At 62.1% G+C, this 57,671-nt stretch carries 51 protein-coding genes and 1 tRNA gene (2 of these 52 cut by a window edge); 25 read left to right on the forward strand and 27 right to left on the reverse strand.

Annotated elements, in window-relative coordinates; translation table 11 throughout:
- The 5 genes from ABFY71_RS11720 to ABFY71_RS11740 form a co-directional block, all read right to left on the reverse strand.
- Positions 1–765, reverse strand: partial view of an aldo/keto reductase gene (locus tag ABFY71_RS11720; protein WP_347946167.1) — the start only. It extends 1,242 nt beyond the left edge of the window; only the first 765 of its 2,007 coding nucleotides appear in the window; its start codon is at positions 763–765; its stop codon lies beyond the left edge, outside the window.
- Between the two features lie 124 nt (positions 766–889).
- A complete protein-coding gene (locus tag ABFY71_RS11725; protein ID WP_347946168.1) occupies positions 890–1,978 on the reverse strand; it encodes an ABC transporter ATP-binding protein in 1,089 nt (362 codons plus the stop codon).
- A gap of 12 nt (positions 1,979–1,990) precedes the next feature.
- The gene (locus ABFY71_RS11730) at positions 1,991–2,872 is read right to left on the reverse strand and encodes a carbohydrate ABC transporter permease (RefSeq protein ID WP_347946169.1); all 882 of its coding nucleotides are present in this window, start codon (positions 2,870–2,872) and stop codon (positions 1,991–1,993) included.
- Positions 2,869–3,762: a carbohydrate ABC transporter permease gene (locus ABFY71_RS11735; RefSeq protein WP_347946170.1), complete on the reverse strand. Its 894-nt coding sequence runs from the start codon at positions 3,760–3,762 to the stop codon at positions 2,869–2,871. The genes ABFY71_RS11730 and ABFY71_RS11735 overlap by 4 nt, the downstream gene beginning before the upstream one ends.
- Before the next feature lie 107 nt (positions 3,763–3,869).
- Positions 3,870–5,138, reverse strand: coding sequence for an ABC transporter substrate-binding protein (locus ABFY71_RS11740; protein ID WP_347946171.1), 1,269 nt, complete (start codon positions 5,136–5,138; stop codon positions 3,870–3,872).
- 105 nt (positions 5,139–5,243) lie between these two features.
- Here ABFY71_RS11740 and ABFY71_RS11745 point away from each other — a divergent pair, with 105 nt between their 5' ends.
- Positions 5,244–6,161, forward strand: a complete 918-nt coding sequence (locus ABFY71_RS11745; protein ID WP_347946172.1) for a helix-turn-helix domain-containing protein — start codon at positions 5,244–5,246, stop codon at positions 6,159–6,161.
- A gap of 63 nt (positions 6,162–6,224) precedes the next feature.
- Here the strand turns inward: ABFY71_RS11745 and ABFY71_RS11750 are convergent, their stop codons facing one another.
- Complete coding sequence (locus ABFY71_RS11750; RefSeq protein ID WP_347946173.1) at positions 6,225–7,517, reverse strand: NAD(P)/FAD-dependent oxidoreductase; 1,293 nt, start codon at positions 7,515–7,517, stop codon at positions 6,225–6,227.
- Between the two features lie 211 nt (positions 7,518–7,728).
- Between ABFY71_RS11750 and ABFY71_RS11755 the strand changes: the two genes are divergently transcribed.
- On the forward strand, positions 7,729–9,279 hold the full coding sequence (locus tag ABFY71_RS11755; RefSeq protein ID WP_347946175.1) for a PAS domain S-box protein: 1,551 nt from the start codon (positions 7,729–7,731) through the stop codon (positions 9,277–9,279).
- A 3-nt stretch (positions 9,280–9,282) separates the two neighbouring features.
- Here ABFY71_RS11755 and ABFY71_RS11760 read toward each other — a convergent pair whose 3' ends face one another.
- Entirely contained in the window at positions 9,283–9,999 is a 717-nt protein-coding gene (locus tag ABFY71_RS11760) for a response regulator (RefSeq protein ID WP_347946177.1), read from the reverse strand.
- A 138-nt stretch (positions 10,000–10,137) separates the two neighbouring features.
- On the opposite strand from ABFY71_RS11760, the gene ABFY71_RS11765 reads away from it, so the two are divergent.
- Together ABFY71_RS11765 and ABFY71_RS11770 are read left to right on the forward strand one after the other, a co-directional pair.
- Positions 10,138–10,812 carry a helix-turn-helix domain-containing protein gene (locus ABFY71_RS11765; protein ID WP_347946179.1) on the forward strand — a complete coding sequence of 225 codons (675 nt, stop codon included), beginning with the start codon at positions 10,138–10,140 and terminating at the stop codon, positions 10,810–10,812.
- 17 nt (positions 10,813–10,829) lie between these two features.
- A complete protein-coding gene (locus ABFY71_RS11770) occupies positions 10,830–11,144 on the forward strand; it encodes a hypothetical protein (protein WP_347946180.1) in 315 nt (104 codons plus the stop codon).
- A gap of 88 nt (positions 11,145–11,232) precedes the next feature.
- Here ABFY71_RS11770 and ABFY71_RS11775 read toward each other — a convergent pair whose 3' ends face one another.
- From ABFY71_RS11775 to ABFY71_RS11790, 4 genes are all read right to left on the reverse strand, one after another.
- Positions 11,233–12,831 carry a TRAP transporter large permease gene (locus ABFY71_RS11775; RefSeq protein ID WP_305576859.1) on the reverse strand — a complete coding sequence of 533 codons (1,599 nt, stop codon included), beginning with the start codon at positions 12,829–12,831 and terminating at the stop codon, positions 11,233–11,235.
- Between the two features lie 4 nt (positions 12,832–12,835).
- Positions 12,836–13,510, reverse strand: coding sequence for a TRAP transporter small permease (locus ABFY71_RS11780; RefSeq protein ID WP_371136082.1), 675 nt, complete (start codon positions 13,508–13,510; stop codon positions 12,836–12,838).
- A 72-nt stretch (positions 13,511–13,582) separates the two neighbouring features.
- Positions 13,583–14,584 carry a DctP family TRAP transporter solute-binding subunit gene (locus ABFY71_RS11785; protein ID WP_347946181.1) on the reverse strand — a complete coding sequence of 334 codons (1,002 nt, stop codon included), beginning with the start codon at positions 14,582–14,584 and terminating at the stop codon, positions 13,583–13,585.
- A 242-nt stretch (positions 14,585–14,826) separates the two neighbouring features.
- Positions 14,827–15,312 (reverse strand): MarR family transcriptional regulator, encoded by a 486-nt coding sequence (locus tag ABFY71_RS11790; RefSeq protein ID WP_347946182.1) that lies wholly within the window; start codon positions 15,310–15,312, stop codon positions 14,827–14,829.
- Between the two features lie 80 nt (positions 15,313–15,392).
- Here ABFY71_RS11790 and ABFY71_RS11795 point away from each other — a divergent pair, with 80 nt between their 5' ends.
- Entirely contained in the window at positions 15,393–16,601 is a 1,209-nt protein-coding gene (locus ABFY71_RS11795; protein ID WP_347946183.1) for an HlyD family secretion protein, read from the forward strand.
- Positions 16,602–16,608: 7 nt separating this feature from the next.
- The gene (locus ABFY71_RS11800; protein ID WP_347946185.1) at positions 16,609–17,646 is read left to right on the forward strand and encodes a hypothetical protein; all 1,038 of its coding nucleotides are present in this window, start codon (positions 16,609–16,611) and stop codon (positions 17,644–17,646) included.
- 30 nt (positions 17,647–17,676) lie between these two features.
- Here ABFY71_RS11800 and ABFY71_RS11805 read toward each other — a convergent pair whose 3' ends face one another.
- A complete protein-coding gene (locus ABFY71_RS11805; protein WP_347946308.1) occupies positions 17,677–18,876 on the reverse strand; it encodes an MFS transporter in 1,200 nt (399 codons plus the stop codon).
- A 291-nt stretch (positions 18,877–19,167) separates the two neighbouring features.
- Here ABFY71_RS11805 and ampH point away from each other — a divergent pair, with 291 nt between their 5' ends.
- On the forward strand, positions 19,168–20,277 hold the full coding sequence (gene ampH / locus ABFY71_RS11810; protein WP_347946186.1) for a D-alanyl-D-alanine-carboxypeptidase/endopeptidase AmpH: 1,110 nt from the start codon (positions 19,168–19,170) through the stop codon (positions 20,275–20,277).
- Positions 20,278–20,335: 58 nt separating this feature from the next.
- On the opposite strand, the gene ABFY71_RS11815 is transcribed toward ampH, so the two are convergent.
- The 4 genes from ABFY71_RS11815 to ABFY71_RS11830 all read right to left on the reverse strand — a co-directional run bounded on the left by ABFY71_RS11815 (position 20,336) and on the right by ABFY71_RS11830 (position 25,179).
- The gene (locus ABFY71_RS11815) at positions 20,336–21,679 is read right to left on the reverse strand and encodes a sigma-54-dependent transcriptional regulator (RefSeq protein WP_347946187.1); all 1,344 of its coding nucleotides are present in this window, start codon (positions 21,677–21,679) and stop codon (positions 20,336–20,338) included.
- The gene (locus tag ABFY71_RS11820; protein ID WP_347946189.1) at positions 21,676–23,424 is read right to left on the reverse strand and encodes a sensor histidine kinase; all 1,749 of its coding nucleotides are present in this window, start codon (positions 23,422–23,424) and stop codon (positions 21,676–21,678) included. The genes ABFY71_RS11815 and ABFY71_RS11820 overlap by 4 nt, the downstream gene beginning before the upstream one ends.
- Before the next feature lie 127 nt (positions 23,425–23,551).
- Positions 23,552–24,748: an MFS transporter gene (locus ABFY71_RS11825; protein WP_347946309.1), complete on the reverse strand. Its 1,197-nt coding sequence runs from the start codon at positions 24,746–24,748 to the stop codon at positions 23,552–23,554.
- Between the two features lie 131 nt (positions 24,749–24,879).
- Positions 24,880–25,179 (reverse strand): DUF983 domain-containing protein, encoded by a 300-nt coding sequence (locus ABFY71_RS11830; RefSeq protein WP_347946190.1) that lies wholly within the window; start codon positions 25,177–25,179, stop codon positions 24,880–24,882.
- 185 nt (positions 25,180–25,364) lie between these two features.
- Between ABFY71_RS11830 and ABFY71_RS11835 the strand changes: the two genes are divergently transcribed.
- The 5 genes from ABFY71_RS11835 (at position 25,365) to ABFY71_RS11855 (ending at position 29,025) form a co-directional block, all read left to right on the forward strand.
- A complete protein-coding gene (locus tag ABFY71_RS11835) occupies positions 25,365–26,000 on the forward strand; it encodes a DUF309 domain-containing protein (RefSeq protein WP_347946191.1) in 636 nt (211 codons plus the stop codon).
- Positions 26,001–26,182: 182 nt separating this feature from the next.
- Positions 26,183–27,574, forward strand: a complete 1,392-nt coding sequence (locus tag ABFY71_RS11840; protein WP_347946192.1) for a PAS domain S-box protein — start codon at positions 26,183–26,185, stop codon at positions 27,572–27,574.
- Positions 27,575–27,684: 110 nt separating this feature from the next.
- On the forward strand, positions 27,685–28,008 hold the full coding sequence (locus ABFY71_RS11845) for a hypothetical protein (RefSeq protein WP_347946193.1): 324 nt from the start codon (positions 27,685–27,687) through the stop codon (positions 28,006–28,008).
- Positions 28,005–28,226, forward strand: coding sequence for a hypothetical protein (locus tag ABFY71_RS11850; RefSeq protein WP_305577969.1), 222 nt, complete (start codon positions 28,005–28,007; stop codon positions 28,224–28,226). Before ABFY71_RS11845 ends, ABFY71_RS11850 begins: the two co-directional genes overlap by 4 nt.
- A 79-nt stretch (positions 28,227–28,305) precedes the next feature.
- Positions 28,306–29,025, forward strand: a complete 720-nt coding sequence (locus tag ABFY71_RS11855) for a DUF421 domain-containing protein (protein WP_347946194.1) — start codon at positions 28,306–28,308, stop codon at positions 29,023–29,025.
- A gap of 86 nt (positions 29,026–29,111) precedes the next feature.
- On the opposite strand, the gene ABFY71_RS11860 is transcribed toward ABFY71_RS11855, so the two are convergent.
- From ABFY71_RS11860 to ABFY71_RS11905, 10 genes are all read right to left on the reverse strand, one after another.
- Complete coding sequence (locus ABFY71_RS11860; RefSeq protein WP_305577973.1) at positions 29,112–30,059, reverse strand: LysR family transcriptional regulator; 948 nt, start codon at positions 30,057–30,059, stop codon at positions 29,112–29,114.
- A gap of 24 nt (positions 30,060–30,083) precedes the next feature.
- Positions 30,084–31,514, reverse strand: coding sequence for an aminobutyraldehyde dehydrogenase (locus tag ABFY71_RS11865; protein ID WP_347946196.1), 1,431 nt, complete (start codon positions 31,512–31,514; stop codon positions 30,084–30,086).
- 20 nt (positions 31,515–31,534) lie between these two features.
- The gene (ccmA, locus tag ABFY71_RS11870) at positions 31,535–32,578 is read right to left on the reverse strand and encodes a heme ABC exporter ATP-binding protein CcmA (RefSeq protein ID WP_347946197.1); all 1,044 of its coding nucleotides are present in this window, start codon (positions 32,576–32,578) and stop codon (positions 31,535–31,537) included.
- Between the two features lie 3 nt (positions 32,579–32,581).
- Entirely contained in the window at positions 32,582–33,385 is an 804-nt protein-coding gene (locus tag ABFY71_RS11875) for an ABC transporter permease (RefSeq protein WP_347946198.1), read from the reverse strand.
- A complete protein-coding gene (locus ABFY71_RS11880) occupies positions 33,378–34,199 on the reverse strand; it encodes an ABC transporter permease (protein ID WP_305577981.1) in 822 nt (273 codons plus the stop codon). The genes ABFY71_RS11875 and ABFY71_RS11880 overlap by 8 nt, the downstream gene beginning before the upstream one ends.
- Before the next feature lie 233 nt (positions 34,200–34,432).
- Entirely contained in the window at positions 34,433–35,467 is a 1,035-nt protein-coding gene (locus ABFY71_RS11885) for an ABC transporter substrate-binding protein (protein WP_347946199.1), read from the reverse strand.
- A 159-nt stretch (positions 35,468–35,626) separates the two neighbouring features.
- Positions 35,627–36,100 (reverse strand): DUF3830 family protein, encoded by a 474-nt coding sequence (locus ABFY71_RS11890; RefSeq protein ID WP_347946200.1) that lies wholly within the window; start codon positions 36,098–36,100, stop codon positions 35,627–35,629.
- 89 nt (positions 36,101–36,189) lie between these two features.
- On the reverse strand, positions 36,190–36,942 hold the full coding sequence (locus ABFY71_RS11895; protein ID WP_347946201.1) for a gamma-glutamyl-gamma-aminobutyrate hydrolase family protein: 753 nt from the start codon (positions 36,940–36,942) through the stop codon (positions 36,190–36,192).
- A gap of 208 nt (positions 36,943–37,150) precedes the next feature.
- Positions 37,151–38,056, reverse strand: coding sequence for a response regulator (locus ABFY71_RS11900; RefSeq protein ID WP_347946203.1), 906 nt, complete (start codon positions 38,054–38,056; stop codon positions 37,151–37,153).
- Complete coding sequence (locus ABFY71_RS11905; RefSeq protein ID WP_347946204.1) at positions 38,053–41,223, reverse strand: hybrid sensor histidine kinase/response regulator; 3,171 nt, start codon at positions 41,221–41,223, stop codon at positions 38,053–38,055. Before ABFY71_RS11905 ends, ABFY71_RS11900 begins: the two co-directional genes overlap by 4 nt.
- 184 nt (positions 41,224–41,407) lie before the next feature.
- Here ABFY71_RS11905 and urtA point away from each other — a divergent pair, with 184 nt between their 5' ends.
- The 12 genes from urtA (at position 41,408) to ABFY71_RS11965 (ending at position 54,680) form a co-directional block, all read left to right on the forward strand.
- The gene (gene urtA, locus ABFY71_RS11910) at positions 41,408–42,676 is read left to right on the forward strand and encodes an urea ABC transporter substrate-binding protein (protein ID WP_347946205.1); all 1,269 of its coding nucleotides are present in this window, start codon (positions 41,408–41,410) and stop codon (positions 42,674–42,676) included.
- Between the two features lie 76 nt (positions 42,677–42,752).
- Positions 42,753–43,679, forward strand: coding sequence for an urea ABC transporter permease subunit UrtB (gene urtB, locus ABFY71_RS11915; RefSeq protein ID WP_347946206.1), 927 nt, complete (start codon positions 42,753–42,755; stop codon positions 43,677–43,679).
- 13 nt (positions 43,680–43,692) lie between these two features.
- On the forward strand, positions 43,693–44,832 hold the full coding sequence (gene urtC / locus ABFY71_RS11920) for an urea ABC transporter permease subunit UrtC (protein WP_347946208.1): 1,140 nt from the start codon (positions 43,693–43,695) through the stop codon (positions 44,830–44,832).
- A gap of 9 nt (positions 44,833–44,841) precedes the next feature.
- Positions 44,842–45,603 (forward strand): urea ABC transporter ATP-binding protein UrtD, encoded by a 762-nt coding sequence (urtD, locus tag ABFY71_RS11925; RefSeq protein ID WP_347946209.1) that lies wholly within the window; start codon positions 44,842–44,844, stop codon positions 45,601–45,603.
- Positions 45,604–45,612: 9 nt separating this feature from the next.
- Entirely contained in the window at positions 45,613–46,299 is a 687-nt protein-coding gene (gene urtE / locus ABFY71_RS11930) for an urea ABC transporter ATP-binding subunit UrtE (RefSeq protein WP_347946210.1), read from the forward strand.
- Between the two features lie 31 nt (positions 46,300–46,330).
- On the forward strand, positions 46,331–47,560 hold the full coding sequence (gene fmdA / locus ABFY71_RS11935) for a formamidase (protein WP_347946211.1): 1,230 nt from the start codon (positions 46,331–46,333) through the stop codon (positions 47,558–47,560).
- 9 nt (positions 47,561–47,569) lie between these two features.
- Positions 47,570–47,905, forward strand: a complete 336-nt coding sequence (locus tag ABFY71_RS11940) for an FmdB family zinc ribbon protein (RefSeq protein WP_347946212.1) — start codon at positions 47,570–47,572, stop codon at positions 47,903–47,905.
- 343 nt (positions 47,906–48,248) lie between these two features.
- Positions 48,249–48,322 (forward strand) — tRNA-Cys (locus ABFY71_RS11945).
- Positions 48,323–48,553: 231 nt separating this feature from the next.
- Positions 48,554–49,210 (forward strand): protein-L-isoaspartate O-methyltransferase family protein, encoded by a 657-nt coding sequence (locus ABFY71_RS11950; protein WP_347946213.1) that lies wholly within the window; start codon positions 48,554–48,556, stop codon positions 49,208–49,210.
- Positions 49,211–49,368: 158 nt separating this feature from the next.
- Positions 49,369–50,733, forward strand: coding sequence for a TolC family outer membrane protein (locus ABFY71_RS11955; RefSeq protein ID WP_347946214.1), 1,365 nt, complete (start codon positions 49,369–49,371; stop codon positions 50,731–50,733).
- 191 nt (positions 50,734–50,924) lie between these two features.
- Positions 50,925–51,785, forward strand: a complete 861-nt coding sequence (locus tag ABFY71_RS11960) for a PopZ family protein (protein WP_347946215.1) — start codon at positions 50,925–50,927, stop codon at positions 51,783–51,785.
- A gap of 135 nt (positions 51,786–51,920) precedes the next feature.
- A complete protein-coding gene (locus ABFY71_RS11965; protein WP_347946216.1) occupies positions 51,921–54,680 on the forward strand; it encodes a valine--tRNA ligase in 2,760 nt (919 codons plus the stop codon).
- A gap of 118 nt (positions 54,681–54,798) precedes the next feature.
- Here ABFY71_RS11965 and ABFY71_RS11970 read toward each other — a convergent pair whose 3' ends face one another.
- On the reverse strand, positions 54,799–56,646 hold the full coding sequence (locus ABFY71_RS11970) for an ABC transporter ATP-binding protein (protein WP_347946217.1): 1,848 nt from the start codon (positions 56,644–56,646) through the stop codon (positions 54,799–54,801).
- Between the two features lie 712 nt (positions 56,647–57,358).
- Here ABFY71_RS11970 and ABFY71_RS11975 point away from each other — a divergent pair.
- Positions 57,359–57,671, forward strand: partial view of a tetratricopeptide repeat protein gene (locus tag ABFY71_RS11975; protein ID WP_347946218.1) — the 5' end (the start) only. The gene runs 497 nt beyond the window's last position; the window shows 313 of its 810 coding nt (coding positions 1–313); its start codon is at positions 57,359–57,361; its stop codon lies beyond the right edge, outside the window.

Below are 57,671 nucleotides of genomic sequence, written 5' to 3' on the forward strand. Positions count from 1 at the left end.
GCGGCCCTCGGCGCCGTGGATGCGCAGCACGTTGTCCAGATTGGCCATCACCGCGCAGGACACCTGGGCGACAATGCCGTTCTCGAAGGTCAGAATGGCCGCGGCCCAGTCATCGGTGCCTTCGGCATTGAGCTTGGCCGTGCCGGTCACCTTGACCGGGTCGGCAAAGGGCTTGCCCATGACAGCGCCAGCGATCAGGCGGGCCATCGACACGGGGTAGCCGCCGACATCGAGAATGCCGCCGCCAGCCAGCTTGGAGGCGAACAGGCGATGCTCGGGCTGGAAACTGCCCATGGAAAAGCCAAAGCTGGACTGGATCATCCGCACTTCGCCAATCACGCCGGATTGGACCAGCTCGATCAGCTTGGCAGTCTGCGGATGCAGCCGGTACATGAAGGCTTCGCCGGCAAAGGTGCCGGCCAGTTCGTGGGCATGCAGCACGGCGCTGATCTCGAAGGACGACAGCGCCAACGGCTTTTCCACCAGCACATGCTTGCCCGCTTCGGCCGCCTTGATCGCCCATTCGGCGTGCCCGGTATGGGGCACCGCGATATAGACCGCGTCGATCTCGGGGTCCGCCAGCAGGGCGTCATAGCCCTTGACCACGCGAATGCCGGGAAAGTCGGTGGCCAGATTCGGCTTGCCCGGGTCGCGCGTCGCAATGGCCGTGATCACGCCATGCTTAGAATCGGCAACGCCGCCGAAAAACGCCTTGGCGATGCTGCCGGGCCCGATAATGCCCCAGCGAATTTTCTTGTCAGTCATGGTTCTGGTCCTTGAGTGGACCTCGTCGCGAGCCTGTGGCAGCACGAGGTCGTGGCAGAGTGTCTGGGCATGACCTCATGGCTCGACAGGCTCGCCATGAGGTCTGATGAGGGTTGGGTGGTCGTCAGCGCAGGCGCTGGCCCTTGTCGTCGAACAGATAGGCCCGGGCCGGATCGATCGAGACGGTGATGCTTTCCTGATCGCCTTCGTGACGCGACTGCTCGTGCTCGATGATGATCTGCTCGCCTGACCTGGTATTGGCATAGATATAGCTGGTGGCGCCCAGATGCTCGGCGACATCGATATTCAGGCTCATCTCGGCGCCACCGGCGCCGGCAGGGCCAAAATGCTCGGGCCGCACGCCGATGGTTACGGCGGAGCCGACCGCCGGGGCGGCGCCGGTGAGCGGCAGCGCGAGCCTGGCCTTGCCCTGGTGGATCAGTTCAACGGTAACCGTGCCGTTGCCCGAGGCCGTCACGACACCCGCCATCAGGTTCATTTTCGGCGAGCCGATGAAACCGGCGACGAACAGATTGGCCGGATCCTCATAGAGCTCCAGCGGCTTGCCGACCTGCTCTATGACCCCGTCGCGCAGCACCACAATGGTATCGGCCAGCGTCATGGCCTCCACCTGATCATGGGTCACATAGACCATGGTGGTCTTGAGCTCCTTGTGCAGCCGCGCGATCTCGATGCGCATATGCACGCGCAATTCGGCGTCCAGATTGCTCAGCGGCTCGTCGAACAGAAATACTTCGGGCTTGCGCACAATGGCGCGGCCAATGGCGACGCGCTGCCGCTGCCCGCCCGACAGCTCCTTGGGGACACGATCCAGCAGCGGTTCGAGCGCCAGGATGCGGGCGGCTTCATCGACCTGACGGGCGATCTGCTCCTTGGCGACACCGGCAAAGCGCAGGGCAAAGCCCATATTCTCGCGGACCGTCATATGCGGATAGAGCGCATAGGACTGGAACACCATGGCGATGCCGCGCTTGCTCGGATCGACATCGTTCATCTGTCGCCCGCCGATTTCGAGCTCACCGGCGGTAATGTGTTCGAGCCCGGCGATCATCCGCAACAGGGTTGATTTTCCGCAGCCCGAAGGGCCCACAAAGACCACGAATGCCTTGCTCTCGATCTCCAGATCAACGCCCTTGATGACTTCCAGGGAGCCGTAGGACTTGCGCACGCCCTTGAGTGTTACACTGCTCATGCTGAATGCACCTTATTTGACCGCGCCCAGCATGCCTTCGACGAAGCGGCGCTGGAGCAGGAAGAAAATGAAGAGGGTGGGCAGGGTGGCCAGTACGGTGCCGAACAGGATCATGCCGTAATCGGGGGTATAGGCCGAGGTCAGCGCCGAGATGATCAGCGTGATGGTCTTGTTCTCGGCGGTCTGCAGGATGATCAGCGGCCACAGATAATTGTTCCAGTTGGTCATGAAGACGATGATCGTCGCGGCCGCATAGGTCGAGCGCATCACCGGCATGTAGACATAGAAAAAGATCTGCCACTCCTTGAGCCCGTCGATCTTGGCGGCGTCGCGCAACTCGCTGGGGAAGGCCTTGGTCGCCTGGCGGAAGTAGAAGATGATGAAGATCGAGGCCACGGTGGGCAGGATCACCGCCGCAAAGGTGTTCACCAGCCTGGCCTGCGCGAACATCACGAACAGCGGCACCATCATGGCCGCGAACGGAATGGAGAGCATCAGCAACAGCAGCGCGAAGATGCGCTCACGCACCCGCGACCGGAACATCTCGAAACCATAGCCGGCCAGCGAGGAGACCACGAGCGTCAGCACCGTCGCGACGCCGGCGATGACGGCCGAATTCCAGAAAATGCGGATCGCGTCGATCTGGGTGAAGAAGGTCGTCGCATTGGTGATCAGGGCGGTGCCGATGCTGGCCTTGCCCTTGATGATGTCGGCCGAGCTATTGGTGGCGCCGATCATCATCCAGACAAACGGGAAGACCGAGACGAAGGCGGCAATCGAGAGCAGCAGATAGACGAGGGCGCGGCGGGCAAGCGCCCAGGGATTGCCGGGCGCCACGGTGCGGCGCGCAATCGGGCGGACGGTTGCTGCAGCTGTCATGGGGGCAACGTTCATGACGTCCTCCGGTCACGGGCAATGAGGAACTGGATGAAGCTCAGGATCGCCACCAGAACCACGATCACCCAGGACACTGTCGCCGAATAGCCGAAGCTGGGCATGAACTTGAAGGTCAGATTGTAGATGTAGAGCGACAGGGTCAGCGTCGAATCCGACGGGCCGCCATTGCCGGCGGTGAAATTGTAGACCTCGTCGAACAGCTGCAACGTGCCGATGGTGGAGATCACGGTGGTGAACAGGATCACCGGCTTGAGCATGGGGATGGTGAGGTAGCGGAACCGGGCCCAGGCGGGCACGCCATCGATCCGGGCGGCCTCGTAGATCGAGCGGTCGATATTCTGCAGCGCCGCCAGATAGAAGATCATGTTGTAGCCGGTCCAGCGCCAGGTGATGGCAATGATGATGACCACCTTGGCCCAGAACGGATCGGTGAACCAACCGATCGGCGAGCCAATGATATGAGCCGCCATCAGGGCCTGATTGACCACCCCGTCGGTGGCAAACATCGATTTGAAGATGGTCGAATAGGCAATCAGCGACGTGACGCAGGGCAGAAAGATCGCGGTGCGGAACAGGCCCCGGAAGCGCAGGGTCGAATCATTGAGCGCCACTGCGAACAGCAGCGCCAGCGTGATCATGATCGGCACCTGGATGATAAAGAAGGTGAAGGTATTGCCCAGCGCCCGCAGGAACACGGGGTCCTTGGTGAGCCGCTCGATATTGGCCAGGCCGCCAAAGCTGAAATTCATACCCTTGCCGACCTGGAAGCTCATCCAGAGCGACCAGATGATCGGGTAGATCATGAACAATCCAAGCAGGATCAGCGCCGGGGCGATGAATGCCCACCCGGTCAGATGCTCCCTGCGCGCCAGTCGTGCCTGTGCCAATTATCTGTCTCTCCGCTGCAACCGCATGGATCTTGCCCCAAAGGGCCCGGCGCTGCCGTGCAGCGCCGGGGCGGGAAGCGGGCCGCGGCCCGCTTCCCTGCGGCAGTCTATTGCATCTGCTGCTGGGCCTGGTCCTGGATCGCCTGCAGCGCAGCGTCGAGGTCGCCGCCCTCGATGATCGTGGGCAGTTGCGCCTGTACCGCTGAATCGACCTCGGCGGTAAAGGTGCCATAGTCGACGCTGGGGATCTCGCTCAGCCATTGCGAGAAGTTCTGCCACACCGGCGCCCCACCAAAGAACGGGTCGGTGGCCTGATAGGCTTCGCCTTCGCGGGCGGCGAGCAGCGAGCCCACGGCGCCCTGTTCGATCAGAATTTTCTGGTAGAAATCGACATCGCCGCCCCAGACGGTCTTGAGGAAGTCGATAGCCTCTTCCTTGTTGTCCGACGATGCGAGCACATACCAGCTCGACCCGCCCTGGTTGGAGGCGTTGACCGAGCCTTCGACATCGAGGCGCGGGACCGGGGCGACGCCCCACAGGCCGGACTGATCGGCATTGGCCTTGATCGTGCCGGTGATCCACACGCCGACGGGAACCATGGCGACTTCGCCCGAGGTGAACGCGCCGGTATATTCAGCCCAGCCAGAAACCGGCTTGACCAGATCGGCCTGGTAGAAGCTGGCATAGGTTTCCAGCGCTTTGCGGAGCGGCGCATTGTCGACAATGCTCAGGCTGCCATCCTCGGTGAAGTACCAGGCGCCGGCGGACTGCATCATCATGCGGATCAGGCCGCTATCGGCGAGATCAAGGTCAAGCAGCGGCTTGCCGGTCTTGGCCTTGATCTCCTTGCCGATCTCGACCAGGCGATCCCAGGTGATGTTCTGGAGGTCTTCGCCGGTGAAACCGGCTTCCTCAAGAATGTCGGAGCGGTAGAACAGCCCCGTGACGCCAGAGTCGAAGGGCAGGGAGTAGGACTTGCCATCCAGGGTTGCCGCGGCAACCTTGTACTGCGCGAATGCCGACATATCGATAGCATCCGACAGCGGCTCAAAGGCGCCGGGGAAGGACTGCAGGTATTTCTGCGCCACGTCGTCCTGGATCAGCACGATATCGGGCAGCCCCTCGGTGCTGCCGGCAAGCAGCTGCGTCTGCAGCTTGGCGCGGATATCGTCCTGGCTGGCCGAGTCATCGATATTGATCGTAACGTCGGGATGGGTGGGGGTATAGCGCGCGGCGGCCTCTCTCATGGCGGCGCCGTTGAAGTTGGGATCCCAGACCCAGACCGAAACTTCCCCGGCCGAGGCGGCGGCGATGGTCAGAAAACTGACTCCGGCCAGTGCCACACCGAGCAGGCGCCGCGAAGCAATGCGATTCATGGTAGTCCTCCCTTTTAATTTGCTCTTCCGATAAGCCCTTCCTAAGCTATGCTACTGACGCAGGGCGTCTATGCCAAAAGGTAGCAAGAGTTGGCGGAAAGTAAGATGGCGGTAAGGGCGTACTATGAACCCGCAGCCAATGGGGTGGAGCGTTTACCAACCGAACTGCAGATGTTTCATGCATCCCCGCTGGTGATGCGAGCGGCCCATTGGCACGCACAGGTGGAGGTCAATTTCATTGTCCGTGGCTGGGCCAATTACCGCATGAGCGGGCATGAAATCCGCTTCAATGCGGGTGACATGGCGCTGTTCTGGGGCGGCCGGCCGCACTATCTCAACGATGCCTCGGACGATCTGGTCTATGCCGGTGGCCATCTGCCGCTGGTGCATTTCTTCCGGCTGCGGCTGCCGCAGAACGTGCAGGCCAAGCTGATGCAGGGCGCGACCCTGGTGACCAGGGCAACCGATGCTGCCGATGCACTCAATTTTGCGCGATGGAACGACTATGCCCGTTCAGGCGACCCGATGAAGGCCGGCATGGCCGTTGACGAATTGCTGCTGCGCATCGAACGGGTCCGGTTCGACCCCTATGACCTGCTGCCCGGGCCGGTCAGTGTCGCCAGTGCCATTGAGGGCATTGACCACCACTCCTCGCCGATCGTGGTGCGCATCTGTGACTTCATCGCCGACAATTTTCGCGAGGATATTGATTCAAGCGATATCGCCTCGGCGGCCGACATCCATCCCAAATATGCCATGGGGGTTTTCAAGAAGTCCACCGGCATGACGCTCAATGACTATGTCAACCTGATGCGGCTCAGCTATGCGCAGGCCCTGTTGATGCAGGAGGACGTCAATGTGCTGCAGGTAGCCATGGATAGCGGCTTTGGTTCACTCAGTGCATTCAACAAATCATTCCGCAAGATTGCCGGCATGTCGCCGACCGATTTCCGGCGCGACGTGCGCTGCCGCCCCAGCGCGCCGCGGGTCATGCGGGCCCATTCGACGGGCTCGGTGAACTGACGCGCACCAGGAACGGCGCCTGCTGGCGCCGTTCTGCTATGGCCCGTGACCCGGGCGGGCCCGCTATTCGGCGGGATCGACCTTGACGGCCTTGAGCTTGTCGATGCCGAGCACCTGCAGGGCCAGATGTTCATAGAAGGGCTCGGATTGACCCGAGCGCATCTTGCCCAGGAAGTATTTTTCAAAGCCCACCTTGGCCAGGTGCACCCATTTGCCCTCCGATGACCAATTCACATTGCGCGGTGGCAATTGTGGCTGGGCGACAAAGGCAATGCCCGAATCCCCGAAATCAGCCAGGCAGATGGCATTCCAGGTTGGCACCGCATTGGGCTCTTCGCCGGCGATCAGCCGGGCAATATTCTGCACCGTGGCGGTGACCATGGATTCGATCATGAAGCCGGTCTTGGGCACACCCACCGGCACGGGCGTCTTGCCCATTGGCGGAATGGCAACGCAGACGCCGACCGAGAAAATCTCGGGGAAGCCGGGATTGCGCTGATATTGGTCGGCCAGGATGAAGCCGCGTGGATTGGTCAGCCCCTCGATATCGCGCACCGCTGCCACGCCACGGAAGGCCGGCAGCATCATCGAATAGGCAAAGGGCAGTTCATGGGCCTGCTTGACCGACCCGTCATCGGCGATTTCGGAGACGCTGATCATGCCGTCTTCGACCTTGTCGACCTTGGCGTTGCAGATCCACTTGATGTGGCGCTCGCGCATGGCGCTCTCGATCATGCCCTTGGTGTCGCCCACCCCGTCCAGGCCGAGATGGCCGATATAGGGTTCGGACGTCACAAAGGTCATCGGCACGCGGTCGCGCACCTTGGCGTCGCGCAGGGCCTTTTCCAGAATGAAGGCAAATTCATAGGCGGGGCCGAAACAGGAGGCCCCTTGCACCGCGCCAATCACCACCGGCCCGGGATTGGCTACCAAATTGTCAAAGGCGGGCCGGGCGGCCAGGGCATGATCAATCTGGCAAACCGACTGCGTGAAGTGTTCAGGACCAAAGCCCGGAATTTCATCAAAGGCCAGCTCAGGCCCCGTCGCAATGGCCAGATAGTCATAGCTGATGGACTGTCCGTCATTGAGTTCGACGCGCTTTTCAGTGGCATGCAGCCGTTTGGCGCCTTGCGGATGAAAGGCGATCTTGCGCTTGGCGAACACCGGCGCCAGATCAACGGTTACCGCGTCGCGCTCACGCCAGCCCACCGCCACCCAGGGGTTGGACGGCACGAAGGAGTATTCGGGTCCCTTGTTGATGACGCTGATCTGATGCTCTGATCCGAGCGCGTCGCGCAACTCATAGGCCATAATAGTGCCGCCAAGACCGGCCCCGAGTACGACAACATGTGCCATTTTATCCTCCTTGAACGAACGCGAAGCTCGTATGGTGGCGGGCACAGGTGCTTATCGACCGACCCACTGATGTCCGCAGGCTAGCAAACTGCCGCAGGCCACAATTTGACTTACATCAAGACCAAGGACGATTGGTTGGGGGGCCTTTTTGTTTGTACCCGACAGATGGCCCGGCTAGGACTTGGGCAGTGCAAACAATGATGTGGTCGCCGTGTCCGACGAAAATGAACTGAATTCCTCTCTGGTGGGACAGGCTCGCAAGCTGCAGTCGATCCTGCAATCGGCACTCGATGGCATTATCACCATCGATGACCACGGCACCATCACCACGGTCAATCCGGCCGCGGCCCGGTTGTTTGGCTATGAAGAGGCCGAATTTCTGGGCCGTAATGTGCATTTCCTGATGCCCGAGCCCTATCATTCCGAGCACGATGGCTATCTGCACAATTATCGCACCACCGGGCGTCGGCGCATCATCGGCATTGGCCGCGAAGTGACCGGACTGCGCCGCGACGGCAGCACGTTTCCCATGCATTTGGCCGTCAGCAAGTTCGAGATGGATGGTCGCATCTTCTTTACCGGCATCATCCATGACCTGTCGGCCCGTAAGGCCACCGAAATGGAACTGCGCCAGGCCCAGAAGATGGAGGCCATGGGGCAGCTGACCGGCGGTATTGCCCACGATTTCAACAATCTGCTGACCGTCATCATCGGCAATCTCGAAATGCTCGAGGGCAAGCTGACCACGCCGCTCCAGCGCGAACTGGCCACCGAGGCACTCGACGCGGCCGATCTGGGGGCCCGCCTGACCACGCGCCTGCTGGCCTTTGCCCGGCGCTCGCATCTGGAGCCCGAGAGCATCAACCTCAACAGCTTTGTGCTCGGCCTCACCGACATGCTGCACCGCACACTGGGGGAGACGGTCTATCTCTCCAATGCGCTGACGCCCAATCTCTGGCCGGTGCGGGTCGACTCGTCGCAAGTCGAGAGCGCCATCGTCAACCTCACCGTCAATGCACGCGACGCCATGCCCGGTGGTGGGCGGGTGGTTATTGAAACCAGCAATGCCGTGATTGACGAAACCATGGGCCGGCAGTTCGATGGCCTGCAGCCGGGAGATTATGTCCGGCTCACCGTGTCCGATTCCGGCGAAGGCATGAGCGATGCGGTCCGCGAAAGGGCTTTCGAGCCCTTCTTCACCACCAAGGAGCAGGGGCGCGGCACCGGGCTGGGGCTTTCGATGATCTACGGCTTTGCCAAGCAGTCCGGCGGCCTTGCCACCATCGAGAGCGGTCCGGAAAAGGGCACTGTCGTCAGTATTTTCCTGCCCCGCCATCGTGTTGAGCCGGTTGGGCTTGCCACGGATGATCCCGACGAGCCGGCATTGCCTGGCGCCGGGCAGACCATTCTGGCGGTTGAGGATGATGAGCGGGTGCGCAAGCTCACCGTGACCCGGCTGACGCAACTGGGGTACAATGTCATCGCCGCCGGCAGCGGCGCCGAGGCGATTGATCTGTTGGCCGCCGGCTCAACCGCCGATTTGCTGTTTTCCGATGTGGTGATGCCCGGCGGCATGAGTGGCTTTGACCTGCGCAGCAAGGTGCAGGCGCTCTATCCCAACATGCCGGTTCTGCTCACCTCAGGCTATGCCGAAGAAATGGCACGCAGCGATCATGATCGCGAGAACCAGCCCAAGATCCTCCGCAAGCCCTACCGCATGGCCGATTTGGCGGATGCCATCGACGCCGCACTCAAGAGCTGAGGCTCAGGCCTGCAGCGATTGCGGGGTGAAGCAATAGCCGGCGCCGCGGACGGTCTTGAGCAGGCGCGGTTCGCGCGCATTGGCTTCGATCAGTTTGCGCAAGCGGGCAATCTGGTTGTCGATACTGCGATCATTGGGTGCCCAGTCGTGCCCCTTGAGCAGGTCCATGATCTGGTCGCGACTCAGAACCCGGTGTGGATGGCGGGCGAACAGGGCCAGCAGGTCGAACTCGCCGCTGGTCAGGCGAATATCGCCATCCGGCCCGCGCAGGGCGCGGCGATCGAGGTCCAGCACATAATCGTCAAAGGCGATTGAGGCCGGCGGACCCGATGCGGGCGCGTCGGCGCGCGGTCCGCTGCGGCGCAGCACCGAGCGGACGCGCGCCAGCACCTCGCGCAGATGGAAGGGCTTGGCGATATAGTCGTCGGCCCCGATTTCCAGGCCCACAATGCGGTCGATCATGTCTCCCTTGCCGGTGATCATGATGATGGGCAGATCCCAGCTCTGCCGCACGCTGCGGGCAATCGTCAGCCCGTCGGTGCGACCCAGATTGAGATCAAGCGTGATCAGGTCGACGCCGTTCTCCAGCGCGGTTTCGACTCCCGCCTGATCGGTCGCCTCGCTCACGCGGTAGCCCTCGTCTTCAAAGCAGCGGCGCAGCATTCGGCGCACCTGGTCATCGTCATCCACGACCAGAATGTGGCTGGGGTTTTCGGTCATGCCGGGGCCGATCTCCTTGCTGGCGGGCTGGTGCTGCTGTCGCCGTTACAATTCATTACAAACGCCGCGTACGCAGCTTACATGCCGACCCCCTTATAGCCCACGTCCACAGTGATTTGTGGGAATCGAGGAATCATCATGCAGCTTTCCACCATAGCGTCGCCAGTCCAGACTCCAACGCCTTGGCCAGCCGCAGGCGGCAGTACCGGCGGTGTGCGCCTGCTGGCTGCTTACGACTCCCTGTTCCGGGAAGGCGATGAGACCACCGCATTCTACGAAGTTCTCACTGGGGCGGTGCGCGCCTACAAGATTTTCCCCGATGGACGGCGACAGATCGTGGCCTTTGCCTTTGCTGGCGACATTGTCGGCTTTTGCCAGGGCGATACCTATCGCTTTGATTGCGACGCCCTGACGACCACAAGGGTGCGCGTCATCCACAAGAAATCGCTGCTGCACGCCATGCGCGAGCGCCCCGAACTGGCTGAAAAGCTGCTCGATGTGGCCCGTGGCGAAGTCGAGACCCTGCAGGATCTCTCGCTGTTGCTCTGCCGCAAGACCGCCATTGAGCGGATCGCCAGCTTTCTGCTGACCATGGCCCGCAAATCCGCCAACCCACTTGCCGAGCGTTTGGCGCTACCCATGTGCCGCGCCGATATTGCCGACTATCTCGGCCTCACCATCGAAACGGTCAGCCGCAACATGACCCGTCTGCGTACGCTGCGGATCATCGATCTTCCCGATCGCGGCAGCTTTCAGGTGCGCAGCATGGAGCGTTTGCGCCAGCTCGCTGAATGCGACGGAAATACCCATTAGTTATGCAGAGAATGACCATGACTGAGGTCCGTCGTCGCGCCGCCATCGGTATTTTTGCCACTGCGGCAGAACTGGACGCGGTGGCCGCCCGATTGACCAGCCAGGGGATTAGCCGTTGCGTGTCCTGCCCGCTTGCGCAGGCCGTCGCCGAGATGGGGCAGGGCGATGACCAGCCGGCCCTGAGTGCTGCCACCCTGACCGATCTGCACGCCCGTTTCCCGACCGCAATGATGTTGCGCGTCGATCTCTCCGGCAATGCCAAGGAAGAGGCCATGGTGGCCCAGACCCTGCTCAGCAGCGCTGCCCAAAGCGTGCAACTGCACGATCTCTAGCCCCTGCGCGCTGGTCGGCGAGCGCCGGAAATGACCGGGCCCGCGATCACTGATCGCGGGCCCTTTGCTATTGCGGCGCTGCGCTGCCCTAGCGCGACAGGATGATCTCCGGCCCCATCAGGGCATAGGGCACCAGGGTCGAGAGCGCCGGCACATAGGTGACGATCACCAGGAAGATCATCAACACCATCACAAACGGCAACGCCGCTTTCACCACCTGCGCCAGACTCATCCCGGTAATACCCGAGGTCACGAACAGGTTGAGCCCGATGGGCGGCGTCACCATGCCGATCTCCATGTTCACCACCATGATGATGCCCAGATGAATCGGATCGATGCCCAGTTCCATGGCAATCGGGAACACCACCGGCGCCACGATCAGCAACAGGCCGGATGGCTCCATGAACTGCCCGCCGATCAACAGCAGGATGTTCACGGCAATCAGGAAGGTGAACCAGTTGAACCCGGCGCCCAGCATCCATTCGGTAATGGTCTGGGGGATGCGTTCGGCAGTCAGCGTATGGGCGAACAGCAGCGCATTGACGATGATGAACATCAGCATCACCGTGGTCCTGGCACTGTCGACCATGGCCTTGTTGGTGTCGCCGTGGAACAGGGCCGGCAGGAAGCGCCGCGCGATCAGGCCCAGATTATAGCCCCAGACCGGCAGACCGTACAGGAAGGTCAGCGGGCTCGGCTGCTGGCGGGCATAGGGATAGCCAAGGAGCACCAGCACGGCCAGCGCCAGGCCGATCTGCAGGCGCGTGGTGGTGTCGATGCCACCCAGAAAGAAGAACGACGAGATCATCCACAGCGCCAGGATCGCCAGGGCATAGACGGAGGCCTTGAAGCCCACCGCCGTTCTGGGCTCAGAGTCCTGCGGGATCCAGGGCAGCCCCTTGAGCGGCCCCATGTCGCGATAGACGAACAGGGCGACGAACACCGAATAGACGGCCGCTACCGAAGCGGCCTCAGTGGGGGTAAAGGCGCCGCCATAAATGCCGCCAATGATGATAAAGATCAGGAACAGCCCCCAACCCGCTTCCTTTCCGGCGGCCATCACCTCGCCAAAGCCATGCCATGGCTCGCTTGGCAGATTGCGGCGACGGGCAACGATATAGATGGCGACCATCAGCATCGCCCCGGCCACCAGACCAGGCAGAATACCGGCCAGGAACATCCGGCCCACCGACACATTGGTCGCGGTGGCATACACCACCATGACGATGGAAGGCGGGATCAGAATGCCCAGCGTACCGGCATTGGCGATGATGCCGGCGGAAAACTCCTTGGAATAGCCAACCTGCCGCATCGCCGCGATGGCGATGGTGCCGATGGCTACCACGGTGGCTGGCGAGGAGCCGGACAGCGCCGCAAACATCATACAGGCCAGTACCGAGGCCATGGCCAGCCCGCCGCGGAAATGGCCGACACTGGCCACCGCAAGGCGGATGATACGGCGGGCCACGCCGCCGGTCGACATGAAGGTCGAGGCCAGCACGAAGAAGGGAATGGCCAGCAAGGTATAGTTCTGCGACGCCGAAAACAGCTGCAGCGCCACCGAGGACATGCTGTCGCTGGAAAACAGCGCAATGGTCAGCACGCTCGACAGGCCCAGCGACACGGCAATGGGGACGCCCATGAACAGCAGCGTCAGCACCATGATAAAAAGAATGATGGATTCCATGGTGTTAGTCCTTCACCGCGTCTTTGTTCTCGGCCACAAGGTCTTCTGCTTCGTGGCTGGCGATGATGTATTGGCGCTTGCCAGTGGCGATGTCATAGGCCGCCTGCAGGCTGCGATAGGCGAACAGGGCTAGGCCGGTGGGCAGGATCAGATAGGCGATCCAGCGCTGCACGCGCTCCTGCAGACCAAAACTCTGCTGGGCCCATTCGGGGTAGCGCAGGTCATCCAGGCCGATGCCGACCTTGAACATTTTTGCCCAGTAATCGATGGCGCCGCCCCGGGCATCGATGCCCAGGATCTGCAGCCAGTTGGCGTAAAGCAGGGTGAAGGCGTAGACCACGCAGGTCAGTGCTGCGACCACCGCCATGATGCGCGACAGGCGCGCCGGCAGCAGGTTGAGCACGATGTCGACGCCCAGATGCGAGTTGATCTTGATGGCGTAGCTCATGCCGAACAGGATCAGCCAGGCAAAAAGGATGCGGGTGAATTCGAGTGCGCCACCCCAGCCGGTGGTAAAACCATAGCGCATCACCACCTGGGTGAAGCTGACCAGGGTCAGCGCGGCCATCAGAAACGCCAGCGTACCCTCTTCAAAGCGGGTGACGGCACTGGGCCACCGCCGCTCAATCAAAAACAGTGCCCCGATCAGCACTGCTATAATCACGACCATCTGTGTCATGCGGCCCCCAATGTAGTGGTGTCACCAAACGGCAAGATCCGGGGCCCCGTGCAGGGCCCCGGATCGGCGCGTTTACTTGGTGTTGGCGGCCTCGGCAGCGGCGATATTGTCGGTGCCGACGTCGGCTTCGAACTCGGCCCAGACGGGCTTCATCACGGCCACCCAGGCCGCGCGCTGCTCTTCGTTCAACTCGCGAATGGTGCCGCCGGCGTCCAGAATATTCTGGCGGTTCTTGGCTTCCTGCTCGGCGACCGAATTATTGGCGCTGACAGTGGCTTCCTCGGCGATCTTGAGGAACTGGTCGCGCACGTCGGGCTCCAGCGACTCCAGCCATTCGGTCGAGGTGACCAGCAGATAGGCCAGCAGCTGATGGTTGGTCTCGGTGATGCCGTCCTGCACTTCGAAGAACTTCTGGGTGTAGATGTTGGACCAGGTGTTTTCCTGACCATCGACAACCTTGGTCTGCAGCGCGCCATAGACTTCCGAGAAGGCTAGCTTCTGGGCCGAACCACCCATGGCGCCGATCATGGCTTCCGCCACGTCCGAGGTCTGGATGCGGAACTTAAGGCCATTGCCGTCTTCTGGCAGGATGAGGGGCTTGTTGGCCGAGAACTGCTTCATGCCCGAGGACCAGTAGCCCAGGCCGGTATAGCCGACTTCTTCAGTGGCCAGCAGCAGGTCCTTGGCGGTGTCGGTAGCAAAAAAGCGGCTGACCGCATCCAGATCGGAGAACAGGAAGGGCAGATCGAACAGACGGTATTTCAGCGTATAGGCTTCGAACTTGGACAGCGACGGGGCGGCCAGTTGCACATCGCCGAGCAGCAGGGCTTCCATCACCTTGTCGTCGTCAAACAGCGTGGAGTTGGGGAACACTTCCATGCAGGCGACGCCGTTCATCTCCTCATTGACGCGATCGGCAAACAGCGTTGCTGCGTCGCCCTTGGGGTGACCGGATGCAGCCACCACATGGGCAAACTTGATGACCATTTCGCCATCATCGCACTGCGCCATCGCCGTCTGCGTGCCCAGCGCCAGCGCGCCCAGGGTCAAGGCGGTTGCCAAAACTGTCTTCATTGTCTCACTCCCAATCAATTGTCGTGATGCCTTGCTGGCACCTGTCGGCAAGGAATGACCGGCTGCGAAATGAAAGGACAACCGGCAATCGGCCGAATTGGGGCATAAAAATGGCTGCGGCCCCGCCAAATGGGTGGATTCGGTAACATCGGCTCGAATGGATGGGGGGATTAGGGGACAAATGGGGGCGTAGGGGCAAAATCCCCGTTGCCCCTGCAATCGGTGGTTTGCACCGGCTTTGATCAGTTGGTCGTGGAGGTCGGCCCGCCGCTCATGCCATCGGCCAGCCGCGCCATGCGCTCGAGGAATTCAGAGATCATTGCCAGTTCTTCTGTGCTGAAACCGGCGGTGGCGTCGCGATAGCTTTGCTCGATTTTCTGGTAGCTCTTCATCGGCTCGGCCGCCGCCACCTTGTCGAGCACCACCAGCAGGCTGCGGCGGTCCTCGGGATTGGCCATGCGCGTGATGTAGCCGGCGCTCTCAAGGCGATCGAGCAGCGCCGTCACCGAGCCTGAACTGAGATCGAGCTGCAGGATAATGTCCTTGGGGCTGAGCGGGGCGGGACTGCGCGCCAGCAGGCCAAGACAGGCAAAGTCGGTGGGATGCAGATGCTGGGTTCGCGCCGCATGCAGGCGCGCGTTTTCGACGCTGAGCAACATGCGGCGCATGGCCGTACCCACCTGGACCAGTTGCGCATGGCGTTTCGCATCAGATTTCGCATCAGACATTGACGGCACTCCGCTGGATATATATCTCTACCATCAAGATTGTAGTTGAGCTAGATAGTTTCGATGAAAGTTGCGTTCTGATGCATGTAGCAGAAACCCAAGGTAATCCTAAGCCATCCAGGGCTGCTGCAACGCCGCCAGACCGGCCCGGCCTGCGTGCGGTTGCAGCGTCGGTCGCCGACCCGGTCGCGCCAGCCGGAACGGCTGAGGCGCCTGCGACCCCACCCAAGGACGCCCGCGGCGCCGCCAAGAAGGCGGCCCGGATCATCCTGCTCGTCACCGTGGCGTGCCTGGCCTATCATGTGGCGACCGATCGCATGGTGCCCTCCAGTTCGACCGGCCAGGTCGCTGCGGCCACCGCCCAGATCGCGCCGCGCGTATCCGGCCAGGTGGAAGCCATCTTTGCCACGGACAACCAGTTCGTTAGCGCCGGCGAACGGCTGTTCTCGCTTGATCCCCGCCCCTATGATCTGAGCGTGCGCATCGCCGAGGTCAATCTGGAGCAGGCGCGTCAGGCGGTTGCCGCTTCAGGCACCTCGCTGGAAGCAACCCAGGCCCAGGTGGATCAGGCCCGCACCAATCTGTCGGCGACCCAGATCGCCTATGATCGCACTGCCGAGCTGCACAGTCGCGGCCTGACGTCCCAGGCCGGGATGGATGCGGCAGAGGCGCAACTGGCCTCAGCCAGCGCTGGCCTGGCGGCGGCCGAGGCCGGCTATCGCAGCGCGACAGAAGGCGCGGGCGACGCCGGGGACGCCAACGTCAAGGTGCTGGCCGCTCAGGTGCAGCTGGAGCAGGCCCTGCTCAACCGGGAGTTCGCCACGGTAACCGCCCCGAGCGATGGCTATGTGACCAATCTCAAGCTGTCGGCCGGACAATATCTGAACGCGGGTGCCCCCGCGCTCACCTTCATTTCCAGCGAGCGCCCCTGGGTGATGGCCGATTTCCGCGAGAACCAACTGGCCCATGTCGAGCCGGGCAAGGACGTCGCCCTGGTGTTCGATGGCCAGCCGGGCCAGATTGTCAAAGGGCGCGTCCAGGGCGTGGCCTGGGGCATCGATCCGGGTCGGATGAGCGCCAACGGCCTGCCGCAAAATCAGTCCTCGACCCGCTGGTTCGAACCGGCCCGCAGCATTCCGGTGCGCATTGAGATCGTCGACGATATTGCGCCCACCATGCGCGTCGGCTCCAAGGTCAATGCCTTGATCTACGCCACCAGCGACAATCCGGTGGCCTGGCTGGCCTCGGGCATGCAGCGCATCGGTGCGCTGTTTTCCTACCTGTACTGACGCCTCGATGTATATCGCGCCCCGCCCCACCTTTGACGACGACCCGCTGTTTGCCGTCCGGCTGGCGATCGTCCCGATCGCTAGCTTCGCCATCGGCATGATGGTGCAGTCGCCAATGGCCATGCTGTACCCCACCTTGGCCGTCTCGCTGGTGGCCGGGCACCGCAAGGCGCTCAGTATCGGACGCGCCCTGGCAGCACCGGTCTTGCTGGGTGGCATGATGTGGGTGATGTCGTTCTTCGTGGAGATGTTGTCGGGCCTGCCGGGGCTGCTGTTCGCCTTCATGGCGCTGATCTGCTTTCTCGGCTTTGTCGTCATTCAGAAGACCGGCAACAGTTTTGGCATGCTGTTGATCGTCTCGATCCTGCTGATGGCGATCATGGGCGCCAACTCCTATACGACCATGGCCTATCTGCGCTCCGAGATGTTCAAGGCGGCGCTGACGGCCGGCCTGTTGACCCCGATCGCCTATGTCCTGTTGCCGCCGCGTGCCACGCAGGAATTCGTCGAAATCCATGTGCCGGTGCGCGATGAGCTGATCGCCAAGCGGGCGCTGATCCGCACCGTGGTGCTGATGGCCTTTACTGCCCTGCTGCTCAGCGTGCTGGATCCGTCCAATTTGATCCTGTCGATCGGCGCCATGTTTGCGCTCATCTATCCCTATACCGACCAGGTGTGGCGCGAGGCGCGCGAGCGCTCGGTCTCGACCCTGGGCGGCGGGATCATGGCGCTGATCCTGCTCTGGCTGCTGGGCCTCTCCGCCCATATCACGGTGCTGTTCGGCGTCACGGCCCTGTTCCTGCTGTGGCTGGGGCACAAGATGATGGTCGGACGGCTGTCGCCCATGACCTACCAATATGCCGGCTCGGTCATGGTGTCGCTGGCCGGCAGCGCGCTGATGACCTCGGAGCCATCCTTCGCCTTTATACAGCGCGTGGTGTTGACCGTGGGCGGCGGCGTGGGGGCAGCCCTGGCCGTTGCCATCCTTGAAAGCCTGCTGCTCAATCCAGCGCCGCAGGCTGACGCGCCGGCCCTTGCCCGGTGAGAAACGCAGGCAGCCAGCGCGTTTGACCCGTTACCAGCGGCCGCGGCCCTTGCCGATCGGGGGCAGGAAGGCCGCGAACAGGCCCATGAACGGCAGGAACGAGCACAGCTTGAAAATGAACGCGATGGAGGTGTGATCGGCCAGTATGCCGAGCGCGGCCACCCCGATGCCGCCAATGCCGAATGCCACCCCGAAGAACAGTCCGGCAATCAGTCCTATCCTGCCGGGCACCAGTTCCTGGGCGAACACCACAATGGCCGAGAAGGCCGACGCCAGGATAATGCCGATGACGACGGTCAGAATGACGGTCCAGGTGTAGTCGACATAGGGCAGGGCCAGCGTGAAGGGCAGGGTGCCGAGGATCGAGAACCAGATCACGAAGCGGGTGCCAAACCGATCCATAATGGGGCCGCCAGCAATGGTGCCGATGGCGATGGAGCCCAGGAATACGAATAGCAGGATCTGCGCATCCTGAATTGACACCGAGAACCGGTCGATCACGTAGAAGGTGTAAAAGCTTGCCAGGCTGGTCTGATACAGATGCTTGGACAGTGTCAGCACCATCAGCACGACAATCGTTCGGATAATAATGGCGCGCGGAAAGGTCGGGGCAGGGACCGTCACCTTGCGCGCGGCACTGGCGACCCGCAGCGCGGCATACCAGCGCCCAACGCCAAACAGCACCACCATGCCCAGCAGCGCGATGACAGAGAACCAGGACACGCTGGTTTGACCGTGCTGCAGCACGATAAAGGCTGCCAGCAGCGGGCCGATGGCCGAGCCGATATTGCCGCCCACCTGGAATAGCGACTGGGCCACCCCATGCCGCCCGCCCGATGCCAGGCGTGCCACGCGCGAGGCTTCCGGGTGAAAGATCGCCGACCCCAGCCCGACGAAGGCGGCGCCGATCAGCAAGGTCCAGTAGGTGGTGGCAAAGGCCAGAAAAACCAGCCCAATCAGCGACAACCCCATGCCGACTGCCAAGGAATAGGGCAGCGGGCGCTTGTCCGTATAAATGCCGATCGCCGGTTGCAGCAGCGATGCGGTGATCTGGAACACAAAGCCCAGAATGCCGATCTGGGTGAAGTCGAGCCCGTAACTATCCTTGAGCATCGGATAGAGCGCCGGAATCAGCGACTGAATGGTGTCATTGAGCAGGTGCCCGAGGCTAACGGCCATGATGACCGCGAACGCCGTCTCGCTGGCCGGCTTTTCGGCGCTGGTCGTCATGGGTTCTTGCGCGTCGGCCGTCGGATTGGACACAGTCTACTCCAGTTCGAGACAGTCAACCCGCCTGGCATGAGCAGGCTGGCTCGCCGCGTTCGGTCACGGCTGGACTGTGTCACTGGCTTCACTAACATGTTTGTGTCGCGCCTGGGCCACCCCCGAAAGACTATTTTTCTTCGCCTGCGGCGGCCAGAGAAAATGGTTCGGCATCAGCCGGTTGCTATCCAATAATACACCAAACGTTAGGACGTGGTTGCCATCATGGCGGCTCCCGACACGATGCCGGAGTGCTCAATGCGATACATTCTCGCCGCCGCCGCGACCGCCTTTCTTGTGACGACTCCCGCTTTTGCGGAGGATCCCCTGCTGAACGACGCCGTCAGCTTCACCGGTCAGATCTTCCACCTCGACAGCGGCGTTCCGGGCCTGGTCATCGCCGCCGTCCGGGATGGCGAGAGTGCGGTTTTCGGCTTTGGCGAGACTGCCAAGGGCAGTGGTCGCGAACCTGATGCGCAAACCCAGATCGGTGTTGGATCGATTACCAAGAGTTTCACCGGTCTCTCGCTCGCCCATGCAGTTGCCAGCGGGAGGGCGGCACTGACGGACCCTGCCGGGCCGCATGTCGGCATCGTCGAAACGCTGCCGCAGCGCGACGGCCAGCAGATTCGCCTCATCGATCTCGCCACCCATGCTAGCGGGCTGCCGCGCGAGCTCGCGCCTGTCGAGGGCGTCGAAAACTACGCTGACGCGTCCTTTGCCGCCAATCTGGCGGGTGACCCGCTGCTGTTTACACCCGGGTCGGGCATTCACTATTCCAATGTTGGTTTCGACCTGCTGGCGATGGCGCTCTCGGATATTTCCGGCATGCCCTATGCCGACCTCCTGCAGGAGACGATCCTTGACCCGATCGGCCTGACGGCAACCAGCTATGAGCGCCCCACGGGTGACAATGTGATGATGGGGTATGACTGGAACGGTGTCGAAATGGACCCGGGCGAGGCGATACCCAACCGGTTCGGTGCATCGGCGCTGCACACCACCGCCAACGACATGGTCAAATATCTCCAATGGAACCTTGATCGGTTTGATGCGGCCGAGGCCGAAACGCGTGCCATCAGCCATGCCGGCTGGGTCGTGCGCGATGGCCTTGACCCGGTATCCGGCATGGATGAATCCGGACACATGGACGCCATGGGCCTTGGCTGGGTGATCATGATGCCGGAAGGCGACCGCCCCCTGATCATCCAGAAGGCTGGTGGCACGAACGGCGTGTTCAGCTACATCGCCTTTGCACCCACGCGCGGCGTCGGCGTCTTCATCTCCATCAACCAGTTCAACTTTTCCGCCGCAACGGCCATGGCGCAGACCGCCAACAGGCTGATTGCCACGCTCGCGCCACGCTGAGCGGGGCCCGATGATCGAACCAGCACGATGGTCGCGCTGGCGGCCGTCGTGCTGACGGTCAGTCTTCCCGGAAATCCTTGCGGTCCAGGCCCAGCTTGACCATTTTCTCGTAGAGCGATTTCCGCGACAGGCCGAGCACCTCATAGACCGCCTTCAGACTGCCGTTCTGGGCGCGCAGTTCGTCGGCGATGGTCTGACGCTCAAAGGCCTGCACCCGCTCGCGCAGCGTCGTGGCGCTGGTGGCGGCGCGGTGGTCTTCCACCCCGTCAATGCCCAGCACATAGCGCTCGGCGGCGTTGCGCAATTCGCGCACATTGCCCGGCCAGGGCCGCAGGCTGACGCTCGACAGATAGCTTGTGGACAGCGCCGGGGGCGGCACGCGCAACTGGGTCGCGACGATCTGCACCAGATGGGCGAACAGGGCAGGGATGTCCTCGGCCCGGTCGGCCAGGGCGGGCAGCCGCAGCGTGGCAATGTTGAGCCGGTACAGCAGATCCTTGCGGAACACGTTCTCATCGGCGGCGCGCTCCAGATCAACGCTGGAGGTGGCGATGAAGCGGGCATTGAGCGCGATGGGTTCATGCGAGCCCAGCCTCGTGATGGCCCGCTCCTGCACCGCCCGCAGCAGCTTGGCCTGCAGATAGAGCGGCATGTTCTCGATATCGTCGAGAAAGATCGTGCCATTGCGGGCATGCTCGAACTTGCCGGCCCGCGCCCGCATCGCCCCGGCAAAGGCGCCTGCCTCATGGCCGAACAGTTCGGCTTCCATCATCTCGGCTGGAATGGCGGCGCAGTTGATGGCGACGAAGGGCCGGTCCTCGTCGGCGGTCAGATCATGGATCGCCCGTGCCGCCAGTTCCTTGCCGGTGCCGGTATCGCCGACGATCAACACGTCGGCCCGCGTCGGCGCCACGGCGCGGATCTGTTTGCGCACGCTCACCATCACTGGTGAACGGCCGACCAGCCGGGTTTCCAGATCGTCCGAGCGATTGGCGACGCTGGAGCGCAGGACGCGGTTTTCTAGCGTCAGCTGGCGTTTTTCCAGCGCACGGGTGATGGAATCGAGCAAGCGCTCGACCGAGAACGGCTTTTCGATGAAGTCGTAGGCGCCGTCGCGCATGGCATCGACCGCCAGATTGACGTCGCCATGGCCGGTCAACAGGATCACCGGCAGGTCCGGGTCAATGGCGACCGCCTTGCGCAGCAGGGTCATCCCGTCCATTCCCGGCATGCGAATGTCGGTGACCAGAACGCCATGCCAGCTGCGTGAAACAGCGGCCAGCGCCTCTTCCGCCGACCCGGTCGCGCGCACCGGGAACCCCACCAGATCGAGCGCCTGGCTGGCGGCCCGGCGCAGATCTTCCTCGTCATCGACCAGCAGCACTTCGATGGATAAACTCACTGCGCCGCCACCTGTTCATGTTCACCCAAATCGAGGCGCACCACAAAACAGGCGCCTCCGCCTGGCCAATTGTGCGCCGATAGGGTGCCGCCGAAATCCTTGACGATATTGTAGGAGATCGACAGGCCCAGCCCCAATCCCTGGCCGACTTCCTTGGTGGTGAAGAAGGGATCAAAGATCTGGCCGAGGTCCGAGACAACAATGCCCGGCCCCGTATCGCGCACCGAAACCTCGACGCTGGCGCCGGCCCGCGCCACGCTGATGGTTATGCTCGGGGCTGGTTGTCCCGCCATGGCGTCCAGCGCGTTGAGCACCAGATTGACCACCACCTGCTGCAGCCGAACCGGCCCGCCGCGCACCTGCAGTCCCGGTTCGCCCAAATCCGTCGTCACGCTCACCGCCTGCTCGCGCAGCCGGGCGGACACGACTTCAAGCGCATCCTCGATCACCTTGCCGATGGCGGTCGAGCCGAAGGTTGGATTGGGTTTGCGGGCGAAATTGCGCAAATGCCGGGAAATGGCGGCCATCCGGTCGGTCAGCTCTGAAATCCGGGTGATGTTGTCCACGGCCTCCTGCTGGCGGCCACGCTGTAAATAGGTCAGCGCATTCTGGGCATAGGTCTTGACCGCCGACAGGGGCTGGTTGATCTCGTGCGACAGCGCCGTCGACATCTGGCCCAGCGCGGCCATCTTGCCGGTCTGGATCAGTTCGGTCTGGGTCTTGCGCAGCAGGTCCACGGCTGCCTTGCGTTCGCCCACCTCGTGCGCCAGCGAGGCATTGCTGTCGAGCAATTCGCGGGTCCGGTCGCGCACGATCCGCTCCAGCCGCAGCGCATTGGCCCGCTGCGCCCTGCTCCGTCGCACGCCGGCAAAATGTCGGTTGATCAGCAATTGCACCGCCAGCGTCAGCGCCAGCGCCAGGGCTGCCGCCAGACCGCCCCACATGACCGCTGCCCACCGTATCGGCGCGGCCTGCAACAGCACCGTCAACGTCCAGTTCAATGGCGCCAGATAGCGCGACCGCGCCAGATAGCGCGTCGGCGCGTCCTGCAGCGGGTTGGCGGCGCCCCCTTGCACCGTGTCGCGGAAATCGGGGCGTGGCGCCATGCGCCAGGCGGCACGATTGGAAATGACCACCAGGCCGGCAGCATCCGATGCCAGGATGGGATTGTTGATCAGCGACCAATTGTCCTCGATGGTGACCAGATCGACATAGACCGCCACCACGCCGATGATCGTCTTGTTGTCCCACATCGCTGACGTGAACACATAGGCGCGCCGGCCGTCATCCAGTACGCGCTCATCGCGGCCCAGCCGCCCCTGCAAGGCCGCGCGCAGCAATGGCGAACTGGGCGCAATCACATCCTTGGCGGCCCCCGACGCGCGGGCCAGCACCGCGCCGGAGGGGCGCAGGAACACCACGTCCAGCGCGCCCGAAAGCGCCGCTGCCTGCAGCGCGATCCGGTGGGTCGCGGCCGCATCGGCGCCCGGCGCATAGAGTGAAGCAGCATCGGGGCGATGACCCAGTACCACGGGAAGCATGCGATATTTGTCCAAGGCCCCGTTCAGCGCCTCAGCCTGCACATTGAGGATTTCCTGCGCCGCCGCGCCCAATCGGTTGGCCTGCAGGTCCGACGCCGTGCCCCCGACGAACGCCGCCCCTGCACCACACAGCAGCAAGCCGACCAGCGCGTTGAGCGCGCTCAGCCGGAAATAGCGTTGCGAAACGGCCGCGCCATTGCTCATGCCCGGGTCAGCTCCCGGATAACTGGGCGATGATGGGGAGGCTCACTCGACATGGCTGGTCCGGAAAAAGATGGTCGCAGAACGCTATCGCACCAGGGCAGCGAGATCGACAGGAAATGCAGCCTGCTCAGTCGGCGGTGATGATCAGGGGTGGCAGAAGATAGAGCCGCCAGGCCAGCAGCAGGGCAGCGCCGAAGGCGATGGCGGTGAAGCCGACAACGCCCGGCCAGCCCCCGATGCTCCAGCCATAACCACCCAGCGTACCGATCACGCTGGAGCCGCCATAATAGGCCAGCAGGTAGAGGGCGCTGCCCTGCGCCCGCGCATTCTGGGACCGCCGCGCCACCCAGGCGCTGGCGATCGAATGCGCGCCGAAAAACGCGAAGGTCATGACTGCCATACCCAGCACAATTGCCCATAGCGGCGGCAGCAGGGTAATGGCGAGCCCGGCCAGCATGACCACGATCAGTGGCCAGAACACCTTGCGGCGGCCCAGCCGTCCCGCCAGTGCTCCCATCCATGCCGAACCCAGCGTTCCCACCAGATACACCACGAACACCAGCGAGATCTGGCCATGGTCAAGATTGTAGGGAGGCGCCAGCAGGCGAAAGCCGACATAATTGTAGATCGCCACAAACCCGCCCATCATCAGAAACGCACACAGGACCAGGAGGGGCAGCGCCTTGTCCGACAAGACAGCGCGCATATTTGCGCCCAGCTCGGGCAGGGTGAGGGTGCGCGCGCGTGGCGTCTTTGGGGGCGGCAAGAGCAGCAGGAACACCAGTGCGTTGATCAGGATCAGTACGCCCAGCGCGGTCAGGGCGGCCCGCCAGCCCACCATCTCGGCCAGAAATCCGACCATCAATCGCCCGCTCATCCCGCCCAGCGCCGAACCGCCGACGAACAATCCAATCCCCAGGCCGAGCGCCGCATTGGACATTTCCTCGGCCAGATAGACCATGGCGATGGCCGGCACGCCGCACACCGCGACGCCCAGCAGGGCCCGCACCACCACCAGACTGGTCCAGTCGCCGCTTTCCGGCACCGCCAGCACCAGTGACGCTGTGGCCAGCATGGTGGTCAGCATCAGCGATTTGCGGTTGAAGCGATTGCCCAGCCAGCCAACCAGCACCAGCGACAGCGCCAGTGTTGCCGTCGTTGCCGAAAGGGCCACCGAGCTGCTGGCGGCGTCGAGGCCGAACTCAATGGCAAAGATCGGCAGCAATGGCTGAACCGAATAAACGGCGGCAAACACTGAAAAGGCCGCCAGGAACAGCGCCGCCGAGGCGCGCCAGTAATCCGCAGTGCCGCGCTCAATCTTCACTCTGGTCAATACAGGCGCTATCCCCGGATCGTTCCGGCAAGGGGGAGCCGGGCTCCCGGCTGCTGACGATTATCGATGTGTTCTATCGCAAGGGCCGGCAAATCGCGAAAGCCATTCTAAGCCGGACCGTCTCACCGCTCCAGCCTGTCATTGGCGCGCAACGCCCACAACAGACCAATCAGGCCGCCCTTGCACGGGCGCATGACCAGCAGGGAGGCAGCAACCGAAATGGGCAACAGGATCACAAGGTAGTATAATGGACTGGTGCCACCGGCCAATTCAATGACCAGAAAAGCGCCGGCAAAAACCAGGACAATGACCAGCCCGACGAGCAGAGCGGTCAGCAGGCCGGCATCGTAGCGCCCCAGCGGTTCGTTGCAGTGCTGGCAGCGGGCGTTCTGCGAAAGGAAGCCAGAAAACTGCTTGCCCACACCGCAATTGGGGCATTTGCACAATATGCCTCTGCCGACGGACGATAAAATTGGACGAGATTGGGCTGGATATGTGTTTCGATCAGACACAGTCGACTCGCGTTTTGGTGGCGCTTGTCGCTACCATAGGGGCAGGGGGCGCGTTGTCCCTAATCAAAAGCGCCAATTGCCGGAGCGTGCGCACCATGACCAATTGGCAATCGGCAGTGCATCGCCGTGCTGGCGCAGAGACTGGAGAGCCGACCATGATGGGCCATGCGCCTCGATCGCGCCTATTGCCGCGCAGGACCTTTCCCGCATACGCCTATCTGCCAGGGGGCCATCAGCCCCATCCGGTGCGTGAAGCCGCCGGGCACAGCTATCAGCACGATGCCGCGCCGCCGGCTCAGGACGCCGTCGCGCCAGGCGACGCCCTTGGCTGGGGCATCGATCTTTTCAATCATGGCTATTACTGGGAAGCGCATGAGGCGTGGGAGCCGATATGGCTGGCCGCCAAGGGCAATATTCAGGATCGCGCCTTGTTCAAGGGACTGATCATGCTGGCGGCGACCGGGGTGAAAATCCGCGAAAGAAAATGGCCAGCTGCGGCGCGACACGCCGGACGGGCCGCCAGGGCCCTGCGTCAATTGCCGCGGGGTACGGACACAACCCTGTTCAAGCAGATCGGCATGGCACCCGAGGTGTTGGCAAGCCTGGCCGAGGCAGCGGCGCACTCGCCGATCAACCTGCCAATGCAGCGCGACGGCAAACCTGAGCCCGTCTTTCCGTTCCTTCTGGGAAGCGCATACGAGCAGGAGCCGTCGCCGCTGGCCCAAGGTTAGCGCACCGGTTTTCGCAATCAGCACATGGGTTCGGCTGTGCTCCGGCATCGGGTACACGATGTTGAGCTTTGGCCGCCGGCGCGGTGCGGCACTGCCTGGCTTGGGCCCGGCAACCAGTTGCTTGCAATGGAGCCAATAGGCGCTATCAATCGTGCATTGACAAACCCCGAGTGCGCAGCAGAATGTTGGACTCCAACCCTCTCGACATCCGCCTGGCCGCCGCCTCACTGCGGGCCTTGCCCGTGGCGGTGTACACAACGGATGCTGATGGCCTCATTGTCTCCTACAATGAGGCCGCCGCAACCCTGTGGGGTGTCCGTCCTGAACTGGGGACGGTGCGCTGGTGCGGCTCCTGGCGCCTTTACCATACCGATGGCAGGCCAATGGCGCATGGGGATAGCCCGATGGCTATCGCTATCAACGAGCAACGCGCAATCCATGGGGCCGAAGCGGTGGCCGAGCGTCCTGATGGCACGCGTGTACCCTTCATGGCCTTTCCTACCCCGCTCCATGACACCGATGGCACGATGCTTGGGGCGGTCAGCACGCTGGTCGACTTGAGCTCGCAGCAATTGGTCAAGCGCGCCCAGCAGCATCTGGCCGCTTTGGTGAAGTCGTCCCATGATGCAATCATCAGCAAGGACCTCGCCGGCATCATCACGACCTGGAATGAGAGTGCCCAACGCCTGTTCGGCTATGATGCCGAGGAGGCCGTTGGCAAATCGATCACCATGCTGATTCCCAAGGAACGGCTGCATGAGGAGGTCGAGATCCTGGCGCGGATCCGGGCGGGCGAAGTGGTCGATCACTTCGAGACCGTGCGATTGCACAAGGATGGCAGCCGGCTGCCACTGTCGCTGACGATCTCTCCCATCAGGGAGGAGGACGGTACGATCATCGGCGTCTCCAAGATGGCGCGTGACATCACGGCGCAAAAGGAGAGCGAGGAACGCATCAATGCCTTGATGCGCGAGGTCAATCACCGGGTGAAGAACCAGTTTGCCGTGATCAACGCCATGGTGCGCGAAACCAGCACTCGGGCAACCGACAGTGTGGAGTTTGCCCGCCAGGTCTCAGAGCGCATTATGGCGCTGTCACGCTCACACGATCTGCTCGTCAATGGCGAGTGGAAGGGAAGCAGTCTGTTTGAACTGCTGCTGGCCCATGTTCGCGCCTTTGGCCACGAGGAGCGCGTCGGCATGTCCGGCCCCGCCATCTCCCTGCAGCCCTTTGCAGTGCAATATCTGGGCATGGCGTTCCATGAACTCGCAACCAACGCCGTCAAATATGGGGCGCTCTCCAGCGAGGCTGGTTCGGTTGAGATCTCCTGGTCCGTCAGCGGGGATGACCAGTTCCAGCTGACCTGGACAGAATTGGGGGCACTCAAACCGGTTGCAACGCCGGCCAACAAGGGGTTCGGCTCGATCGTGCTGGAACGCGTGGCGCCCTCGGCGGTATCGGGCAAAGGTGAGCTTACCTACCTCCCCGACGGCATCCGGTGGTCCCTCATAGCGCCATTGCACGCCATTCAGGCCAAGACCGGCAGCTTTGATGCTGCGCACCACAAGTCATGACGACTGCAGATCGGCGCCCCGAACGCCTGCAGCGCTGAATCTGCGACGGCCACCGCAACCGATGCCGTGGTGCGGCATTGATATGGGAATTGTTCCTTCAGGAGGATCTCATGTCGAACACGCCGCACAATCGCGCCAAAGTCGCAGCTAGCCATAATCCCGGCGCCAGCTCAGAAGTACAAGCGACCGGCGCTGGCAACGCCCGGCCCGAAGCCGGGCACGACACCATCCGCGACGGCCTGCCGACTGGCGAGGATACTGCCGACCGCAATGATGTTGCCGACCCCCATCCCTCCACCGAAGAGAACTACGACACGATCCCGCATCCGGGCGGCGCCAACCCGCCAACGGGCCCCGACATTGGCCCCAACAGCTACGCCCATGACGGCACGGCGCCTCCGCGTCCACGCAACCGGGGACCGGCGCAGCAATGACCGATATCGCGCTCGACCAGGATTTGCTCGACGGCATCAAGCGCTTCATCGCGCACCGCGATGAGCCGCCGCGCGGGACGATGTCATATAACGACGCCGTCAACGTCATCGTCCGGGACTGGTTGATGGGCCAGGGCTATGTACCGCTACCCGATCAGGATCTGGACGCCGCAATCGTACCGGCACTGGAAGCGGCGCACGCGCCATCGGGCCGCTAGGACCGGCGGCTTTGGCCCGACCGGGGCCATGGTGATGGAGCGGGCATGGTGATGGGCGTGGATCGGACCGGGGTGAACAATGGACGCGTTTGACCTGCAGCGGATGCTTCTGGGCGAGGAGCCGCCGCTGTTCTTCCTGGAAATCCTCGCCAGGACGCTCATTATCTACCTCTACATGCTTGTGCTGTTGCGGTGGCTTGGCAGCCGCACCATCGGCCAGCTCTCGACTGTGGAATTCCTACTGGTCATCGCCCTTGGTTCGGCGGTCGGCGACGTCATGTTCTATCCGGACGTGCCGCTGCTGCATGCCCTGCTGGTGGTGACGATTGTCGTGTTGATCAACAAGGCGCTCGATCTACTCATGGCCCGCAGCAAACGAGCGCAGCGGGTTATCGACGGCACGCCGGAGGAAGCCATCCGACAGGGTGTGATTTGTTCCACCTTTGCCGACAGCACAGCGCTGAGCACCAGTGAGCTGTTCCAGCAATTACGCCAGAACGGCATTGAACACCTTGGTCAGGTCGAACATGCCTATGTCGAAACGGACGGTACGCTCACCATCTTCAAAAGCGTTGCGATCGGCCGCCAGGGGCTGCCAATCGTGCCGCCCTGGGAGATCGAGCACCCGGTCGAAATTACCCCCGATGCCGCGCCGGAGGAGGCCTTGGTCTGCATGCAGTGCGGTACGATTCAGGCGCAGCCCGTGCCTCTGACCTGCCCCAATTGCGGCCATGACAGATGGACGCGTCCGGTATCCGACCGGACTTCAATTGCCCCGGCAAGGCACCAGAGCTCCTGAGCTGATGCCATCGCGCCAATGAACGCGACAGGTCGCCTCGGGCTGATATGCCCCAATTTGCCCTTCTCCCAGTCGGGCTTCCGCTGCTACTCTACCCAGGCCATGCTCGGGTCGACAGTGGCGCAGTACAAGGTGGCACTCCGATGGGCTTGTTCCACGACGCGCCGTATCAGGTCCTTCTCGCTGATCGCCTGATACGACCCGATAATGGGCATGGCGGGAAAGTGCTTGGCCACGCGGATGGGATGCAGAAGCCCCATTTTGAGCTCGCGCCTGATGGTAACGGTCGGAATGGCACCGACGCCAAATCCGTCAATAAGCAGACTGATGATCGAATAGAGCGAGTTGGAGCTGGTCAGCTTGCTCGCCAGCACCTGCTCGTCCTGAAAATAGGGAGCGATCATCCTGTAGGGGGGCGTATTCTTGGGGAAGGTGATGATCGGCAGGCTCGCCAGATCGTCAACGCTATAGGAGCGGTCGGGATCAATGATCTTGGGTGAGCCCGCCCAGGTCATCTGCAATACGCAGGATGTGAAGCTGCGAAAGTCGTCGCCGATAGCCGGATCGAGGGCGAAGATGACGTCGAACTCGCCCTTGTTCATCCCGTCAATGAGGTTCTTCGTACCCTCAACTGTCAGTTCGATCTTGAGGGTCGGCGCCGCCTCGTGCAGCGCCTCCACAAACGGCGTCATCCATGTCGCCGACACCGAATCGATGGCGCCAATCCGCACCACTTTTGGGGTGAGGGCGGTGTCGTCGGCCAGCTCGCTCTTGAGACCCTCATACGAACTCAGGATCGCCTGAAAGGTGTCGAGCACTTTCTGCCCGCCGGGCGTCAATGAAAACTTGCGGCCGGTGCGGTCGATCAGGCGGCAGCCGAACTCTTCTTCCATTGCCGCCAGGCGAATGGAAATGGCCGGTTGGGTCGTATGCAGTTCCGCCGCGGCCCGGCCAAAGTGCCGGTGCCGCGCCAGGGCGATGAAGGTAACCATATCGAGGATGCGCAGAGCGCTGCCTCTGTCAGATTTTACCATGCGCGAACGCCTTGTTTGCCGCCGTTAGGAGGCGATCATGATGTGGCGTATCTGAGTGTAGTCCATCAGCGACTGCATGGAGAGGTCCGAGCCATAGCCCGAATTTCTCATGCCACCATGCGGCATCTCGGTGGCGAACACGCCATGCGTGTTGACCCAGGTGACGCCGTATTGCAGCGCATTGGCAATGTTCATCGCCTGCACGCTGTTGCGCGACCAGACGGAGGAGGCCAGCCCGTATTCCGAGGCATTGGACCATTCCACTGCCGTGCCGGGTTCATCGAACGCGGTGATGGTCAGTACCGGCCCAAACACCTCCTTCTGCACGATCTCCGACTGGATCGGCGCCGAAACCAGCGTGGGCTCGTAGAAATAACCCTGCCCACTGACGGCATTGCCACCCGCCACGATATCAGCGCCGTCACCGCGCGCCCGTTCGACAAACCCGGCCACCCGGTCGCGCTGTGCGCCAGTGATCAGCGGCCCAAACTCGACATCGTCGCGCTCAGGCGCGCCGTACACCAGCGAGCCAATCATGGTCGACAGCTTGTCAGTGACTTCCTGCTCGATGGATTTGTCGACCAGAATGCGACAGGCCGCCGTGCAATCCTGCCCGGCATTGTAGAAACTGGCTTCACGCAAGGTTTCCACCAGAGAATCCAAATCAGCGTCGGCGCAAACGATGACCGGCGCCTTGCCCCCCAGTTCGAGATGCGTGCGCTTGATGCTCTCGCCTGCAGCCGCCTTCAGCACGGCCCGGCCGGTACGGACATCGCCGGTCAACGAGATCATCCTCACCAGCGGGTGCGTGATCAGGCTCTGCCCCACTTCCGGGCCGTCGCCACAAATCACGTTGACCACGCCGGCCGGCAGAAATTCGGCCAGGATGGAGGCCAGGAGCAACAGGCTGAGGGGGGTGTTTTCCGAGGGCTTGATGACCACGGTATTGCCAGCCGCAATCGCTGGCGCGATCTTCCAGGCGGCCATGAGCAGCGGATAGTTCCAGGGCGCGATGGAGGCGATCACCCCCAGCGGATCACGCCGCATCATGCTGGTGTGCCGGTTGGAGCGAAAACCGTTCGCGGCAATGCCGGGCACATTGCGCGCGGCCGTACCGAAGAAGCGGAACACGTCGGCAACATTGGCCAATTCGCCCGCCTGCACATAGCGCCACGGCTTGCCCGCATTGGCCGATTCCACATCGGCCAGGCTGTGTGAGTGCGCTTCGATGGCATCGGCAATCCGCATCAGCGCAAGACTGCGCTCCTTGGGCGTGGTTTGTCCCCACTTGGCAAAGGCGGCGTGTGCGCTCGTCACTGCAGCATCGACCTGGGCGCGATCAGCCGAAGCCACATCAGCCAGCACCTTGCCGGTGGCCGGCTCATGTGCTGCCAGCGCCGGACCCTGACCGCGGACATAGTCGCCATTGATAAACAGGCGTGTTTCAAAGCTCATGCTGAACTCCCGATCAGAAATTAGTCGTGAATGACGCGGATACGCGCCGGGTCGATGGCCAGGGTTACGTCCTGCCCATTGCCGAATTCGAGGTCATTGGCCGTCAGGGCCCGCAGCGGATGGCCGGCCAATGTCATGACATAGCGATTGCGGGCGCCCAGAAACACCCGCGTGCGCACCCTGGCCCTGGGCCCGGTGCCGTCGGCGCTCAGCGTCAGATCTTCCTGACGCAGCGCCAGCGTCACCTTGCCGCGCGTGGCCACCTGCGGCTCCAGCGCCAGGGTCTGCCCATCGTCGAACCTGGCGACCGGGCCCTGGGGGCCATCAATGATCTCGGCGGGCAAGAGGTTGGCCGAGCCGATAAAATTGGAGGCAAACCCGGTTGCCGGCTGGTTGTAGATTTCGTCAGGCGTGCCCTGCTGTTCCACCTTGCCCGCATTGAGCAAGACGATGCGGTCCGACAGGCTCAGCGCTTCTTCCTGATCATGCGTCACAAAGATCGTGGTCAGTCCCAGGCGCTGGTGAATTTCGATCAGTTCAACCTGCATGTCTTCGCGCAGCCGGGCATCCAGATTGCTCAGCGGCTCGTCGAGCAACAGCACTTTGGGCTGCGAGACGATGGCGCGGGCCAGCGCCACGCGCTGTTGCTGGCCGCCCGAGAGCTGGCGCGGCTTGCGTTCGGCCAGATGACCCAGTTGCACGGTTTCCAGCGCAGCCTTGACCTTTTCGCGCTGCTCTTCGCGGGTGCCCATGCCGCGCATGCGCAGCGGAAACCGCACGTTTTCGGCCACGCTGAGATGGGGCAGCAGCGCATAGGACTGAAACATCATGGCGATGTCGCGCTGCTCAGGCGGCAGGGACGTCACATCGCGACCGTCGATCTCGATGGCCCCGGCGGTGACTCTCTCCAGCCCGGCCACCATGCGCAGCAGGGTGGTCTTGCCGCAGCCCGATGCCCCCAGCAGCGAGATGAACTCGCCCGATGCGATATCAAGCGAGATGCCGTGCAGTACCTGCGTCTTGCCGAAGGATTTGCGGATATTGGTCAGACGAACATTGGCCATGGGTCAGGCACTCGCAAATCGGGTAAGGCCAAGCATCCTGTCGATCACGAAGATCAGCACAATGGTCAAGGCAATCATGATGGTGGATACCGCCGCCACGGAGGGGTCGGGCGAAAATTCGAGCTGTCCGTAGATCTGGACGGGCAGGGTAGTCAGTGTCGGGCCGCGCAGGAACAGCGACAGCACCGCCTCGTCGAAGGAGATGTTGAAGGCAAAAAACGCACCTGCGGCCAGTCCGGGAATGCATTGCGGCACCACCACGTACCACAGGCGCTGGAGGCGATTAGCCCCCATGGTGCGGGCAGCCTCTTCGAGGTAGGGATCGGATTCTTCCAGCACCGCCAGTGTGGTGCGCACCACGTAGGGCAGGGCAATCACGGTGTGGCTGAGGGCCAACACCAGGGGGGACACAGGCCCAAACACCGAGCTCCAGAACATCAGCATGCCAATCGCATAGATGATGGTGGGAAGCACCAGCGGCGACAGGAACACCGTCGCCAGCAGATCCGAAAACGGCAATTGCCGCCGGTGAATGGCGATTGCCGCCGCGCCGCCGATCAATGTCGCCAGCAGCGTCACCATCAGCGCTATCTGGATACTGATCCAGCCCGCATTGAGATAGGCATTGGACGAGAGCACTTCCTGATACCAGCGCAGGCTCAGTCCGTTGGGCGGGAAGGCGATGAACTGGCTCTCCGACAACGACACGCCAACCACCACGATCAGCGGCGCCAGCAGGATCAGTGCGGTGAGCACGACAAACACATAGCCAGTAATCCGCAGCCAGCCCGGAACAGCTCTAACCATGTCTGGTCCCCGTGAGTTTGATATAGGGCACCAGCACCAGCAGGATGCCGACGAACAGGATGACGGCCTGGGCGGCGGCAAAGGGCCAGTCCGGCGTGGCCGTCACCGATTTGTAGATCGAGGCTGCCAGTACCTGAATGCGTGTGCCACCCAACAGATTGGGGGTCACGAACGAGCTGGCCGAAAGCGTAAAGCACAGCAGCGACCCGGCCACAATGCCAGGCAGGGCCAGGGGCAGAACGACGGTGCGGATGGTCTGCAGGAACGAGCACCCCATGGTCCGTGCCGCTTCTTCAAGCCGACCATCAATGCGGGTCAAGACACCCAGGATCGACAGGGTCATGAAAGGCAGCAGCACCTGCACCATGCCGATGACAATGGCCGCCTCGGTCTGCATCAGCGCAAAGCTGCGCCCCACCAGGCCCATGTCGCGCAATATTTCAGGGATCATGCCGCTGCGGCTGAGCAGCACCATCCAGCCAAAGGTCCGCACCACCACGCTGGTCATCAGCGGCAGAATGACGATTACCACCAACCAGAGGCGTGCCGTGGGGCCGACCTTGGTCATGATATAGGCCAGCGGAAAGCCGATCAGCGCACAGATCACCGTGATCAGTAGCGACAGACGCACCGTGCGCCAAAGGATGTTGAGGTAATAGGGGTCCGACAGGAAGCGCGCAAAATGAGCCAGGGTTGGCCCGTCAGGGCCCGAAATGCTCAACATCAGCATTTGCGCAATTGGCAAGAAAAAGGCGAGCCCCAACAACAAGATTCCGGGCAGGGCCAGCAACAGGTTCTCTGTGCGGTCGTTCATTCAGTGCGGACCTCCCGGGGCACACGGTCATCGTGCCAGGTGTTCAATTCTTTTAGTCGCCCAGCGCGGACGAGTCGAACCTTGGTTCCACGCCGATTGCAAAGCAGTCTGGCGCATGGCGGTTGGCCTCCCCATCTTGGGCTGGAGAGGCCGCAATCCGAGCGAATGGGGAGTACCACGCACGGATTGCTGACTTGTCATTCACCGCCAATCTGGCGGGCAAATGGTTCGGCTCAGCGAGCGATGGTCTTGTTCCACTGCTCAACCCAGGCCGTGCGATTGGCTTCGATCACGGCAGGATCAAAGCGGATCAGGCCGGCTACGCCTTCTTCGCCATAGGCAACGTCCGCAGCTACTTCAGCGCTGAGTTCGGCCTTGGCATTGGTTGGCGAATACCGCAGGGCTTCGGCAAAGCACTCCTGCGCCTCTGCCGAAATCGACATGTCGATGAGCTTCAGCGACAGCTCGGTATTGTCGCGACCAGCCACCAGATTGGTGGTGATGTAGCTGGCGGGCGTGCCCTCGGCGCCCTGTGTGAAGCCCGATGGCAGACCGGCCTGGCGCAGTGTGAAGGCGTAGTCCGAGGCGTAGGGTGCAATCCAGGCGTCGTTCTGGGCGAATTCCTGCTGGATTTCAGGCGAGGTCGAGACGACGATCGCGCCGGCATCGAGCAGCTTGGCTACAGCGTCCAGACCGGGCTGGATGTTATCCAGACTGCCGCCCTGTACCTGGTTGAGCATCAGGAAGCCCAGCATGCCATAGCCATTGGAGATGTCGGTAAGCACCAGATGTTCACCGAATTCCGGGTTGAGCAGGTCGGTCCACTGCGTCGGTGGCGTGCTGAGCGCTTCCGTGTTGAACACCAGGCCGATGGCCGCGATTGAGTAGGCTGGGCCTTCACCCTTGGCCATATTGGCGCCGGCAAAGTCGTACAGGTCAGCGGCGTTGCTCAGGCTGGCCGGATCGATCGGCGCCAGCAGCCCCTCAGCCGCGCCGACGATTTCCTGGCCACCCGAGAAGTGGATCACGTCGAACTGCGGCGCATCCTTCTGGGCCCGCAACTGCGCGAACGCATCAGCCGAATATGCTGTCACGACATTGACCGTGGCGCCGGTTGCCTCTTCGAACGGGGTGATGATGCAGGCGCGGTGCGCCGTTTCATACGCGCCACCGAAGGAGTTGATGGTGATCGAGTTATCCTGCGCGAAGGCAGTCGTGCTGAGCAGTGCGGAAAGGCTCAGAACAGTCGTACCGAAAATAGCTTTCATTGGTCGTCTCCCTTGTTGAACTGGTTCTATCAGCGCCAAGAGGCTGCTGTGCGGCGCTGGCGTGCGTTTCGTCCCGGATCTATCGCGAGACGAAATCGTGTTAAGGCCCTGGGCGCGACCTGTGGCGCGATAGCCGCCTCAGGTCCCGGGCCCGAATTGCTAGAGTCGACCGAGCTCGACGGTCTTGGCGCCTTCAATGCGGATCAGGCGGCACTGCTCGGCAACAGCATCCAGATTTTCGGTCATCTTGCCGAAATAGGTGCATGGAATCCAACCCGTCGGGCCAAAGGTGCGGCCACCCACACCATAGAACATGCCGATTTCCCAGAACTCGCTCGGGTCAATCTTGAAGAAGTTCTTGGGCTGGTAGAACCACAGCAGTTCGCCCGGCTCGGGCAATACGGTCTGGTTTTCCGGGGGCAGCGCGGTTGGGTCAAAATTGCGGTGCGTCTCGGGCAGGCCCATCATGATCTCTGGACCCGAGAACATGGCATGGGTCGCCTGCCACTGAATGGGCGTTTCAAGCGCGTTCCAAAGGGCTTCACAGGTTTCGGGTGCGTTGTCCCAATAAAGTGTGATGATGCCCTGGACCTTGGCATCGACGAATTTGAGATAGAATTTCTTGTCGGTCATAGTGGCCCTTTGATTGTTTGATCCAACAATCAAAGGCGTTTCGGGACCGGTGTCCAATTCCCTTTCAAAATTCCGACTATAATGAAATCTTATCGACGAGCAGCGCTGCGCGCGATTTCACCGACCTTGCGCCAGAACGCCAGATCATGCGGCCGCTTCTCGGGGTGCCACTCCGGATGCCACTGCACGGCAAGAATTGTCGCCGCCCCCGATGTCGCAGAAACGGCTTCCACCACGCCATCTGCGGCCCGCGCATTGACCACCAGATCCTTGCCCAATCGGCCCAAGGTCTGGAAGTGGACGCTGTTGATGTCGATTGACTGCGCGCCGGTAATGTCGGCCAGAGGCGTGCCCGGCACGATCTCGACGCTGTGGCTATGGCCGAACATTTCCTCGAGTGATGCATCCTCCGGCGCATGGTGCTGCAAGCTAGGCTGGTCGGTGGCATCGCGCTGGTCCACCAGTGTACCGCCAAGCGCAACATTGATCTCCTGCAGCCCGCGGCAGATCCCGAACACCGGCTTGCCGGCCGCCAAAGCTGCCTTGATGAGCAGCGCCGACATGGAATCGCGGCCCGGGTCAAACGGCGTCCGCCCTGCCTCGGCGCCATAATGGTGCGGCTCCATGTTGGAATTGCTTCCCGTCAGCAGAATGGCATCAAGGCGCGCCACCATCGCGGCCGCGTCGCCCTCAGTTGCGATGGAGGGGCAGATCAGGGGCACCGCATTGGCGTAGCGGGCCACTGCATTCACGTAGCGGGTCTTGACGATATAGGCGTCCTCGCCCTCGACAGGGCGGGTGCAGGAGATGACCCCGATAACGGGCTTGGCAGTGCTGGACATGTTGGGTGCAACGGGTTGGAAGAAGACTCCCCTAAGGTCGGTGTGCACGCGAGCTTCGTCAAGCTGCCTAACGGACTAGTTTGGTGGCCGCGCACCCGTCCGTCCATTCTCGGCCCGTTTCCGTGCTGGTGACTCGTCTTGGAAGCGGACACTTGCGGTGCTGTCAGTCCATGCGAAACCAGTAGGATGATGCTCCTGACGACGGTTCCTAGTCCCACAACACGCGCACCGACATTGTCGCTGCCGCGGTTCTGTTTTCGATGCCGAGTTTTTCAAATATCTGTTCGAGGTGCTTATTCACGGTTCGAGGCGAGAGCTGGAGGATTTCGGCGATTTCCTTGTTGGACTTTCCGTGCGTCAACCATAGCAGCACCTCAGCCTCGCGCGGGCTGATGTTGAACGCCTGGGCCAGGCGCTCTTCCTGCGTGCCGGTCTCGCGGTCGATCAGGCGGATCAGCGCCACGCCGTCGGCGCGCCGTTCCATGGTGCGTAATTCCACCTCGCGCTCGAAGCGCCTGTAGACATAGGCCGAAGCGTCCTGCGACGGAGCGCTTTCCAGCCAGACCTTGACCTCCCAGGGCAGGGCCGAACCCTCCTCGGCCCGCAGGCCGATGCGCATTAGCAGGTCTTGAGCCTGGGGCGTGGCCCAGAGCACATTGCCTGCCTTGTCCACTGCAACGATACGACGGCCGATGGAATCGAGCGCTTCGCGCGCCGAGCGGGTCTTGCGGGCATTGGTCAGGTGCACGCGCATGCGGGCAAATAGTTCGCTCAGCACGATCGGCTTGGCAATGAAATCAACCCCGCCACAGGCCAGGGCGCGCACCACATGCTCACTGTCATTGCGGCCCGTCATGAACATGACGGGCAGGTCGGACAGGCCCATTTCGGTCTTGAGCACCTGGCACACCTCAAAGCCATCCATATCGGGCATCAGGGCATCGAGCAGGACAATGTCGGGTTGGCTCCGGGCAATGATGGAGAGGGCGGCCCGGCCATCGGAGACGGGGGTAGTCAACATGCCCTCGGCTCCCAGTGCGTCGCTCAGCATATCCAGCGTGTCGCTGTGATCATCGACGATCAGCACGTTTGGCGCGTCAGCTGCGGGCGTCATGGCGACACCTCGCTGGCGGCTTTTCTGGGCCACTCTTCCTCGTCCTCGATCCATTGCAGGCCCAGTACCGAGCCGATCTGTTGGACGAGGTCGTCGATGTTGAACGGCTTGATAAGGAAACCGTCATGCAGCACCTGGTAATCGGGCCGCAGCCGCTCGGTACCGGCATCGGCCGAGATCATGATGATGGGCAGCCGGTCGGTGACGTCGCCCCGCACCTTGCGCGCCACCTGCCAACCATTGCGGCGTGGCATGGCGATGTCGAGGATCAGCAGGTCAGGCCGCTGCACGCGTGCCGTGCGCAGGCATTCCACGCCGTCTGACACCGCCACGACATCAAAACCAAGGCCGCCCAGCAGATCCGACAGCAGTTCACGCTGCGTCGGATCGTCGTCGGCAACCAGGATCATCTGCCGGCGGCCGTAATAGCCGGTAATACGCGAAGTCTCGTGCTTGGGCTGATCCGGCAGCCAGGTCGAGGACAGCAGCAGTCGCACGGTGAAGCGTGTTCCTTCACCTGGGGTGCTCTGCACGATCAGTTCGCCACCCATGATCTCGACCAGCAGCCTGGTGATGGTGAGCCCCAGCCCCGTCCCCGGCTGCGGCTCGACGCCGGGCGGGCGGGCGCCGCGCTGGAACGGCAGGAAGATGCGTTCGAGATCGTCGGGGGCAATGCCGGTGCCGGTATCGATGACCTCGAAGGTAGCGATCTGGCTGCGATATGTCAGCCGCAACGTCACCGTGCCGGCCTCGGTGAATTTGATGGCGTTGGAGAGCAGGTTGATGAGGATCTGGCGCAGACGCTTTTCGTCGGTGAAGACATATTCGGGGATGGGACTGGCCTGGTCGAACACGAAGTCGATGCCCCTTTCACGGGCCTGCAGCGAGAACATTTCCACCATCTGCGCCACGTTTGCGGGCAGCGCGGTCTTGTCGCGATAAAGGTGGAGCTTACCCGCCTCGATTTTGAAAATGTCGAGCAGCCCCTCGATCAGCCCGGACAGGTGTTCGCCCGAGCGCAGGATGGTGCGGGCGGCGCGGCCGACTATAGGATTGTCCTCGCGCTGCCGCTCCAGCAACTGGGCATAGCCGAGAATAGAGTTCAGCGGCGAGCGCAGCTCATGGCTGAGGCCGGTAACGTAGCGTGACTTGGCCAGATTGGCGGACTCAGCGGCCTCCTTGGCCTGCTGTAGCTTGCGGTCGGTTTCGCTATGGGCCTCGATCTCCTCGAGCAGAAGCGTGGTGTGGCGATGCGCTTCGTCTTCGGCGAAGACGCGGCTCTCCTGGTTGAGCACGAAGAGCCAGACAACAATGCCGGCAATAATGAAGAACACCACGAAGAGCTTGCCCAGCATAATTCCCATCGCCTCACCCTGCAGGTGGCCGTCCAGGGCCGCCTGGTAGTTGAAGACAAACAGAATGGCGGCCATCAGCCCGCCGATCACCAGCATCAGGCCCAGATAGTGGCCCAGCCTGGTGTCCAGCGCATCGGCTACGGCGCGGGGGAAAACGCGGCGGGCAAAGCCGGACAGTTGCTGGGCGACACGCGCATTGTCCTTGCAGCGATCCCCGCACCGTGCATCGAGCGAACAGCAGAGTGAGCAGATCGGGCCACCATAGACCGGGCATCCCGCCATGTCCTCGGGCTCGAAACTGTGTTCACAAACCGAGCAGCGGATGGTTTCCGCCCCATCTTGGAGCAGCGTCGACGTCCGTGCGATATAGTAGCGGCCCCGTGTGGCGATGGCGATCAGAGGCACGCAGACAAAGGCGGTCACCAGCGCGACATAGGAAAAAAGGGCCTCGGCAATCGGCCCGAACAGGTCAAGATAGGACAGCAGCGACAGCGACGCGGCGATCAGCATGGAGCCGAAGCCGACCGGGTTGATGTCGTAGAGATGGGCGCGCTTGAACTCGATGTGGCGCGGCGCCAGGCCAAGCGGCTTGCAGATGGTGAGGTCGGCGACGATGGCGGCGAGCCAGGCGATGGCCAGGATCGAATAGAGCGCGAGGATCTGCTCGAGCGCCTTGTAGATGCCGAACTCCATCAGGATCAGGCCAATCAGCACGTTGAACACGACCCAGACCACGCGCCCCGGATGGCTGTGGGTAAGTCGCGAGAAGAAGTTCGACCAGGCAATCGAGCCGGCATAGGTGTTGGTGACGTTGATCTTGAGCTGGCAGACAATGACGAAAATGCCGGTGACGGCCAGTGCCATTTCGGGGCTGGCCAGCATCTGGCCGAAGACCACCAGATACATCTGAGTCGGCTCGGACGCCTTGGCAAAATCGACGCCGTGGCGAAAGGCATAATAGGCCAGGAATGAGCCGGCCATGACCTTGAGCCCCCCGATGACGATCCAGCCGGGGCCCGCCCCGATCAGTGCCGCCCACCAGGCCAACCGGTTCCTGTGCGTGGCACGCGGCAGGAAGCGCAGGTAGTCCACCTGTTCGCCGATCTGCGCGATCAGAGAAAACATCACTGCGGAGGCCGCACCGAACAAAGCGAGGTCAAAGCTGCCATCCACCGGACCCATGAGGCCGGTATACCCCGACCAGTCCCGCACCGCCGGCAGGCTCTGGCTGCCGATGAAGACGAAAGGCACAAGCTGCAGCACGATCCAGAAGGGCTGGGTCCAGGTCTGGAACCGGTTGATCAGAGTGATCCCATAGGTCACCAGCGGAATGACGATCAGCGTGCTGACGAGATAGCCGATGGAGATCGGCAGTCCGAAACAGAGTTCGAGTGCCGTCGCCATAATGGCGGCCTCGATGGCAAAGAAGATGAAGGTGAAGCTGGCATAGACCAGCGAAGTGATGGTGGAGCCCAGATAGCCGAAGCCGGCGCCGCGGCTGAGCAGATCGATATCGACGCCATATTTGGCGGCATTGTAGGCGATGGGTATGCCCATGCAAAAGATGATGATGCAGGTGGAGAGCACGGCCCAGGCGGTGACGGTAAAGCCGTAGCTCAGGGTCAGGGCGCCGCCAATGGCTTCCAGCGCCAGAAATGAGGCGGCGCCGATTGCGGTATTGGCAATGCGGGCGGGCGTCCATCGACGGACCTTCTGGGCAGTGAAGCGGAGGGCGAAGTCTTCCAGCGTCTGGTTGGCGACCCATTTATTGTAGGTGCGGCGCACCCGGGTCACCTTTGATTGCGCGGTCATTGACACTCCCAATGCGTCAGGCATCGCCATCGGTATCGTTACCTACCGCAATCTATGCAGCAAAATCCCTGACCTGAATACGTCAAATGCCCCGTTGAGAGGCAAGTTCTTAAAATGCCTAATCCGTAACCAGTTGCACGCGGTTCCGCTGCAGCCGAGGCAAAGCAAGGACAGGGCAGATCCAATGACTGACGATATTCCGGCCAAAGGCCCGTACTCTCTCAATCGCCGCAAACTGCTGGCGGCAATGGCAACAATTCCGGCGCTCGGCATGCTCGGCAGCAGCCGAGTTTTCGCCCAGGACACCTCTACCGCCGCGGTCAACACCACCGGCCTGGCCATCACAGACACCGAAGTGACCGTCGGCATCCTGCATTCGGTCACCGGCACGATGGCGATTTCGGAAACCGGGTCGGTGCAGGCGGAAATCCTCGCCATCGAGCAGATCAACGCCCTGGGCGGCGTGCTCGGCCGGCAGATCAAGTATATCCAGGAAGATGGCGCGTCCGACTGGCCGACCTTTGCCGAGAAGGCCAAGAAGCTGCTGGTGCAGGACAAGGTCGCCTCGGTCATGGGGTGCTGGACCTCGGCCTCGCGCAAGGCGGTACTGCCGGTGTTCGAGCAGTACAACGGCATGCTCTACTACCCGACCTTCTATGAAGGCCTCGAGGAGAGCCCCAACGTCATCTATACAGGCCAGGAAGCGACCCAGCAGATCCTTGCCGGCATCGACTGGGTAGTCGACACGAAAGGGGCCAAGAGCTTCTACCTGCTCGGTTCGGACTATATCTGGCCGCGCACCTCCAACAAGATTGCCCGCAAGCATATCGAGATGAAGGGGCTCAAGGTTGTCGGCGAGGAATATTACCCGCTCGAACACACCCAGTTCAATTCGGTCATCAACAAGATCAAGCTGACCAAGCCGGACGTGATCTATGCCATCGTCGTGGGCGGCTCCAACGTGGCCTTCTATAAGCAGCTCAATGCTGCCGGTATCGACTTGACCAAGGAAGCGCCGCTTCTGCTGACCATTTCGGTCACGGAAGACGAGATCCTGGGCATCGGCGGCGAAAACATCGTGGGCGCCTATGCGGCCATGAAGTACTTCCAGTCACTCGAAAACGACAACAACAAGGCCTTCGTCGAGGCCTTCAAAGCCCGCTGGGGCGATGGCATTGTCATCGGCGACGTGACGCAGGCAGCCTATCTGGGGCCCTGGCTGTGGAAGGCCGCGGTGGAAAAGGCCGGCAGCTTCGACGTCGACAAGGTGCGCGAGGCCTCGCCCGATATCGAGCTGACCACGGCCCCCGAGGGCTACGTCAAGGTCCACGAGAACCATCACCTGTGGAGCAAGCTTCGCATCGGCCATGCTCGTCTCGATGGCCAGTATGACGTGGTCTACGAGACCGCCGACCTGATGGAGCCCGATCCATTCCCGGAAGGTTACCAATAAGCTCCGATTTCTCCGACCCAAACTGGCGGCTTCCTTGTGAAGCCGCCTCCATTCCTCCACCCGATGCGAGGCTCCGATGATCGGTGATTACACCTACGATCAGTTCTTTTCGATCCTGGCGATGCAGGGCTTCGCCGGGCTGATCTTGTTTTCAGTGTTCGTGCTGATGGCGCTCGGCCTCGCCATCATCTTCGGCCAGATGGGCGTCATCAACATGGCCCATGGCGAGTTCATGATCCTGGGCGCCTATGTCACATGGGGCGTCAGCCTCTTCGTCACCAGCTTCGCGCCCGCCTTGTTTCCCATCTACTTTTTCATCGCCATGGCGCTGGCCTTCTGCGCCAGTTTTACCCTGGGCGTGTTCGTCGAATGGGCGATGATCCGGCACCTCTATCGCCGCCCGCTCGACACCTTGCTCGCCACCTGGGGCCTGAGCCTCATCCTGCAGCAGACCTATCGTTCAGTGTTCGGGGCGCGCGAAGTGGGCGTGAGCCTGCCCGACTGGTTGATGGGCTCGCTGCCGTTGACCGACATCATCGAAGTGCCGATCAACGGGCTGTTTCTCATGGCGCTGACCACAATCATCGCCACCGCCGTGGCCCTGCTGATGTACAAGTCGCGCTGGGGCAAGCAGGTGCGGGCGGTGACGCAGAACCGCGTCATGGCCGGCGCCGTCGGCATCGACACCAAGCGCGTCGACCGCATGACCTTCGGGCTCGGCTGCGGCATTGCCGGCATCGCCGGCTCGGCTTTCACCATGATCGGCTCGACTGGGCCGACGGCCGGCCAGCTCTATATCGTGGACACGTTCCTCGTCGTGGTGTTTGGCGGCGCCGGGAGCCTGATCGGCACCATCGCCTCGGCCTTTGCCATCAGCCAGGCCCAGTCGACGATGGAATTCTTCCTCTCGGGCTCCATGGCCAAGGTCCTTACCCTCCTCACCGTGGTCGGCATCCTGATGCTGCGCCCGCAGGGCCTGTTCACCCTCAAGATCCGTCGCTGAAAGGAACGCAGCCATGCCTGCAGCATCGATCACCCGCTTCCCCCGGCACGACGCCATCGCTTTCGCGGTCCTGGCCGTCCTGATCCTCGCCGTATTCCCGCTGGCACTCGACATCTTCCGCCTCAACCTCGTGGGCAAATACCTCACCTATGCCTTCGTGGCGGTGGGACTGGTCCTCTGCTGGGGCTATGGCGGCATTTTGAGCCTGGGCCAGGGCATCTTCTTCGGGCTGGGCGGCTATTGCATGGCGATGTTCTTGAAGCTTGAGGCTTCCTCGCCCGAAAACACCGCCATCCAGTCCACCCCCGGCATTCCCGATTTCATGGACTGGAACCAGGTCACCGAACTGCCCTGGTGGTGGATGCCGTTCAACTCCTTCCCGCTGGCGCTGATCGCCATCCTGCTGGTGCCGACGGCCTTCGCCTATCTCATCGGCGCGGCCATGTTCAAACGCCGGGTGGGCGGCGTCTATTTCGCCATCATCACCCAGGCGGTCGCCGCCATCCTCACCATCCTGATCGTCGGGCAGCAGGGCTATACCGGCGGCATCAATGGCATGACCGACCTGCGCACCCTGCTGGGCTGGGACATTCGCACCGACAGCGCCAAGCTGATCCTCTATTTCGTCAATGCGGTGCTGCTGCTCGGCGTCATGCTGATCGCCATTGTCGTCAAACGCTCCAAGCTGGGCCGCATCCTCATCGCCATGCGCGACAAGGAGGATCGCGTGCGATTCTCGGGCTATGATGTGGCCAACTTCAAGATCTTCGTCTTCTGCCTGGCCGCGGCCTTCTCGGCCATCGGCGGCGCCATGTTCGCCCTTCAGGTCGGCTTCATGTCCCCGTCCTTCGTGGGCATCGTACCCTCGATCGAGATGGTGATCTTCTGCGCAGTTGGTGGCCGGCAGTCGATCTTCGGCGCGGCCTATGGGGCCCTGCTGGTCAGCTACGCCAAGACCGCATTCTCAGAGAGCTTTCCCGAACTCTGGCTGTTTGCCATGGGCGGGCTGTTCATCGCCGTGGTCATGGCGTTCCCCAATGGTCTGGCCGGCATCTGGAAGAGCCATGTCGAGCCGTTATTGCCGCGCCTTTTCAACCGCCTGCGCCCCCTGCCAGCCGTGACGCCTGCCGCGTCCGAAGCCGCTGCGGAATAGGAGACCGCCATGACATTCGATACCGAAACCGCATCCCGGGACTTCCTGCTCGCAGTGGAGGGGCTGACGGTCTCCTTTGATGGCTTCAAGGCGGTCAATGACCTGTCCTTCTATGTCGACGAGAACGAGATCCGCGTCATCATCGGCCCCAATGGCGCCGGCAAGACCACCGTCCTGGACCTGATCTGCGGCCGCACCAAAGCCACCTCAGGCTCCATCCGCTTCCGCGGCAAGGAGCTGACCCAACTCAAGGAGCACCAGATCGTCCATGCCGGGGTGGGGCGGAAATTCCAGAACCCCTCAATCTATGACGACCTGACGGTGTTCGAGAATCTCGAAATCTCCTATCCGCGCGGCAAGAGTGTCTGGGGCGCTCTCGCCTTCCGGCGCGATAGCGAGGTGATCGACCGGGTCGAGCAGATCGCCGAGATGATCTTTCTCAAGGATCACCTCGATACCGAAGCCGCCATCCTCAGCCACGGGCAGAAGCAATGGCTCGAGATCGGCATGCTGCTGATCCAGAAGCCCGAGCTCTTGATGCTGGATGAGCCGGTGGCCGGCATGAGCGTCGCCGAACGCGTCAAGACTGCTGAGCTCCTGCACACCATCATCAAGCATCACTCCGTGGTCGTCATCGAGCACGACATGAAGTTCGTCGAGGACATCGCGCACCGGGTCACGGTGCTGCACCAGGGCAAGGTCCTGTCCGAAGGGTCGATGGACCACGTGCAGCACGATCCCAAAGTCATCGAAGTCTATCTCGGCCACTAGGAGGCGCCCATGCTCGCAATCGACAACCTGCACGTTTCCTACGGCCAGAGCGAGGTCATCCACGGTGTCACGCTCGATGTCGCGCCCGGCGAAATCGTCGCCATCATGGGCCGCAACGGCATGGGCAAGACCACGCTGATGAAGTCGCTGATGGGCATTGTGCCCTCGCGCAGCGGCACCATCTCCATTGCTGGCAAGGAGATTGAAGCGCAGGAGAGCTTTTCCCGCGTCAAGTCTGGCCTCTCCTACGTGCCGCAGGGCCGGATGATCTTTTCGACAATGACGGTGCAGGAAAATATCGAGACCGGCCTCACCGTGACCGGCGAGAGCCAGGTGCCCGGCGATCTCTATGAGCTGTTCCCCGTGTTGCTCGAGATGAAAAGTCGCCGCGGCGGCAACCTGTCGGGTGGGCAGCAGCAGCTGGCCATCGCCCGGGCCCTTGCCTCGCGCCCCAAGGTGCTGCTGCTCGACGAGCCCACCGAGGGCATCCAGCCCTCCATCATCAAGGAAATGGCCCGCACCCTGCGCCGCATACGCGACGAGAAGGGCCTATCCATCGTCGTCTCCGAACAGGTGCTGAGCTTTGCCCTCGATATCGCCGACCGCGTGCTGGTGATCGAAAATGGCGAGTTCGTCCATGAAAGCCCCCGCGCGGGCATCGACGAGGCCAAGGTCTCGTCCTTCCTTTCCGTCTAGCCGCTTCTCCAACTCCCAAAGAGGACAGTAAATGACCGATACGCTGATCAAGGTCGATCTCAACGAGAGCCCCTACACCAACGAGAAGATCCACAATCGCTGGCACCCCGACATCCCGATGGCCTGTTGGGTTGAGCCGGGCGACGATTTCAAGATCGAGACCTATGACTGGACCGGCGGCCAGATCAAGAATGACGACAGCGCCGCCGACGTGCGCGATGTCGACCTCAAGCAGGTGCATTTCCTGTCGGGCCCGATCGGGGTCAAGGGCGCCCAGCCGGGTGACCTGCTGGTCGTCGATATCCTCGATATCGGAGCCTTCGAAAGCTCGCTCTGGGGCTTCAACGGCTTCTTCTCGGTCAACAATGGCGGCGGCTTCCTCGACAAGCATTTCCCCACCGCACAGAAGTCCATCTGGGATTTCAAGGGCATGTTCACCGAGTCACGCCACGTACCGGGCGTCAAATATGCTGGCCTCATCCATCCGGGCCTGATCGGCTGCCTGCCCGATCACAAGATGCTCGATATGTGGAACACGCGCGAAAAGAAGCTGTTCGACACCGATCCCGACCGCGTGCCGGCGCTGGCGACTCTGCCCGACACCAAGGCTGCCCATATGGGTTCGCTCAAGGGCGACGCCTTCAACGCCGCCGCCTCGACGGGCGCCCGCACCGTGCCGCCGCGCGAGCATGGCGGCAACTGCGACATCAAGGACCTGTCGCGCGGCTCGAAGGTCTACTTCCCGGTCTATGTCGATGGGGCGGGTCTTTCCATGGGCGACCTGCATTTCAGCCAGGGCGATGGCGAAATCACTTTCTGCGGCGCCATCGAAATGGCCGGCTGGCTGCATATCCGCGTGACGCTGCTCAAGGACGGGATGAGCAAATACGGGATCAAGAACCCGATCTTCCGGCCGTCGCCGATGGCACCGAAATATGACGATTACCTGATCTTTGAGGGGATCTCGGTCGACGAGAGCGGCACGCAGCAATACCTCGACGTCACGACCGCCTATCGCCAGGCCTGCCTCAACGCAATCGAGTATCTCAAGAAATTCGGCTATTCCGGCGCCCAGGCCTATTCGATCCTGGGCACGGCGCCAGTGCAGGGCCACATCTCGGGCGTCGTCGACATCCCCAATGCCTGCGCCACGCTCTGGCTGCCTACCGACATTTTCGAGTTCGACATCATGCCGGGCTCCGATGGTCCCACCAAGCATCTCAATGGCTCCATCGACATGCCTATCGCCCCCGATCTGTAGGAGGAACCGATGGCAGTTTACGACTTTCAATGCCAAGATTGCGGGACGTTCACCGTCATGCGACCCATGGCGCGCTCCGCCGAACCCTGCGCCTGTCCCGACTGTGGGGAGCCCGCGGCGCGGGCTTTCCTCAGCGTTCCCTACATCGCCGGCATGGACCCCGCGCGGCGCACGGCCCATTCCACCAACGAAAGGGCGCGGCACGAGCCAAAGCGGGGCGGCTCGGCGCATGGTCCGGGCTGTTCGTGTTGCAGCGATGGCGGGAAAAAGGGCCGATCGACCCTGGTGCGGCCCGATGGGTCCAAGAGCTTCCCCGCAGCCCGGCCGTGGATGATCAGTCACTAGGCGCAGGCCAAAGCGAGAAGCCAGTGCGAGCCTTTGCTGTTCGGATCTGGCTTCCAAGGTCCCGCACCGCAATTTCAAGTGGCGGTTATGCCAGCAGCAATGCCACAAGCCGTCGGTCCGCTACCGGCCCATTTGAGCCATTCGGACCGGCGGTCGCATTTTGCAGGGCAGGGCGCTCTGGCCGTCTGAAGCCAAGCACAGGTGGCGAACCGATTTCAGAGAATAGCTCCAGCAATGCCCCTGACAGTTTCAGAAAGTTCATCCTCCGTTGGCCTACCTCTTGCATAAGGTCTTCCTGCCTCTTGCATAAGGTCTTGCTGTCCAATAGGTACAGCTTTCGTGAGGCCACGTGGCGGAGTGGTTACGCAGCGGATTGCAAATCCGCGTACTCCGGTTCAATTCCGGACGTGGCCTCCAATTTCCAGCGAGCATTCTTGCCCCAGACTCTGCGCCGCTTTGCCGGCGTTGTGGTCGCGTGGATGGGCACTGAGGAACCGTCGCTTCACGGCGCTGTCAGAGGCCAGTGCGGCTTGATGCCATTGCCGCAACGCGCTCATTTCGTCGCATCCTGTTATACCGACTTGCCAAGCTGGTCGGGGTGGGGATACTCACGTCCAGCATATGATCGGGTTTGGGCGGGCGACAGGTATGGAACAATTCGAACAGCTGCGCGCTACCATGGTCGACAATCAGATCCGCACCCGTGGTGTCACCGAACCCGCCTTGCTGGCCCGGATGGCCCTCCTGCCGCGCGAGCGCTTCGTGCCGGCCGATCGGCAGTCAGTCGCCTATAGTGATGATCTCCATTGGCTCGGCCAGGGCGCCAAGCGCCGGTTCATCATGGCGCCGGCCAAGCTGGCCAAGCTGTTGCAGCTGGCGGCCATCACGTCGGACGAAGCGGTGCTCGAGATTGGTGCGGCGACGGGCTATGGCACAGCGGTGATTGCGGGATTGGCCAGCTCGGTTGTCGGCCTTGAGGCCGATGCCGATCTGGCTGCGCGCGCTGCGGCAACGCTCACGGATCTCGGTATTGCCAACGCCACCATACGTGTCGGCGATATCGCTGCACTGGGCGGTTCCAAATTTGATGTCATCTTTGTGCAAGGCGCCCTTGATAGCGTGCCCGAGGCGATGCTTGGCGCGCTCAAGCCGGGCGGGCGTCTGATTGCGGTGCTTCCCACGGACGGCGTGGCCGTTGCCCATGTCTTTGTCAGGACGGGCAAGACCATTACCGGGCGCGCTGAGTTCGACCTCAGCCTGCCGCTGCTCAATCAGGAGCCACCGGTCGCTGAATTTGTTTTCTGATGCCGGGCCATGTCCATGGTCGGGTGACAGTCTTGTAATGTTGCCGCAATACCAATGTGCGCAACAAATCGTACACCATCGTCGTCAAGACGGTTGCGGCAGCTTGTGAACCCTCAATGCCGCGCATACAATTTGAGGGTAATTGGAAGAGGCAGACCATGAGTTTTCGCGCGAAATTGGTCGCAAGTGTGCTGGCCCTGGCGGTGAGTGCTGTTGCGGTGGGCGGTGCACAGGCGCAATCAATCGCGCAAGCACTGACCACTGCCTATGACCACGCTCCGGATCTGCAGGCGGCACTGCTCAATGCCAAGGCCTCGGCAGAAAACATCGCGCTGGCCGAGGCGGGCAAGCGACCCACCATCGGCGCCTCGCTCAGCGGCAATTATAATTGGAGCATTATCAACAGCAATTTCAACGACAGCACGTCGCTGACGACGGGACTGTCCTACAACCAGACGATTTTCGACAATTACAAGACCGAGGCGCAGATCGAGGCCGCCCGCGCCGGTGCTGACCTGGCCGAATACCAGATCCGCAATACCGAGCAGACCGTACTGCTCGCCGTGGTGCAGGCCTATATGGCGGTCTATAGCGGGCGCCAGCTCGTGGCGCTCCGGCAGGAAAACAGCAGCTTCTACTCGGCGCAGCTGCAGTCCTCGCGCGATCGGCTTGAGGTTGGCGAGGGTACGCGGATCGACGTGGCACAGGCCGAAGCCCGCCTGGCGCAGGGGGACGCCGCCTATCGCGCCGCCCTCAGCAATCTTGAGATCAGTCAGGCCACATTCCAGCGTTATGTCGGCGCCGCGCCGCAAAACCTCGAACCCGGGCACAATTTTGCGCGCTTGATTCCCCATTCGCTGCCAACGGCCATTGCCGAGGCTGAAGTGGGCCATCCCGCCATCTTGATGTCCAAGGCCGCCATCCGCGCTGCCCAGGCAACCAGCGATGGCGCCAAGGCGGAGTTCGGGCCCAAGGCCACGATCAACGGATCGGTTGGCAGCAAGACGACGGGCCCATCCAGCGCGCCAACCGATGGGCTCAGCGGTACGCTGGGCTTCCAGATCAGTGTGCCCATCTATGCCGGCGGCGCCATCGGCGCCAGTGTGCGCAAGGCCAATATCGAGCAGATCAAGTCCGAGGTCGACGCCATGTCTGCCTATGACCAGATTCGCGAATCGGTGATTTCTGCCTGGGCCGGAATTCAGAGCGCCGATGCCCAGATCGTGGCGGCCAATTCTGCCGTCAAGGCCGGCCGGACCGTCGTCGATGGTGTCATCCAGGAACGCGATCTGGGAACGCGCACCACGCTCGATGTGCTCAATGCCCAGGCCGAACTGACCACGGCGCGTGAAACCCTGATCAATGCCTCGTCCAACAAGGTGATTGCCACCTTCTCGCTGCTGGCCGCCATGGGCCACCTGACCGCAGCCGATCTGGGGCTGAATGTTCAGATCAAGTCGGCGGTCCGCTATACCCAGGCCGTCGATGATGTCTGGGCCGAACTGCGCAGCGTCACCGAATAAACCCTGGCCTATCGCTGAGTATTGTGGCCGGGCCTCGTCCGGCCACAAGTTTTAGTGGAAGACCATGTGTTTGATGGTGTGCGGAATTCCTAAGATTGTCTGTCCGGTCTAAGGTGTTGTTGACGAATCAGGGTTTGGCCGCGTTGGCGGAGGCCGTTTTTCCGGTTCGAGCGCATGAGTATGAGGCACCTATGAACAAGCCGGCCCACAAAGAACCCTCGATGGACGAGATCCTGTCTTCCATTCGACAGATCATTGCGGACGATGATGCCGCAGGGGTTCCGCGCCGTGCCGCCAGCCTGGCTGCCACCGATCCAATGGAAGCCACACCCGCCGCTCCAGCAGGCGAGACCGCCGATCGTGACCTCAGCGACATGCTCGACGATATTGAGCCTCTGGCCCTGAGTCCCTCCCAGATTGTCGATGAAGACGATGATATCGGCGGATTCAGCTTTGATTCCATTCTCGCCGATACGCCGGTTGATGACGATGCGCCGGCCAGTCTGGTCGATCCTGAAGATATCAGCTTTGCCGCCACGCCCGCTGATGACGACGATGATCTCCCTTCCTTCGATCCACCGGTGCAGCGCGCGCTCCCGCCTGAGCCCGTTGCCGCCAAGCCGAAGGCCGTGGCTGCGGCCCCCAAGCCCGTGGACGACGCCGATCTCGCCATGCCCGAGTTCAATCCTGGAGCGGACCTCGACAGCGTCGAGTTTAACCCCGAACCAGCAGCAGAACCGGCATTCGATGCCGGTGCAGACATGGCTGCGGCGCGCCCCCAGCCATCCATCGCCCAAGCCGCGCCAATGCCGGATGCAAGTCTGTCCAGCGACATGGCTGCGCAATTGCTTGAGCCCACCACCCAGGCGGCCGTGCGCAGTTCGATGACCAAGCTCAACGGGCTTGGATTGGGCAATGCCAGCGCCACCATCGAGTCGCTATTGCGCGACATGCTGCGGCCCATGCTCAAGGAATGGCTCGACGAAAACCTGCCGGCGGTCGTTGAGCGCATGGTGGAGCAGGAAATCGCGCGCGCTTCGCGTGGCGAGTAGCCTCATCTGACATCTCCAGGCTTCTGGCATGCGCGGAAATGTTGACCGCGCATCGCGTATTTGCTTGAAGTCTGCCCAGCCCTTTCCCGACCTGCCATGTTCACCTGGCGGGTTGCCGTTGTTGCGAGTCACAAAATGCTTGAAAAGTCCTATGAGCCCGGCGCCGTCGAATCCCGCGTTTACGCCGACTGGCTCAAGGCCAACGCCTTTGCTGCCGGGGCCGGGGCTGCGCCCGGGGCCGAGACCTTCACCATTGTCATCCCGCCGCCCAACGTTACCGGCTCGCTGCATATTGGCCACGCGCTCAACAACACCATTCAGGACATCCTGGTCCGTTTCAACCGCATGCTGAAAAAGGACGTGCTCTGGCAGCCCGGCATGGATCATGCCGGCATTGCCACCCAGATGATCGTTGAGCGCCAGTTGCAGGAGCGCCAGCAGCCGGGCCGGCGCGATATGGGCCGCGAAAAGTTCGTCGAGCGCATCTGGGACTGGAAGGCCGAAAGCGGCGGCACCATCATGCACCAGCTCAAGCGCCTGGGCGCTTCGGCTGACTTCTCGCGCGAACGCTTCACCATGGGCGAAAACGGGGTCGCCAATGACCAGATGGTCCGCGCCGTCACCAAGGTGTTCGTCGAACTGCATCAGCGCGGCCTGATCTATCGCGCCAAGCGGCTGGTGAACTGGCATCCGGGGCTGGAAACTGCCATTTCCGACCTCGAAGTCGAAAACATCGAGATCAGGGGCCATATGTGGCACCTGCGCTATCCGCTCGCCGATGGCGTGACCTACCAGTTCCCGATTGCCCATGACGAGGACGGCAAGCCTACCGAGTGGGAAACCCGCGACTACATCATCGTTGCCACCACCCGTCCGGAAACCATGCTGGGCGATAGCGGCATCGCCGTGCATCCCGAAGACGAGCGCTATACGTCGCTGGTCGGGAAGTTTGTCGAGCTGCCGCTGGTGGGCCGCCGCATCCCCATCGTGGCCGACGACTATGCCGATCCTGCGCTAGGCACTGGCGCGGTCAAGATCACGCCCGCGCACGATTTCAACGATTTTGAAGTCGGCATGCGCAACAATCTCGAGCAGATCAACGTCTTCACCACGAGTGGCGCGATCAGTTCGGCCGAGTTCATCCCCGGCGACCTGCGCGGCCTCGACCGCTTTGAAGCGCGCAAGGTGATCGTCGCCAGGCTGACCGCGCTTGCCGAGGAAGACCCGGCCCGCGGCCTCGATCACATCGAGGACAAGAAGATCATGGTGCCGCATGACGAGAAGAGCAAACTCGTCGTCATCGAGCCGTTCCTGACCGACCAGTGGTGGGTCAAGGCCGACGTGCTGGCGCAGCCAGCCATGGCCGCCGTCCGCGAAGGCCGCACCAAGTTCGTGCCCCAGCAATATGAAAACACCTATTTTGCCTGGCTGGAAAACATCAAGCCGTGGTGCATCTCGCGCCAGCTCTGGTGGGGCCACCAGATTCCGGCCTGGTACGGCCCCGATAACGAGGCCTTCGTTGCCTATGACGAAGCCGAGGCGCAGGCGCTTGCCACTGCGCACTACGGCAATGCTGTCGCGCTCAAGCGCGACGAAGACGTGCTCGACACCTGGTTCTCCTCCGCGCTCTGGCCGTTCTCCACCCTGGGCTGGCCGGACGATACCGAAGAGCTGCGCCGCTACTATCCCACCGATGTGCTGGTCACCGGCTTTGACATCATCTTCTTCTGGGTCGCCCGGATGATGATGATGGGGCTCGAATTTCTCAAGGAAGAGCCGTTCCACACGGTCTACATGCATGCCCTGGTCCGCGACGAAAAGGGCCAGAAGATGAGCAAGACCAAGGGGAACGTTATCGATCCGCTTGAGCTTATCGACCAGTACGGTGCCGACGCCACGCGCTTCACGCTGGCGGCGATGGCCGCGCAGGGGCGCGACATCAAGCTGTCGATGAGTCGGGTGGAAGGCTATCGCAACTTCGTCACCAAGATCTGGAACGCCGCCCGGTTCCTTGAAATGAACGAGTGCCGCCGGGTCGAGGGTTACGATCCCAAAGCCAACACGCTGCCGCTCAATCGCTGGATCGTCGGGGCCACGGCGCGCGGCGCGGCCGCGGTCACCCAGGGCATCCTCGACTACAAGTTCAACGAAGCCGCCAATTCGGCCTATGATTTCGTTTGGGGCACCTTTTGCGACTGGTATGTCGAGTTCGCCAAGCCCGTCTTCATGGGTGAGGATGAGGCCGCCAAGGCCGAAACCCGCGCCACTGCCGCCTGGGCGCTCGACCAGATCCTGACCATCCTGCACCCCTTTATGCCTTTCGTCACCGAAGAGCTGTGGGCCGAGACCGGCAAATTCGGCTCGCCGCGCCAATCCATGCTGATCCTGACCGAATGGCCCGATCTGGCCGGTCTCGAAGACGCCGAAGCCGATGCCGACCTGACCTGGCTGATCGATGTGATCACCAATGTCCGCTCGGTGCGCAGCGAAATGAACGTGCCGGCCAGCGCCAAGCTCTCGCTGGTGGTGGTTGGCGCCAATGAAACGACGCTGCGGCGTCTGGTGGCCGGCACCGCGCTGATCACCCGGCTGGCCCGGCTCGAGGAGATTACCCCGCAGGCCGACGTGCCCGGTGAGTCGGCCCAGTTCGTGGTCGGCGAAGCCACCTGGGCGCTGCCGCTGGCCGAGTTCATCGATATTCCCACCGAGAAGCTCCGCCTCGCCAAGGAAGTGAGCAAGCTCGACGGCGAAGTCGCCCAGATCGACAAGAAACTGGGCAATGAGCAGTTCGTTGCCAAGGCACCTGAAGAGGTGATCGAGGAGCAGAAGGCCCGGCGCGAAGCAGCGGTGGAACGACGTCAGCATATCGCCGAAGCGCTGAAGAGATTGGGGTGACGCCGGAATCCCCACCTAACCTCCCCCTGAAGGGGAGGGACATATCCGGGATTAGACACCATCACGCCACGCGACCTGAACGGTTGCTCCCCCTTCTTCAGGGGGAGGCTGGGTGGGACTAAATCCGTCCCGACACCCGATGCAGCCTGGCATATAGCCCACCCGCTGCCATCAGCGCTTCGTGCGTGCCCTGCTCGCCGATACCATCCGCCGTCAGCACGATGATGCGGTCAGCATGGCGCACGGTGGACAGACGATGCGCGATGACGATGGTGGTGCGGCCTCGTGCCAGGGTCAGCAGCGCCTGTTGCACGGCACTTTCGCTGTCATTGTCGAGCGCGCTGGTTGCCTCGTCAAAGATCAGGATGGCGGGATCTTTGAGAAATGCCCGGGCGATGGTCAGCCTTTGCTTCTGCCCACCCGAAAGCTTGACCCCGCGTTGCCCGATATCGGTATCGTAGCCTTGGGGCAGGGCGCTGATAAACTCATGCGCATTGGCGGCCTTGGCGGCGGCGATGATGGCGGCATGATCGGCATCGGGCCGCCCATAGCGCAGGTTTTCCGCCACACTGCCGCTGAACAGATAGACGTCCTGCGCCACCACGCCCACGCTGCGCCGCAGTGAGGCCAGGCTGACTTCCCGGGTGTCCTGGCCGTCAATGCTGATCTGTCCGCCCGTCACCTCGTAGAAGCGCGGGATCAGCGCGCACAGCGTGCTCTTGCCCACCCCGGACGGGCCAACCAGGGCGACAAACTCGCCGGCCTGGATCTCCAGCGTCAATCCGCTGAACACGCGTTGGCCATCGCCCTGGTAGCCAAAACTGACATCCTGCAGGGTGATCGTTCCGGCAACCGGCCGCAACGCCTGCGCGCCGGGTCGGTCGGTGATTTCGGGGACCAGCTCGAGGATTTCCATGGCGCGCACAAAGCCGGTATAGCCCTCCTGCCAGACGCGAACCACATTGGCGAGGCGCTTGACCGGGTCAACCAGCACCCCCACGCAGAGCAGGAAGGTCAGCAGTTCGGCCGTCGACAGACCGGCGGTGAGGATGCGCAGTGCGCCCGCTACGATCACGCAGATGGTGACGATCTGGGCAAAGCCTTCCATGCCCACCGAGAACCAGGCTTCGTTGCGATATCCTTCGCGCCGGCTTTCAACGAACCGCTGGTTTTCATCGTCAAACTGCTGCAATTCAAGCAGTTCGTTGCCGAACGACTGCACCACCCTGATGCCCGCGAGGCTATCCTCCACCCGTTCATTGATCGCGCCGATACGGGCCTTGTTGCGTAGCCAGGCCAGACCAATCTGACGGTTGAAATAGAGCGCATAGATCACCGCGAGCGGAATCATTGCTGCGATCATGCCGGCCACGACCGGGTCAATCAGGAACAACACCGCCAATGCGCCCGTAATTTTGAGCAGGCCAATCGCCAGGTCTTCCGGCCCGTGGTGGAACAGCTCTCCGAGTGCAAAGGTGTCGTTGGTGATCCGGCTCATCAACTGCCCGACCTTGTTCCGGTCGTGAAAGGCAAATGGCAGTTTGTGACAATGGGCGAACAGTTCGCGCCGGAGGTCGGCCTCGATGTGCGAGCCCATCATGTGACCTTGATAGTCGACAAAGAATGTCGCCACGGCCTGCACCGCGAATACCCCCAGCATGAGTCCGCCAATGGCGAGAATGTGCTGCAGCCCGTTTTCGGCCCCGGAAAGCTCCGCCAGATGTCCGGTGATATAGCTGGCGCACAGGGGCAGGGCGACCGCCGAGGCCGCTACCAGGACTGCACAACCCAGATCGGCCAGCAGCAAGGGCATATGCGGCCGGTAGTAGGAGACGAACTTGAGCGCCCGCGCGCGGCGTAGCGTGGTTGCCGAAGAATGCTCGCGTTTGGTGGGAAAGAGTTTGCTTAGAAAATGGCTATGGCGCGCATCGGCTGGCGCCTCCGTCCACGGAAATTGAAAGTGCATGACCCGTCATGTCCTGTTGATGATTGACTGCTGCCAGTTCGGACATGGTTTTCATCGGGTACTCCCAAGGCTCAATTGTTGCGCGCTTGAGTATGCGCAGGCCTTTACTTGTCGGCAACTGGGCTGCGGCGCTTTGCCGACCGCCTGTGCTGGTCCTGCCACAATTGTTGATGGCGCCCTTATGTGACGATTCCGCAACAACGCATTTGAATCGAAATGGCCAGCCCGACTTGCAAGGATTTGGCGATGTTTATCGCCACAATCTCACCCTAAACAAATCTGGCTAAGACATCCGGGGCGAATGGCAAGAGGCAGGTTGAGCATCGGCTCGCGACGTCTTGAGTTTCACACACCGTTGTCTGAACCGGTTGGCCAAACTGCTGATTTTGCGCGAATGTGCATACTTGTCAGGAGGTTGGCCAAGTTAGGGAGGTTAGGCTTTAACGTGACCGACGCGATAGCTGCGCAGAAGCGCACCACAATGCGACACCGCGAGCACGGAATTCCCGTCCTCGTGAAAGACTTGGCTTCAATGCGGTCACAAACCGGGTTTAATAATCTCTTAACAGCGCTTTTGACGTGTGGCGTCACACCGCAAAAGCCGTCGGCAGCGCCGGCAAACAACAGGGCCATTGGCTTGGCTCAATCGGGGTCAGCCCTATTGGCCCGGCAAAAGCACACCGTCCGCGTCACTGCGGGCAAAAGGAGTATAATGCGGACCATTAGGGACAATTCCCTGATCTCCGTGGCGATGGCGAGTTTGCTGACCTTGTCGGTCTCGATCTTGCCCGTGCACGCGCAGACCGCGGCCGATGCGGCGCTGAATATGGCCAACATGCTCGACGGGGCAGGCGGCGGCATATCCAGTGGTGAACTGCTGGCCGCGCTGCAGAACGCCGCTGAGGCCGGTCAGCCCATGGCCATGTGGCAGCTTGGCACCATGTATGAGAACGGCGAGGGCGTGGCCCGCGACCCGGCCAAGGCCTTTGGTTATTTTGCCCAGATTGCCAATCAGCACGCCGACG

The organism is Devosia alba (assembly GCF_039938915.1).
In the GTDB taxonomy this organism is placed as follows: domain Bacteria; phylum Pseudomonadota; class Alphaproteobacteria; order Rhizobiales; family Devosiaceae; genus Devosia; species Devosia alba.

What these genes read in the sequence shown, in the direction of transcription:
- urtE (WP_347946210.1), top strand. Translation starts at nt 45,613, where the DNA reads ATGCTCGCAATCGACAACCTGCACGTTTCCTACGGCCAGAGCGAGGTC.
- ABFY71_RS11790 (WP_347946182.1), bottom strand. Translation starts at nt 15,312, where the DNA reads ATGTCTGATGCGAAATCTGATGCGAAACGCCATGCGCAACTGGTCCAG.
- ABFY71_RS11800 (WP_347946185.1), top strand. Translation starts at nt 16,609, where the DNA reads ATGTATATCGCGCCCCGCCCCACCTTTGACGACGACCCGCTGTTTGCC.
- ABFY71_RS11795 (WP_347946183.1), top strand. Translation starts at nt 15,393, where the DNA reads ATGCATGTAGCAGAAACCCAAGGTAATCCTAAGCCATCCAGGGCTGCT.
- ABFY71_RS11880 (WP_305577981.1), bottom strand. Translation starts at nt 34,199, where the DNA reads ATGAACGACCGCACAGAGAACCTGTTGCTGGCCCTGCCCGGAATCTTG.
- ABFY71_RS11845 (WP_347946193.1), top strand. Translation starts at nt 27,685, where the DNA reads ATGTCGAACACGCCGCACAATCGCGCCAAAGTCGCAGCTAGCCATAAT.
- ccmA (WP_347946197.1), bottom strand. Translation starts at nt 32,578, where the DNA reads ATGGCCAATGTTCGTCTGACCAATATCCGCAAATCCTTCGGCAAGACG.
- ABFY71_RS11955 (WP_347946214.1), top strand. Translation starts at nt 49,369, where the DNA reads ATGAGTTTTCGCGCGAAATTGGTCGCAAGTGTGCTGGCCCTGGCGGTG.
- ABFY71_RS11780 (WP_371136082.1), bottom strand. Translation starts at nt 13,510, where the DNA reads ATGACACAGATGGTCGTGATTATAGCAGTGCTGATCGGGGCACTGTTT.
- ABFY71_RS11835 (WP_347946191.1), top strand. Translation starts at nt 25,365, where the DNA reads ATGACCAATTGGCAATCGGCAGTGCATCGCCGTGCTGGCGCAGAGACT.
- ABFY71_RS11965 (WP_347946216.1), top strand. Translation starts at nt 51,921, where the DNA reads ATGCTTGAAAAGTCCTATGAGCCCGGCGCCGTCGAATCCCGCGTTTAC.
- ABFY71_RS11850 (WP_305577969.1), top strand. Translation starts at nt 28,005, where the DNA reads ATGACCGATATCGCGCTCGACCAGGATTTGCTCGACGGCATCAAGCGC.
- ABFY71_RS11940 (WP_347946212.1), top strand. Translation starts at nt 47,570, where the DNA reads ATGGCAGTTTACGACTTTCAATGCCAAGATTGCGGGACGTTCACCGTC.
- ABFY71_RS11740 (WP_347946171.1), bottom strand. Translation starts at nt 5,138, where the DNA reads ATGAATCGCATTGCTTCGCGGCGCCTGCTCGGTGTGGCACTGGCCGGA.
- fmdA (WP_347946211.1), top strand. Translation starts at nt 46,331, where the DNA reads ATGACCGATACGCTGATCAAGGTCGATCTCAACGAGAGCCCCTACACC.
- ABFY71_RS11805 (WP_347946308.1), bottom strand. Translation starts at nt 18,876, where the DNA reads ATGACGACCAGCGCCGAAAAGCCGGCCAGCGAGACGGCGTTCGCGGTC.
- ABFY71_RS11745 (WP_347946172.1), top strand. Translation starts at nt 5,244, where the DNA reads ATGGCGGTAAGGGCGTACTATGAACCCGCAGCCAATGGGGTGGAGCGT.
- ABFY71_RS11785 (WP_347946181.1), bottom strand. Translation starts at nt 14,584, where the DNA reads ATGAAGACAGTTTTGGCAACCGCCTTGACCCTGGGCGCGCTGGCGCTG.
- ABFY71_RS11855 (WP_347946194.1), top strand. Translation starts at nt 28,306, where the DNA reads ATGGACGCGTTTGACCTGCAGCGGATGCTTCTGGGCGAGGAGCCGCCG.
- ABFY71_RS11765 (WP_347946179.1), top strand. Translation starts at nt 10,138, where the DNA reads ATGCAGCTTTCCACCATAGCGTCGCCAGTCCAGACTCCAACGCCTTGG.
- ABFY71_RS11840 (WP_347946192.1), top strand. Translation starts at nt 26,183, where the DNA reads ATGTTGGACTCCAACCCTCTCGACATCCGCCTGGCCGCCGCCTCACTG.
- ABFY71_RS11905 (WP_347946204.1), bottom strand. Translation starts at nt 41,223, where the DNA reads ATGACCGCGCAATCAAAGGTGACCCGGGTGCGCCGCACCTACAATAAA.
- ABFY71_RS11730 (WP_347946169.1), bottom strand. Translation starts at nt 2,872, where the DNA reads ATGAACGTTGCCCCCATGACAGCTGCAGCAACCGTCCGCCCGATTGCG.
- ABFY71_RS11860 (WP_305577973.1), bottom strand. Translation starts at nt 30,059, where the DNA reads ATGGTAAAATCTGACAGAGGCAGCGCTCTGCGCATCCTCGATATGGTT.
- ABFY71_RS11970 (WP_347946217.1), bottom strand. Translation starts at nt 56,646, where the DNA reads ATGCACTTTCAATTTCCGTGGACGGAGGCGCCAGCCGATGCGCGCCAT.
- ABFY71_RS11890 (WP_347946200.1), bottom strand. Translation starts at nt 36,100, where the DNA reads ATGACCGACAAGAAATTCTATCTCAAATTCGTCGATGCCAAGGTCCAG.
- ABFY71_RS11875 (WP_347946198.1), bottom strand. Translation starts at nt 33,385, where the DNA reads ATGGTTAGAGCTGTTCCGGGCTGGCTGCGGATTACTGGCTATGTGTTT.
- ABFY71_RS11895 (WP_347946201.1), bottom strand. Translation starts at nt 36,942, where the DNA reads ATGTCCAGCACTGCCAAGCCCGTTATCGGGGTCATCTCCTGCACCCGC.
- urtC (WP_347946208.1), top strand. Translation starts at nt 43,693, where the DNA reads ATGCCTGCAGCATCGATCACCCGCTTCCCCCGGCACGACGCCATCGCT.
- ABFY71_RS11725 (WP_347946168.1), bottom strand. Translation starts at nt 1,978, where the DNA reads ATGAGCAGTGTAACACTCAAGGGCGTGCGCAAGTCCTACGGCTCCCTG.
- ABFY71_RS11950 (WP_347946213.1), top strand. Translation starts at nt 48,554, where the DNA reads ATGGAACAATTCGAACAGCTGCGCGCTACCATGGTCGACAATCAGATC.
- ABFY71_RS11960 (WP_347946215.1), top strand. Translation starts at nt 50,925, where the DNA reads ATGAACAAGCCGGCCCACAAAGAACCCTCGATGGACGAGATCCTGTCT.
- ABFY71_RS11760 (WP_347946177.1), bottom strand. Translation starts at nt 9,999, where the DNA reads ATGACCGAAAACCCCAGCCACATTCTGGTCGTGGATGACGATGACCAG.
- ABFY71_RS11820 (WP_347946189.1), bottom strand. Translation starts at nt 23,424, where the DNA reads ATGAGCAATGGCGCGGCCGTTTCGCAACGCTATTTCCGGCTGAGCGCG.
- ABFY71_RS11885 (WP_347946199.1), bottom strand. Translation starts at nt 35,467, where the DNA reads ATGAAAGCTATTTTCGGTACGACTGTTCTGAGCCTTTCCGCACTGCTC.
- ABFY71_RS11775 (WP_305576859.1), bottom strand. Translation starts at nt 12,831, where the DNA reads ATGGAATCCATCATTCTTTTTATCATGGTGCTGACGCTGCTGTTCATG.
- ABFY71_RS11900 (WP_347946203.1), bottom strand. Translation starts at nt 38,056, where the DNA reads ATGACGCCCGCAGCTGACGCGCCAAACGTGCTGATCGTCGATGATCAC.
- urtB (WP_347946206.1), top strand. Translation starts at nt 42,753, where the DNA reads ATGATCGGTGATTACACCTACGATCAGTTCTTTTCGATCCTGGCGATG.
- ampH (WP_347946186.1), top strand. Translation starts at nt 19,168, where the DNA reads ATGCGATACATTCTCGCCGCCGCCGCGACCGCCTTTCTTGTGACGACT.
- ABFY71_RS11770 (WP_347946180.1), top strand. Translation starts at nt 10,830, where the DNA reads ATGACTGAGGTCCGTCGTCGCGCCGCCATCGGTATTTTTGCCACTGCG.
- urtD (WP_347946209.1), top strand. Translation starts at nt 44,842, where the DNA reads ATGACATTCGATACCGAAACCGCATCCCGGGACTTCCTGCTCGCAGTG.
- ABFY71_RS11865 (WP_347946196.1), bottom strand. Translation starts at nt 31,514, where the DNA reads ATGAGCTTTGAAACACGCCTGTTTATCAATGGCGACTATGTCCGCGGT.
- urtA (WP_347946205.1), top strand. Translation starts at nt 41,408, where the DNA reads ATGACTGACGATATTCCGGCCAAAGGCCCGTACTCTCTCAATCGCCGC.
- ABFY71_RS11750 (WP_347946173.1), bottom strand. Translation starts at nt 7,517, where the DNA reads ATGGCACATGTTGTCGTACTCGGGGCCGGTCTTGGCGGCACTATTATG.